Origin of the sequence: Rubricella aquisinus, assembly GCF_014199445.1 — a bacterium.
Taxonomy (GTDB): Bacteria; Pseudomonadota; Alphaproteobacteria; order Rhodobacterales; family Rhodobacteraceae; genus Rubricella; species Rubricella aquisinus.
The window spans coordinates 1-57671 of record NZ_JACIJS010000001.1 but is presented as its reverse complement, the minus strand read 5'-3'; the positions used below and the strand labels follow the sequence as shown (position 1 = coordinate 57671).

General features: G+C 62.3%; 52 protein-coding genes and 1 tRNA gene (1 of these 53 running past the window's edge). 47 read left to right on the top strand and 6 right to left on the bottom strand.

The features are described 5' to 3' along the window. From bchL to FHS89_RS00150, 23 genes are all read left to right on the top strand, one after another. On the top strand, positions 1 to 156 hold the 3' end of the coding sequence (gene bchL, locus FHS89_RS00260) for a ferredoxin:protochlorophyllide reductase (ATP-dependent) iron-sulfur ATP-binding protein (RefSeq protein ID WP_184007284.1). The gene continues 741 nt to the left of window position 1, outside the view; only the last 156 of its 897 coding nucleotides appear in the window; the start codon falls outside the window, past its left edge; it ends in the stop codon at positions 154 to 156. Further along, the gene (gene bchM, locus FHS89_RS00255; protein ID WP_221229189.1) at positions 156 to 848 is read left to right on the top strand and encodes a magnesium protoporphyrin IX methyltransferase; all 693 of its coding nucleotides are present in this window, start codon (positions 156 to 158) and stop codon (positions 846 to 848) included. Before bchL ends, bchM begins: the two co-directional genes overlap by 1 nt. Continuing rightward, a complete protein-coding gene (locus tag FHS89_RS00250) occupies positions 845 to 2263 on the top strand; it encodes an MFS transporter (RefSeq protein WP_184007280.1) in 1419 nt (472 codons plus the stop codon). The genes bchM and FHS89_RS00250 overlap by 4 nt, the downstream gene beginning before the upstream one ends. A 21-nt stretch (positions 2264 to 2284) precedes the next feature. After that, positions 2285 to 3043: a photosynthetic reaction center subunit H gene (puhA, locus tag FHS89_RS00245; RefSeq protein WP_184007278.1), complete on the top strand. Its 759-nt coding sequence runs from the start codon at positions 2285 to 2287 to the stop codon at positions 3041 to 3043. A 27-nt stretch (positions 3044 to 3070) separates the two neighbouring features. After that, positions 3071 to 3748: a photosynthetic complex putative assembly protein PuhB gene (gene puhB, locus FHS89_RS00240; protein WP_184007276.1), complete on the top strand. Its 678-nt coding sequence runs from the start codon at positions 3071 to 3073 to the stop codon at positions 3746 to 3748. A 5-nt stretch (positions 3749 to 3753) separates the two neighbouring features. Next, the gene (gene puhC / locus FHS89_RS00235; RefSeq protein ID WP_184007274.1) at positions 3754 to 4230 is read left to right on the top strand and encodes a photosynthetic complex assembly protein PuhC; all 477 of its coding nucleotides are present in this window, start codon (positions 3754 to 3756) and stop codon (positions 4228 to 4230) included. A gap of 25 nt (positions 4231 to 4255) precedes the next feature. Then, positions 4256 to 4552, top strand: coding sequence for a hypothetical protein (locus FHS89_RS00230; protein WP_184007272.1), 297 nt, complete (start codon positions 4256 to 4258; stop codon positions 4550 to 4552). After that, positions 4549 to 5631 carry a magnesium-protoporphyrin IX monomethyl ester (oxidative) cyclase gene (gene acsF, locus FHS89_RS00225; protein WP_184007270.1) on the top strand — a complete coding sequence of 361 codons (1083 nt, stop codon included), beginning with the start codon at positions 4549 to 4551 and terminating at the stop codon, positions 5629 to 5631. The genes FHS89_RS00230 and acsF overlap by 4 nt, the downstream gene beginning before the upstream one ends. A 1-nt stretch (position 5632) precedes the next feature. Continuing rightward, the gene (puhE, locus tag FHS89_RS00220; protein WP_184007268.1) at positions 5633 to 6436 is read left to right on the top strand and encodes a putative photosynthetic complex assembly protein PuhE; all 804 of its coding nucleotides are present in this window, start codon (positions 5633 to 5635) and stop codon (positions 6434 to 6436) included. Between the two features lie 23 nt (positions 6437 to 6459). Further along, complete coding sequence (gene hemA, locus FHS89_RS00215) at positions 6460 to 7674, top strand: 5-aminolevulinate synthase (protein WP_184007266.1); 1215 nt, start codon at positions 6460 to 6462, stop codon at positions 7672 to 7674. 200 nt (positions 7675 to 7874) lie between these two features. After that, positions 7875 to 8300, top strand: coding sequence for a c-type cytochrome (locus FHS89_RS00210; protein ID WP_246413489.1), 426 nt, complete (start codon positions 7875 to 7877; stop codon positions 8298 to 8300). Positions 8301 to 8405: 105 nt separating this feature from the next. Further along, positions 8406 to 8801: a methylglyoxal synthase gene (locus FHS89_RS00205; RefSeq protein ID WP_184007264.1), complete on the top strand. Its 396-nt coding sequence runs from the start codon at positions 8406 to 8408 to the stop codon at positions 8799 to 8801. Beyond that, complete coding sequence (gene regB, locus FHS89_RS00200; RefSeq protein WP_184007262.1) at positions 8798 to 10243, top strand: sensor histidine kinase RegB; 1446 nt, start codon at positions 8798 to 8800, stop codon at positions 10241 to 10243. Before FHS89_RS00205 ends, regB begins: the two co-directional genes overlap by 4 nt. Before the next feature lie 95 nt (positions 10244 to 10338). After that, entirely contained in the window at positions 10339 to 12324 is a 1986-nt protein-coding gene (locus FHS89_RS00195) for a PAS-domain containing protein (RefSeq protein ID WP_184007260.1), read from the top strand. A gap of 51 nt (positions 12325 to 12375) precedes the next feature. Then, complete coding sequence (tsaE, locus tag FHS89_RS00190; protein ID WP_184007257.1) at positions 12376 to 12897, top strand: tRNA (adenosine(37)-N6)-threonylcarbamoyltransferase complex ATPase subunit type 1 TsaE; 522 nt, start codon at positions 12376 to 12378, stop codon at positions 12895 to 12897. Continuing rightward, entirely contained in the window at positions 12894 to 13895 is a 1002-nt protein-coding gene (locus tag FHS89_RS00185) for an aminoglycoside phosphotransferase family protein (protein ID WP_184007255.1), read from the top strand. Before tsaE ends, FHS89_RS00185 begins: the two co-directional genes overlap by 4 nt. Continuing rightward, positions 13892 to 14587 carry a nucleotidyltransferase family protein gene (locus FHS89_RS00180; RefSeq protein ID WP_184007253.1) on the top strand — a complete coding sequence of 232 codons (696 nt, stop codon included), beginning with the start codon at positions 13892 to 13894 and terminating at the stop codon, positions 14585 to 14587. The genes FHS89_RS00185 and FHS89_RS00180 overlap by 4 nt, the downstream gene beginning before the upstream one ends. Further along, complete coding sequence (gene addB, locus FHS89_RS00175; protein WP_184007251.1) at positions 14580 to 17549, top strand: double-strand break repair protein AddB; 2970 nt, start codon at positions 14580 to 14582, stop codon at positions 17547 to 17549. The genes FHS89_RS00180 and addB overlap by 8 nt, the downstream gene beginning before the upstream one ends. Continuing rightward, positions 17546 to 20893, top strand: a complete 3348-nt coding sequence (addA, locus tag FHS89_RS00170) for a double-strand break repair helicase AddA (RefSeq protein ID WP_184007249.1) — start codon at positions 17546 to 17548, stop codon at positions 20891 to 20893. Before addB ends, addA begins: the two co-directional genes overlap by 4 nt. Positions 20894 to 20955: 62 nt before the next feature. Further along, positions 20956 to 21276, top strand: a complete 321-nt coding sequence (gene trxA / locus FHS89_RS00165) for a thioredoxin (protein ID WP_184007247.1) — start codon at positions 20956 to 20958, stop codon at positions 21274 to 21276. Positions 21277 to 21410: 134 nt separating this feature from the next. Next, positions 21411 to 21665, top strand: a complete 255-nt coding sequence (grxC, locus tag FHS89_RS00160; protein ID WP_184007245.1) for a glutaredoxin 3 — start codon at positions 21411 to 21413, stop codon at positions 21663 to 21665. After that, positions 21665 to 22495 carry a nitrilase-related carbon-nitrogen hydrolase gene (locus tag FHS89_RS00155; protein WP_184008397.1) on the top strand — a complete coding sequence of 277 codons (831 nt, stop codon included), beginning with the start codon at positions 21665 to 21667 and terminating at the stop codon, positions 22493 to 22495. The genes grxC and FHS89_RS00155 overlap by 1 nt, the downstream gene beginning before the upstream one ends. After that, positions 22492 to 22938: a MarR family transcriptional regulator gene (locus tag FHS89_RS00150; RefSeq protein ID WP_184007243.1), complete on the top strand. Its 447-nt coding sequence runs from the start codon at positions 22492 to 22494 to the stop codon at positions 22936 to 22938. Before FHS89_RS00155 ends, FHS89_RS00150 begins: the two co-directional genes overlap by 4 nt. Here the strand turns inward: FHS89_RS00150 and FHS89_RS00145 are convergent. Then, entirely contained in the window at positions 22935 to 23663 is a 729-nt protein-coding gene (locus tag FHS89_RS00145) for a ComF family protein (RefSeq protein WP_184007241.1), read from the bottom strand. The genes FHS89_RS00150 and FHS89_RS00145 overlap by 4 nt on opposite strands. Positions 23664 to 23723: 60 nt before the next feature. On the opposite strand from FHS89_RS00145, the gene FHS89_RS00140 reads away from it, so the two are divergent. Together FHS89_RS00140 and hemH are read left to right on the top strand one after the other, a co-directional pair. Then, a complete protein-coding gene (locus FHS89_RS00140; RefSeq protein WP_184007239.1) occupies positions 23724 to 24581 on the top strand; it encodes a methyltransferase domain-containing protein in 858 nt (285 codons plus the stop codon). A gap of 61 nt (positions 24582 to 24642) precedes the next feature. Next, positions 24643 to 25731: a ferrochelatase gene (gene hemH, locus FHS89_RS00135; RefSeq protein ID WP_425502767.1), complete on the top strand. Its 1089-nt coding sequence runs from the start codon at positions 24643 to 24645 to the stop codon at positions 25729 to 25731. Positions 25732 to 25735: 4 nt separating this feature from the next. Here the strand turns inward: hemH and FHS89_RS00130 are convergent, their stop codons facing one another. Next, positions 25736 to 26770 carry a glutathione S-transferase C-terminal domain-containing protein gene (locus FHS89_RS00130; RefSeq protein ID WP_184007237.1) on the bottom strand — a complete coding sequence of 345 codons (1035 nt, stop codon included), beginning with the start codon at positions 26768 to 26770 and terminating at the stop codon, positions 25736 to 25738. A gap of 244 nt (positions 26771 to 27014) precedes the next feature. Here FHS89_RS00130 and FHS89_RS00125 point away from each other — a divergent pair, with 244 nt between their 5' ends. Next, positions 27015 to 27542 carry a DUF2087 domain-containing protein gene (locus tag FHS89_RS00125; protein WP_184007235.1) on the top strand — a complete coding sequence of 176 codons (528 nt, stop codon included), beginning with the start codon at positions 27015 to 27017 and terminating at the stop codon, positions 27540 to 27542. Between the two features lie 23 nt (positions 27543 to 27565). Here the strand turns inward: FHS89_RS00125 and FHS89_RS16335 are convergent, their stop codons facing one another. The 4 genes from FHS89_RS16335 to FHS89_RS00110 form a co-directional block, all read right to left on the bottom strand. After that, positions 27566 to 27688, bottom strand: coding sequence for a hypothetical protein (locus tag FHS89_RS16335; RefSeq protein WP_281376633.1), 123 nt, complete (start codon positions 27686 to 27688; stop codon positions 27566 to 27568). A gap of 87 nt (positions 27689 to 27775) precedes the next feature. After that, positions 27776 to 28174: a (deoxy)nucleoside triphosphate pyrophosphohydrolase gene (locus FHS89_RS00120; protein ID WP_184007234.1), complete on the bottom strand. Its 399-nt coding sequence runs from the start codon at positions 28172 to 28174 to the stop codon at positions 27776 to 27778. Beyond that, entirely contained in the window at positions 28171 to 29454 is a 1284-nt protein-coding gene (gene argJ, locus FHS89_RS00115) for a bifunctional glutamate N-acetyltransferase/amino-acid acetyltransferase ArgJ (RefSeq protein WP_184007231.1), read from the bottom strand. The genes FHS89_RS00120 and argJ overlap by 4 nt, the downstream gene beginning before the upstream one ends. A 130-nt stretch (positions 29455 to 29584) precedes the next feature. After that, complete coding sequence (locus FHS89_RS00110; protein ID WP_246413487.1) at positions 29585 to 30475, bottom strand: peptidylprolyl isomerase; 891 nt, start codon at positions 30473 to 30475, stop codon at positions 29585 to 29587. Positions 30476 to 30750: 275 nt separating this feature from the next. On the opposite strand from FHS89_RS00110, the gene secA reads away from it, so the two are divergent. From secA to FHS89_RS00005, 21 genes are all read left to right on the top strand, one after another. Beyond that, positions 30751 to 33474, top strand: coding sequence for a preprotein translocase subunit SecA (gene secA, locus FHS89_RS00105; RefSeq protein WP_184007229.1), 2724 nt, complete (start codon positions 30751 to 30753; stop codon positions 33472 to 33474). A gap of 163 nt (positions 33475 to 33637) precedes the next feature. Next, positions 33638 to 34228: a ribosome maturation factor RimP gene (gene rimP, locus FHS89_RS00100; RefSeq protein WP_184007227.1), complete on the top strand. Its 591-nt coding sequence runs from the start codon at positions 33638 to 33640 to the stop codon at positions 34226 to 34228. After that, entirely contained in the window at positions 34228 to 35865 is a 1638-nt protein-coding gene (nusA, locus tag FHS89_RS00095) for a transcription termination factor NusA (RefSeq protein ID WP_184008391.1), read from the top strand. The genes rimP and nusA overlap by 1 nt, the downstream gene beginning before the upstream one ends. Positions 35866 to 35896: 31 nt before the next feature. Beyond that, a complete protein-coding gene (locus FHS89_RS00090; RefSeq protein WP_184007225.1) occupies positions 35897 to 36562 on the top strand; it encodes an RNA-binding protein in 666 nt (221 codons plus the stop codon). A gap of 8 nt (positions 36563 to 36570) precedes the next feature. Further along, entirely contained in the window at positions 36571 to 39141 is a 2571-nt protein-coding gene (gene infB, locus FHS89_RS00085) for a translation initiation factor IF-2 (protein WP_184007223.1), read from the top strand. 19 nt (positions 39142 to 39160) lie between these two features. Continuing rightward, complete coding sequence (locus FHS89_RS00080; protein WP_184007221.1) at positions 39161 to 39661, top strand: hypothetical protein; 501 nt, start codon at positions 39161 to 39163, stop codon at positions 39659 to 39661. Positions 39662 to 39733: 72 nt separating this feature from the next. Beyond that, complete coding sequence (gene yaaA, locus FHS89_RS00075) at positions 39734 to 40501, top strand: peroxide stress protein YaaA (protein WP_184007219.1); 768 nt, start codon at positions 39734 to 39736, stop codon at positions 40499 to 40501. Positions 40502 to 40540: 39 nt separating this feature from the next. Further along, positions 40541 to 41503, top strand: a complete 963-nt coding sequence (locus FHS89_RS00070; RefSeq protein ID WP_184007217.1) for a zinc transporter ZntB — start codon at positions 40541 to 40543, stop codon at positions 41501 to 41503. 73 nt (positions 41504 to 41576) lie between these two features. Further along, a tRNA-Trp gene (locus FHS89_RS00065) sits at positions 41577 to 41652 on the top strand. 28 nt (positions 41653 to 41680) lie between these two features. Further along, positions 41681 to 41878 carry a preprotein translocase subunit SecE gene (secE, locus tag FHS89_RS00060; RefSeq protein WP_184007215.1) on the top strand — a complete coding sequence of 66 codons (198 nt, stop codon included), beginning with the start codon at positions 41681 to 41683 and terminating at the stop codon, positions 41876 to 41878. Between the two features lie 154 nt (positions 41879 to 42032). Continuing rightward, positions 42033 to 42566, top strand: coding sequence for a transcription termination/antitermination protein NusG (gene nusG / locus FHS89_RS00055; RefSeq protein WP_184007213.1), 534 nt, complete (start codon positions 42033 to 42035; stop codon positions 42564 to 42566). Between the two features lie 110 nt (positions 42567 to 42676). Then, entirely contained in the window at positions 42677 to 43105 is a 429-nt protein-coding gene (rplK, locus tag FHS89_RS00050; RefSeq protein WP_184007211.1) for a 50S ribosomal protein L11, read from the top strand. 3 nt (positions 43106 to 43108) lie between these two features. After that, positions 43109 to 43807: a 50S ribosomal protein L1 gene (gene rplA, locus FHS89_RS00045; RefSeq protein ID WP_184007209.1), complete on the top strand. Its 699-nt coding sequence runs from the start codon at positions 43109 to 43111 to the stop codon at positions 43805 to 43807. Between the two features lie 253 nt (positions 43808 to 44060). Continuing rightward, positions 44061 to 44576 carry a 50S ribosomal protein L10 gene (gene rplJ / locus FHS89_RS00040; RefSeq protein ID WP_184007207.1) on the top strand — a complete coding sequence of 172 codons (516 nt, stop codon included), beginning with the start codon at positions 44061 to 44063 and terminating at the stop codon, positions 44574 to 44576. Between the two features lie 81 nt (positions 44577 to 44657). Then, a complete protein-coding gene (gene rplL / locus FHS89_RS00035) occupies positions 44658 to 45032 on the top strand; it encodes a 50S ribosomal protein L7/L12 (RefSeq protein ID WP_184007205.1) in 375 nt (124 codons plus the stop codon). Positions 45033 to 45280: 248 nt separating this feature from the next. After that, positions 45281 to 49381 (top strand): DNA-directed RNA polymerase subunit beta, encoded by a 4101-nt coding sequence (gene rpoB, locus FHS89_RS00030; protein WP_184007203.1) that lies wholly within the window; start codon positions 45281 to 45283, stop codon positions 49379 to 49381. Positions 49382 to 49433: 52 nt separating this feature from the next. Beyond that, a complete protein-coding gene (gene rpoC, locus FHS89_RS00025) occupies positions 49434 to 53657 on the top strand; it encodes a DNA-directed RNA polymerase subunit beta' (protein ID WP_184007201.1) in 4224 nt (1407 codons plus the stop codon). A 497-nt stretch (positions 53658 to 54154) separates the two neighbouring features. Further along, positions 54155 to 54526: a 30S ribosomal protein S12 gene (gene rpsL, locus FHS89_RS00020; protein ID WP_184008389.1), complete on the top strand. Its 372-nt coding sequence runs from the start codon at positions 54155 to 54157 to the stop codon at positions 54524 to 54526. Positions 54527 to 54610: 84 nt separating this feature from the next. Next, the gene (rpsG, locus tag FHS89_RS00015; RefSeq protein ID WP_184007199.1) at positions 54611 to 55081 is read left to right on the top strand and encodes a 30S ribosomal protein S7; all 471 of its coding nucleotides are present in this window, start codon (positions 54611 to 54613) and stop codon (positions 55079 to 55081) included. 23 nt (positions 55082 to 55104) lie between these two features. Then, positions 55105 to 57222 carry an elongation factor G gene (fusA, locus tag FHS89_RS00010; protein WP_184007197.1) on the top strand — a complete coding sequence of 706 codons (2118 nt, stop codon included), beginning with the start codon at positions 55105 to 55107 and terminating at the stop codon, positions 57220 to 57222. Between the two features lie 87 nt (positions 57223 to 57309). After that, positions 57310 to 57671, top strand: a 362-nt coding sequence (locus FHS89_RS00005) for a GTP-binding protein (protein WP_184007195.1), incomplete at its 3' end; no start/stop codon positions are given.

The window sequence follows — 57671 nt, the reverse complement described above, 5'->3', positions numbered from 1 at the left end:
AAGCGGACCCTGTTCGAGATGGACCTCGATGATGAAGTGGCCGCCGTGCAGGCCGAATATATCCGGCTGGCGGAGACGCTGTGGAACGGTGTTGTCGCCTCCACGCCTGCGCCGATGGAAGACCGCGATATCTTTGAATTGCTGGGGTTTGATTGATGTCTGAGACGTTCCAAACCAAACGCGGGCAGCTTGAGACCTATTTCGACCGGACAGCGGCGAAAGCGTGGGAGCAGCTGACCTCCACCGAAAAGGTCAGCAAGATCCGCGAAACCGTGCGCGCAGGGCGGGACCGGATGCGCGCGACGTTGCTCGCACAATTGCCGGATGATTTGACGGGCGCGCGTATCTTGGATGCGGGTTGCGGCGTGGGCCAGCTGAGCGTTGAGGCCGCGCGCCGGGGCGCGGAAGTGATCGCCGTCGATATTGCGCCGAATTTGCTGGAGGTCGCGCGGGCACGCACGCCCGACGCGGTCGCGCATCTGATTGAGTATCGCGCGGGCGATATGCTTGGCGCGGATTTGGGCGCGTTTGACCATGTGGTCGCGATGGACAGTCTGATCCATTACCGGGCGGATGACATCGCCCATGCCTTGGCCACGCTTGGCACGCGGACGCGGCATTCCATCGTCTTTACCGTCGCACCGCGTACCGTGGCGCTGACGGCGATGCTGGCGGCGGGCGCGTTGTTCCCCCGCTCTGACCGCTCCCCCGATATTCGGCCGGTGTCCGAGGCACGGCTGGGTCGCGCGCTGGGCGCACGGGGCGATATGACCGACTGGGCGCTGCGCTCCCACGGGCGGATTAAGTCCGGTTTCTACTTTTCCGAGGCGATGGAGGTGTCACGGTGAGCAAAGCTGCCTCCATCGGGATCAAGTACCTGCCGTTTGCGGATGCCGCATCGGATGGCTTGCCCTTTGGCAAGCTGTTCCGCCTGTCGCTGTTTCAGGTGTCGGTCGGGATGGCGATGGTGCTGTTGATGGGCACGCTCAACCGGGTGATGATTGTCGAGCTTGGCACGGTGGCGTCGCTCGTTGCTGTGATGGCCGCGCTGCCGGTGCTGATCGCGCCGTTCCGGGCGCTTCTTGGCTTCCGGTCGGACACGCACCGCTCTGCGATTGGCTGGCGTCGGGTGCCGTATATGTGGTTCGGCTCGCTTTGGCAGTTTGGCGGGCTGGCGATCATGCCGTTTGCGATCATCGTACTGTCGGGCGATCAGACGCTCGGGCCATGGTGGGCAGGGCATGTTCTGGCAGCCCTCGCGTTCCTGATGACCGGCCTTGGCCTGCATATGAGCCAGACGGCGGGATTGGCGCTGGCCTCCGATCTGGCGGATGATGAGACGCGGCCACGTGTCGTGGCCTTCCTTTATGTGATGCTGTTGGTAGGGATGGGCGTGTCGGCGCTCGCTTTTGGGTTCCTGCTGTCGGACTTTTCGAAACTGACGCTCATCCGGGTGATCCAGGGTGCGGCGGTCGTGACCATAGCGATCAACCTCGTGGCGCTCTGGAAACAGGAAGTCGTGCGCCCCATGAGCAAGGAAGAACGCGACGCCCCGCGCCCGCGTTTTTCGGACGCGATGGCCGATCTGTTGCGCGGTGGGCGCGCGGGGCGGCTTTTGTTCGCGGTGGCGCTCGGCACACTTGGCTTTTCGATGCAGGATATCCTGCTGGAGCCTTATGGCGGTGAAATCCTTGGCCTCAGCGTGTCGGAGACGACGCGCCTGACGGCTTTCTGGGCTGCGGGTGCGCTCATCGGCTTTGCTTATGCCGGGCGGAAGCTGGGCCGGGGGACAGACCCGATCCGCATCGCGGCGCTGGGCTTGCTTGCGGGCATTTTCGCCTTCTCAGCGGTTGTGTTTGCGGCCCCCATGGGATCGGCTGCGGTGTTTGGCATTGGTGCGACCCTGATCGGATTTGGCGGCGGCCTGTTTGCCGTGGCGACCCTGACCTGCGCGATGGAGCTGTCGCGCGACGCGGATCGCGCGGGCCTCGCGCTGGGCGCATGGGGTGCCGCGTCGGCCACGGCGACGGGGCTTGGCGTCGGGCTTGGCGGGATCGTCAAGGATATCGTGTCATCGCTGGCCGTATCGGGCCGGCTGGGCGAGGCGCTCGCTGATCCGTCGTTGGGCTATCAGGTCGTTTACCATATCGAGATCGGCCTTCTTTTCATCACTCTCATCGCGCTTGGACCCCTCGTCCGGCGCGGTTCCTCTCATCTGTCGAAAGACAAGACGAAACTCGGGCTGGCCGAATTCCCGGCCTGAGCACAACCAAGGAGACATACCATGGACTACGGAACAATTGTTGGAACTGTCGATCTGGCGCAGGTGACACTGTACCTGTTCTGGGCGTTCTTTGCGGGCCTCGTGTTCTACCTCCAGCGGGAGAACATGCGCGAAGGCTATCCGCTTGAGACCGAGGATGGCCCGGCGGCCAATCAGGGGCCGTTCCCGCTGCCAAGCCCCAAGACGTTCCGCATGCCCGAGGGCCGCGCGGATGTGACGGTGCCCAACGACAAGCCCGAGCGCCCCGTGGCGATGGAGCGGGCCTTTGGCTTCACCGGCACCCCGTTTGATCCGACCGGGGATCCGATGGTGGACGGCGTTGGCCCGGCCTCTTGGGCGGATCGCGCCGATGAGCCGGAGATCGACGCGCATGGCCACGCGAAAATCCAGCCGATGGGCAAGCTCGACGGCTTCTTCGTGCCATCAGGGCAGAAAGACCCGCGCGGCATCGACGTGATCGCCTGCGACGGCAAAACCGTCGGCACCGTTAAGGAAATGTGGGTCGACGTGCCCGAGCAGATGATCCGCTACTATGAGATTGATCTGGGCGAGGCAGGCACCCGCCTGATCCCCAAGGATCTGAGCCGGATCACCCGCGCGGGCCTCAAGGTGCATTCGCTCACTGCTGACCTGTTTGCGGGCGTGCCCACGACCAAGGCACCGGATGTGGTGACCAAGTTGGAGGAGGAGAAAATCTCCGCCTACTACTGCGGTGGCAAACTCTACGCCGCGAACCGCGCCGATCCGACGATCGCCTAAACGCAGCCGAACCACGGAGGGAGCACCATGGATCACGACGATTTTGAGATTGAACCCGTCAGGGGCCTGCCGGAAACACCGCCAGAGGGGGAACGGATCCTCTGGCAGGGCAGCCCCGATCCATGGCGTATCGCCACCCGTGTTTATGCGTTGAAATGGGTGGTGGGGTATTTCCTCATCCTCGGGCTTTGGCGGTTTGTGGACCGGATGGACCTTGGCCATGGGTTCGCGGCCGCCGGAAGCTCTGCTTTGTGGTTCGTCGGATTGGCGGCGATCACGGGCGCGATCCTCTACGGGCTGGCATGGGCGACGGCGAAAGCCGCCGTCTACACCATCACCAACCGGCGCGTGGCGATGCGCATCGGTGTGGCGCTGACCCTGACGCTCAACCTGCCGTTTCAGTGGATCGAGAGTGCCGATCTGCGTCGCCGCAAGGACGGATCGGGCGATATCGCGCTGCGCATGAAGGGCAGCACAAAGGTGAGCTATCTGGTGCTGTGGCCCCATGCGCAGCCTTTGAAGCTGAACCCGGCTGTGCCGATGCTGCGCGGGCTGAAGGATGCCGACGGCGTGAGTGCCATTCTGCGGGATGCGGCGAAAGCGCGCCTTGCCGAGCTTGGCCCTTTGCCGGAACCGCGCCGGGGACATGTCGATCCGCAATCGCAGGATGACGCCACCGGCGCGCATCCCGTTCCGGCGGAGTGAGCGATATGGCTGACCTCACACAGACCCAACCCCAGAGCGAAAAAATCCCGCGCGCGCTGGTGCGCGCGATGCTTGCACTTGTGCTGGGTGTTCTGGCGCTTGTCACCTTTGCGCGCGTGACCGGGATGGAGCCCGCAGCCCAACCCCCCGTCGCCAATGTCGCGGTGGAGCGGCTCATTGTGATCGGGCCGAACCCCGCAGGCGGTGTTCTGGTCACGGATGCGGAGACCGGCGCGCTGATTGCCGATCTGGCCGAGAATTCGGGCGGCTTTGTCGGCGGTGTGCGCCGCGCGCTGCAATATGACCGCAGCCTGCATCAGGGCATCGCCCCCGATGCGCCCGTGCGCCTTGTCCGCTGGGATGATGGCCGCCTAAGCCTGATTGATCCTGAAAGCGACTGGGCGATGGAGCTTTGGGGCTTTGGCGAGACGAATTACCGGGCGTTTGCCGCCCTGATCGACGACGCATCCGCGTCAAACTGAAACCATGACAGGGAGGGAGCACCCAATGTCACTATTCCAAAAACGGACGGAGAAGGTGCCATGCACCGTTGAAGTCTCACATACGTTTGAAAGCCTGCACGCCCATGTGCGCTTTGATGACGGCTCGGTCGTGCATCCGGGCGACGAAGTGCTGGTGCATGGAAAGCCGGTCCTTGCGGGCTATGGCGAGGTCGTCATCGAAAAGCGTGAGGCGACCATCACCCGCGCCGGTGCGATTGAGCGCGCATGGACCCGCCTTACTGGCGATCTGGAATTCATGGAGCTTTGCGAATTCAGCTTTTCTGAGGAGGTACGGCTATGAACGTGCAGGCAGACATCACCCCCGAAGAGCTTGAGCGTGATCTGACACAGGAAGACACGCAGCGCATGGCGACGGAAACGACGCTCTTGAACCCGCGCTTCTACACCACGGATTTCGAGGCGCTGGATGCCATCGACGTCTCTCCGGTGCAGGAGGAATGGGACGCGCTGATCGCGGAGCTGAAATCCGACCCGAACAAGGGCCATTTCAAAAAGAACGAAACCTGGGACACGCCGGATTTCGACGCGATGGAACCGGAACTGAAGAAAGAGCTGATGGATTTCCTCGTGTCCTCCCTGACGGCGGAATTCTCCGGCTGTGTGCTTTACAAGGAAATGAAACGGCGCGGCACGAATGAGGACGTGAAAACCCTCTTTGCCCTCATGGCGCGGGATGAGGCGCGGCACGCGGGCTTCATCAATGATGCCCTGCGGGAGGCCGATGTGGCCGTGAACCTCGGCTTCCTGACGAAGGCGAAGAAATACACCTATTTCAAGCCGAAGTTCATCTTCTATGCGACGTATCTGTCCGAAAAGATCGGCTATGCCCGCTATATCACGATCTTCCGCCATCTGGAGCAGCACCCGGAAAACCGCATCCACCCGATTTTCAAATGGTTTGAGGAATGGTGCAATGACGAGTTTCGCCATGGGGAGGCGTTCAGCCTTTTGATGCGGGCCGACCCAAAACTGCTCTCAGGGCATAACAAGCTGTGGATCAAGTTCTTCCTCGTGGCGGTGTTCTCCACCATGTATGTGCGCGATCACGCACGGCCCGCGTTCCACAAGGCGCTGGGGATCGACATTGATTGGTATGACCATGAGGTCCTGAAAAAGACCTCCGAGATTTCCAAGCAGTGTTTCCCCATCGAATTGGATCTGGAGCATCCGCGCTGGAAAAAGGGTCTTGTGAGCCTGCGCGATCATATGTTCGCGGCAGAAGCGGCTGAAAAGCGCGGCTCCGGCATGGCCAAGCGGTATCATATGGCGCGTGCGGCGATGGTGTTTGTCAGCCTCTACACGATCCCGTCGAAGAAAAACCAGATCCCCGCGCTGTCGCGACTTGAGCCGAGCTACTGATATGCTGTCAGCCATCCTGATAACCCTGTTCCTGTGGTGGTTTTCCACCGGGATCATCCTGTTTGCGGTCAACCGCGCGGGACGGATCAAGGACGGGTATCAGGGGCTGGTGGTGTTCTCAGTGCCACTGCTTGCTCTCGCAGTGTTTGGCGTTGTGTGGTCCGGCCGGGTGTCGGACCTCACCCATGTCTATATCGGATTTGTCTCCGCGCTTGGGGTGTGGGGATGGATTGAAATGGCGTTTCTGACGGGGGTGATCACTGGCCCAGATCGCCGCCCCTGCCCAGAAGGGGCAGGGTGGTTTGAGCGGTTCGGCCGCGCCCTGCGCGCCATCTCCCATCATGAGACGGCCCTTGTGCTGGCCATGGCGACGCTCATCATCCTGAGCGGGCCTGCGGAAAATTCGGTCGGGCTTTACACATTCGCGGTGCTGTTTTTCGCCCGCATCTCGGCCAAGCTGAACCTGTTTTTGGGTGTGCCCAACATCAATGTCGAGTTTCTGCCTGCCCCGATCAAACACCTAGAGAGCTACTTTAATGTCGCAACCATGAACCGGTTTTTTCCGGTGAGTGTCAGCCTACTTACCTTCGCTGTGGGGTGTTTTGTCGAACGTGCGCTTGCGCATGACGCAGATCAAATTGCGAGTACGGGATTCGTGTTACTTGCGACACTGACGGCACTGGCGCTCATAGAGCACTGGTTTATGGTCATCCGCCTGCCCGATGCGGCACTGTGGCGGTGGCTGATTACGGAAAGAAAACCCAGAGGCCCCAAGGCCCGACAAGACCTGACGCCACAAGGCTAGGTACGATAAGAAGGACGATCGCGATGGACTTTGAAAAGTTGTTTGCCGAGCAGTTGGATACGCTGCGCAATGAGGGCAACTACCGGGTGTTTGCCCATCTTGAACGGCATTGCGGCGGCTTTCCAAAGGCAAAGAACCACGGCGATGGCGCAAAGCGTGACGTGACCGTGTGGTGCTCCAACGATTACCTTGGCATGGGCCAGCATCAGGACGTCCTCAATGCGATGCACGAGACGCTCGACAAATGCGGCGCGGGTGCGGGTGGCACGCGGAACATTTCCGGCACCAACCACTATCATGTGAAACTGGAAGAAGAGCTTGCCGATCTGCATGGCAAGGACGCGGCCCTTATCTTTACTTCTGGATATGTGTCGAACTGGGCAAGCCTTTCGACGCTTGGCGCGCGCCTGCCCAACGCGGTGATCGTGTCGGATGCACTCAACCATGCCTCCATGATCGAAGGGATGCGTCACGCGAAATGCCCCAAGGCGATCTGGAAGCATAACGACCCTGAGGATCTGGACCGCGTGCTCAGCGACCTGCCCGCCAACGCGACCAAGATCGTGGCCTTTGAGAGCGTCTATTCCATGGACGGTGACATCGCCCCGATCCGCGAAATCGTCGAGGTCGCGGAAAAGCATGGCGCGATGACCTACCTTGATGAAGTCCACGCCGTGGGCCTGTACGGTCCGCGCGGCGCTGGCATCGCGGAGCAAGAGGGGCTGATGGACCGTATCACCCTGATCGAAGGTACGCTTGGCAAAGCCTATGGCGTGATGGGGGGCTATATCACCGGATCGCGCAACTTGATTGATTTCGTCCGGTCGTTCGCGTCCGGCTTTATCTTTACCACCGCGATCCCGCCTGCGGTCGCGGCAGGGGCCACCGCGTCGATCAAGCATCTTAAGCAGTCGGATAGCGAGCGGATGCTTCAGCGGGAGCGGGTCGCGCAATTGCGCGCGAAGCTCGATGCGGCGGGCATTCCGCATCTGCCGAACCCATCCCATATCGTGCCGGTGATGGTGAAAGACCCGGTCAAATGCAAACAGATCAGCGATATCCTGATGCAGGATTTCGGCATCTATGTGCAGCCCATCAACTATCCCACCGTGCCCAAAGGGACGGAGCGGTTGCGCTTCACCCCGACGCCGCTGCACACCGAAGCCGATATCGACTACCTCGTCGCCGCCCTTGGCACGCTGTGGTCGCAATGTGCGCTGGCGCGCGCCGTGGCCTGAAGCGTCGCTGCGCGCCGCTGCCTCCGGCGGGAGGTATTTGGGGAAAAAAGAAACGGGGGGGGCGTGCCAGGATGAGCGGCGCGCCCCTTTCGTTTTACTTTCTTGCATTGTGGATTAGACATCGCGCATCCTTGCCCTACCTATGAGGCGGCAACAAAATTGCGGGGGCATGTCCCGCTGGACGACCAAGGGAGTACAAGATGACCTTTACGAAAATGGGGATGATCGCGGGCGCAATGGCGCTGATGAGCACGGGCCAGGCGTTTGCGATGGGCGACGCGGCGGAAGGCGAGGCGCAGTTTCGCCAGTGCCAGTCCTGCCATGTGGTGCAAAACGAGGCGGGTGAAACCCTCGCAGGTCGCGCCGGGCGTCAAGGCCCGAACCTTTACGGTGTGATCGGTCGTCAGGCCGGCACGGTCGAAGATTTCCGCTATGGCCCGGACCTTGTTGCGGCAGGGGAGCAGGGGCTCGTCTGGGATGAGACCAACATTGTGGCCTATCTGGAAGATCCGACCGGGTTCCTGCGGGAATTCACCGGGGACAACAACGCACGGTCGCGCATGTCCTATCGGATGCGCAATGGCGCGGAGGACATGGCCGCGTTCCTCGCGACCTTCTCCCAGTAACAGCCATTCATGGTTTTTCAGGCCCGCCCCGGTTTCCATCGGGGCGGGTCTTTTCGTGCGGGGTGCGGCTGGTATAGTGCGCGTCAAATTCGGAGATGATCCCTCATGACAGACCAGACCCTGCGGCTCGCCCTAGTTGCCCATGACCAACGGAAAGATGACCTTGTGGCCTGGGCGCGCCATCATGAGCCGCTGTTGCGTGATGCGCAGATCGTGGCCACCGGCACGACCGGTGGGCGCTTGCAGGACGCGCTGCCGGACCTGTCCATCCGTCGTCTGAAAAGCGGGCCGCTGGGCGGGGATCAGCAGATCGGCGCGATGATCGCGGAGGGGGCGCTGGATGCGTTGATCTTTTTCACCGATCCGCTCTCGCCCATGCCGCATGACGTTGATGTCAAGGCGCTGACCCGGCTCGCCACCGTCTATGACCTGCCGATGGCGTGCAGCCAATCGACGGCGACGCTGGTGCTTGAAGGGTTGTCGCGGGCCGAGGGCGCATGACCGACATCGTCCCGCCCAACACCGACCGGCAGACCCTGTTTGCCAAGGATGCGCGCAGCGATTGGGTGCGGCTCGGCACCTTGCTGACGCTGCGCTGGCTGGCGGCGGTGGGGCAGATCACGGCGGTGTTGTTGGCATACTACCTGTTCGACATTGCCCTGCGGCTCGACCATGTGCTGTTCGTCATTCTGCTGTCGGTCAGTTTCAACATCGTGGCACAGTTGATCCTGCCCGATACCCGACGGCTGAGTGAAAACGCGACCACGCTGATGCTGCTGTTCGATCTGATGCAACTCGGTGCGCTGTTGTTCCTGACGGGGGGGATCACCAATCCCTTCGTGATGCTGATCATTGCGCCCGTGGTGATTTCCGCGACCGCTCTGACGCTGCGCGCGACGGTCGGGCTGGGGCTGGTGGCGGTGATGCTGACGACGCTGCTGACGATCTGGTTCCAGCCTCTGGTGTTCAAGGACGGGACGGTCTTGATGTTGCCGAGCATCTATATGCTGGGGATGTGGTGTGCGGTGCTGATCTCCGCCATTTTTCTGGGGATGTATGCGCGGCGTGTGACGGTCGAGACTTTCTCGATGAACCAGGCGCTGTTGGCAACGCAGATGGCGCTGGCGCGGGAGCAGCGGCTCTCCGCGCTGGGTGGTGTGGTGGCGGCGGCGGCCCATGAGCTTGGCACCCCTCTTGCCACGATCAAGCTGACGGCGGCGGAACTGGAGGATGATATCTCAACCCTCGATGTGCCCGACCATGTGCGCGAGGACATCGCCCTTATCCGGGAGCAGACCGACCGGTGCCGCGAAATCCTCAAGGATATGGGCCGTGCCGGGAAAGAGGACACGCATCTGCGCTATGCGCCAGTGTCCGCGATGGTGGAAGAAGCCGCCGAACCCCATGCCGACCGGGGCAAGCGCCTGATCCTGCGCGTGGATGGCAGCACTGATTTGAGCGACGTGCCAGATCAGCCTGTTGTCGTTCGCAAGCCTGAATTGCTTCATGGGTTGCGCAACCTCATTCAAAACGCGGTGGATTTCGCCGAAACGACCGTCTGGATCGACGTGGATTGGGACGAAACCGCCATTCGGATCGCGGTGGGGGATGATGGTCCGGGCTATCCGGCGGATATGATCGGGCGGATCGGGGATCCGTTCGTGCGGCGGCGCGGTGCGCGGGGCGCCGATCCGCGACGGCCCGGATATGAGGGCATGGGCTTGGGCCTTTTTATTGCCAAGACATTGCTGGAGCGGAGCGGCGCGTCCCTTACCTTCACGAATGCCAGCAGCGGCGCGCGCAAACGCCCCAGCACGGTCGCCGCCGAATATGCCCGGCCCTCCGGCGCGCTGGTCGAAGGGGTCTGGCGGCGCGCCACGATTGAGGCCAGCTCCGGTCAGGCGCGGGGGCCATTGGGGCTGAATCCACGGGTATCATCGTAAAGAGTTTTACTTTGAAATCTGAGTGTTAACTGTCAGTTAATGTTTGAGGCGTAATTATATTTCATGGCCATGACTGGTCATGGAAGGATAATAAAATGCTCTTCGACCATTTATCGTCCGCCCCCGTCTTTGTCGCGGATCATATCGGTGCTGTTTCTGTTGCGGCGGGAGTGACGCTGCTGGCTGTTACGATGTTGGCCTTTGCCCGTCCGCGCGCAGCACTCCACCCCATGCCTGACCTGCCTGTCCTCTCCCCCTTTGCAACAGTTGTGTTTGATGGCACCCGGATTGGCAGCGCGAATGATGCGGCGATGGCGCTGTCTCTGATGCCGCAGATGGACGTGGTTGAATGTGTTGCCGTGTTCGACCTTGAGGAGCCGGAGCCGCTGTTTTCCGCCCTGCAAAGGCTGGTGACGGATGGTGTTGCTTTCAGCGTGGAGTCCGCCTCGCGCGCTGGGCATGTGATGCGGTTCGATGGCAACCTGTCTGGCCTACGCGCGGTGTTGAGCGTGCGCGATGTGACCGCCCGCGTCCGGCGGGAGGAGGCGCTGGCGCGTCGGATCGCCGATGACAGCCGCGCCAGCCGCGCGCTGTCTGAGGCGGTTGAAGCGGTGCCGGTGCTCGCATGGCGGATGGATGAGAAAGGCACGCAAACATGGACAAACACGGCGGAGCGTGCGGACCGTCTGTCGCTCATTGCCGATCTGCAAACGGCCCTCAAGGAAAAGGCGATCACGCCGGGCGATCCGCCAACGCGCATCACCCTGACCCAGCATCCCTCCCATGAGCCGACATGGTATGAGGTGACGGCCCATCCTGATCGGGGCGACGGTGCGCTGTTTGTCGCGCGCTCTATGAATGACGTGATGCGGGCTGAACAGGCGCTATCGCGGTTTTTGGAAACCCTGACGGAGACCTTCGCCCATCTGCCCATCGGGCTCGCGATTTTCGATGCGGACCGGACGCTTGGCCTGTTTAACCCGGCCCTGTCCGATCATATCGGGCTAGAGCCCGCGTGGCTGGCCGGCAGGCCAACGCTGCGCGCATTTCTCGATCAGTTGCGAGAGCGCCGGATCATTCCCGAACAGACCGATTTCAAAGGCTGGCGGGAGCAGTTCACCTCCATGGAGCGGGCCGCGGAGGAGGAGCGTTATTGCGAGATATGGCACCTTCCCAACGGGCAAGCATTGCGGGTCACGGGCCGACCCCATCCGCAGGGCGCGCTGGCGTTCCTGTTCGAGGACATCACCACAGCGATCGGGCTTGAGCAGAAATATAGCGGCGCGCTCGCGATGCGCGAAACCGCGCTGGAACGGATGCCCGCACAGATCGCGATTTTCGACGCAAGCGGCATGCAGGTGATGAGCACCTTTGCCGAGGACGCCGATGCCCCGCCCATGGGCGTGCATACCAGCGCGAAGGTTTGGGCGACCCGGTTCGGCTCTGCCCCGGCATGGGACCGCATGGTCCGCTTTGCCACGGATGGTGTCGCGGACCGCGCCCCACGGCACGACAATATCGTCACCCATTCCGGCGCGATTGCGCGGCTCGACCTTGCCCCACTGCCCGAGGGCGGCACGATGGTCTGCCTGACGGAGCGCAACGCCGCTCCCCTGTCCTTGCGCAAATCACCGCCAGCCCAGCGCGCGGTGGCCCCCGTGCTGAAACGGATCGCGGATGACGCGCTGGCGCTCAGCGCCGGGGCGGATGTCACGCTGATGATCAAGGACATTCCAACCGGCGACATCCAAGTCGCGCAGCCCGTGCAACTGCGCGCGATTGCAGCGAACCTGACGCTGACCGCGCTCGCCCGCAGCACCGCCGGGGCGACCCTGACGCTGGATATCATGGTCGCGGATGGCGTTTTGGGCCTGAGCTTCACCGGCCTGATCGGCCCTGTCGGATCAGACGAGGCGCCCGGCGTGTCGGAAACTATCCTCAACCGGTTCGTGCGCGACGTGAACGGCATGATCGAGATGACCCCCGCCATCGCCGGGACCAATGGGCGCATCCGCGTGCGCCTGCCACTGACCCGCGCCGAGGTCATGGCGCGACCCGAACCCCGCGCATTGAACGACTAGGCGCAGGAGCGGTTGCATGGCCCCGTCGCCGCGCAGTACGCTGCCGCCACCATGCAGGACCAAACACCCCTTTCCCCGGATCAGGCCGCGCTGATCACCCTGTCGCTGCCGGATGAGGCCGCGACAACCGCACTTGCCCAAGCCGCGGCGGGGGTCGCATCCACGGGCGATGTGATCCTGCTCGATGGCCCGGTCGGGGCGGGAAAATCCCATTTCGCGCGCGCCTTCATCCGGGCCGTGACCAGCCCGACGGAAGAGGTGCCTTCGCCCACCTTCACGCTCGTCCAAGTCTATGAAAGCACATGCGAAATCTGGCATCTTGACCTCTACCGCGTCGCGGATCTTTCGGAATTGGAAGAGCTGGGCCTGATGGATGCGATGTCAGAGGCGATCTGTCTGATCGAATGGCCCGGGCGGCTCGGGCCCCTTACCCCGTCGCGCGCCATGCATGTGGCCCTCACGCCAGTGCAGGACGCCACGGGCGAAAGCCGCATCGCCCGCATCCACCTGACCGGCGGCGGATGGGAGCGTATGGCGGCCACTCTGACCTCACATGAAAGCCAACCAGAATGACCCGCGACGCCCTCATCACCCGCTTTCTGGATCAGGCTGGTTGGGGCATGGCCGCGCGCCGCCCGCTGGCCGGGGACGCGTCCAACCGCCGGTATGAACGCCTGAGCCGGGAGAGCCAGCGCGCGGTCCTGATGGATGCGCCCTATGACCCGCCGCCGCCGCCCGCGCCGCCCTATATCGCCACCGCACCGGGGCCATTCCTGAAACTCTCCGCAGCCCTTGCGCAAGCGGGCTACGGCGCGCCGAAGGTTCTGGCAGCGGATGAGGCGGCGGGGCTGATCCTGCTCGAAGATTTGGGGGACGCGATCTATGCCCGCGTGTTGGAGGGCGCGCCGGAATTGGAGCATACGCTCTACGCAGCGGCGGTGGACCTGCTCGCTGATCTGCACGCGACGCCTGATCTGGTCGCGGCTCCGCCCTATGACCTAGAGACGATGATGATTGAGCTGCGCCTGCTGCTCGACTGGTATTTGCCGCTTCAGGGAGCCCCGGCGAGCGCTGCCGCCCGCGCGGACTTCGAGGCGCTGTGCGCGGAGCTTTTTGCACCCGTGGACCGGCGCGATGTGCTCGTCTTGCGGGATTTTCACGCGGAAAACCTCCTGTGGTTGCCAGACCGGGAGGGCCATGCCCGCGTTGGCCTGCTGGACTATCAGGATGCGCTGATCGGGCATCGGGCCTATGACCTTGTCTCCCTTCTGGAGGATGCCCGGCGTGACACCACCCCTGCCTTGCAGGAGGACATGCTGGCCCGCTACATCGCTGCGACGGGTCAGGATGACGCGCAGTTCCGCGCCGATTACGCGCGGCTTGGTGCGCAGCGGAATATCAAGATCCTTGGCATTTTCGCGCGCCTGTCAGAGCGGGATGGCAAGCCTCATTACCTCGCCCTTTTGCCGCGCGTCTGGGCGCATGTGCAGCATGATCTGTCCCATCCGGTGCTTGCGCCGTTGAAGGACTGGTTTGGGCGATATGTGCCCGCGCCAAAGGACCGCGCATGAACGCGCCTGCCGCGATGATCTTTGCCGCGGGGTTTGGCACACGGATGGGAGCCTTGACCCGCGCGACGCCGAAACCCTTGCTCAAGGTGCGCGGGCGGACGCTGCTTGATCTGACGCTGGATCGGGCGCGACAGGCCGGGGCCGCGCCGATTGTGGTCAACACCCATTACCATGCGGATCAGATTGCGGAGCATCTGGCCACGGCGCAGGACGTCACGCTGAGCCATGAGCCGGAGATACTGGAGACCGGCGGCGGCCTCAGGGCCGCATTGCCGCTGCTGGGGGTGGGGCCAGTGATGACGCTCAACGCCGATGCGGTGTTTCCAGTACGGGCCGATCCGCTGGCCACGCTCCTCACCACATGGCGCGCGGGCGATATGGGGGCGCTTTTGTTGCTGACACGGCGGGAGGACGCGCGGGGCCATGCCGGGCCGGGGGATTTCTTCATGGACACCGCCGGGCGACTGAGCCGCAGGGGCGACGCGGCAGAGGCACCCTATGTCTATACCGGGTGCCAGATCATGCACACGGACCGCCTGCAAAATATCCCCGAGCGGGCCTTTTCGCTCAATCTGGTGTGGAATGACATGCTGACCGACGGAAACCTGTTCGGGGTGGCGCACGCAGGGCCATGGGTCGATGCGGGCAGTGCCGAAGGGCTGACGCTGGCGGAGGGGATCGTGGATGTTTGAGCCGCAGGACGAACCGCGCGTTTTCTTCATCCCGTTGGGCGCCGATTTCGGAGCGCATTTCGCGGACGGACTGGCCGCACGCCTCATCCATCTGGCCCCAGAGGACCGGGCGCGGGTGTCGGTCATGCTCAACACGGCACGCGCCCTGCGCCGCGTGCAGGATCGGCTGGCGGCGGCGCGCCCGGCGCTGGGCCTCATGCCGCAGATGCGGACCGTGACCGACCTTGACGCGTTTCATCTGCCCCCGGCGGTGGATGGGCTGCGGCGGCGGCTCCATATTGCCCGGCTGGTGGCGGAATTGCAGGCGCGCACGCCGACGCTCGCGCCACGCGCGGCGGTGTTTGATCTTGCGGCCAGCCTTGCCGACCTGCTGGACGAATTGCAGGAAGCCGATATCCCCGCACAGGCCCTGCGTGACATTGACCTTGGTGCCTTTGCGGCGCATTGGGCGGTCGGTGCGCAATTCGTGGAGATTTTGGCGCAGCATTGGCCCGCTGCACTCGCCGCGCTGGAGGACGGCGCGCTTGATCCCGGTGCGCGGCAGCGTCTTTCGGTGGAGGGGCAGGTGGCCGCGTGGCGGGCGGCCCCGCCGCACCATCCGATCATCGCTGCCGGCTCCACCGGGTCGCGCGGGCCGACACGCGCGCTGCTGACAGAAATTGCGACCCTGCCGCAGGGGGCCATCGTGCTGCCTGGTCTGGACCACGACCTGCCCGCCGCGATGTGGGCCGATCTGGCGGAGGATGATTTTGCCGATCACCCGCAGCACGGTCTGGCGAAACTCCTGCGTGGGCTTGGCATGACGCCATCCGATGTCGCGCCTTGGTCTGATCGGGGCGCGGGGCCGGGCGCGCGGGGGCGGCTTCTCTCCCTCGCGCTCCGGCCTGCGCCGGTCACGGATCAATGGCGGCTGGAGGGGCCAGCCCAACGCGCCGAATTGCCAGCGGCGACCGAGGGCGTCACGCTCCTGACCGCCGCCACCCCACGAGAGGAAGCACAGGCCATCGCATTGGCCATGCGCGGCGCGATCGCGGCCGGGCAAACGGTGGCGCTGGTCACACCAGACAGGGATTTGTCTCGCCGCGTGTCAACGGCGCTTGGCCGCTGGGGCGTGTTGCCCGATGACAGCGCGGGCCGCCCGCTCAACCTCACGCCGCCCGGTATCTTCCTGCGTTTGGTGATGGATGCGATGGGGCAAGGGCCAAGCCCGGTCGGGCTGCTCGCCTTGTTGCAGCATCCGCTGGCAGGTGGCGACGGGGAGGCGCGCAAGGCGCATCTCGCGCATCTGGAGGTCGCAGCACGGCGCTATCTGCCGGGTCTCGCCGCACCTGTGGATTGGGAGCGGCTCTGTGCGCTGCCCCTTGCCCGGTTGGAGCCGGATGAGGACAGCCACGCGTGGTTGCGGCAGATCGAGGACACGCTCAGGCCCTTGCGCCTCAACGGGGACGCCCCGCTGGCCGATTACATCGCCGCACATCGCGCGGTGGCGGAGGCCGTGTCGAAAGGGCAGGGAAGCACGCTGCCCCTCTGGGAGAAAGAGGCCGGGGCCGAGGCGCGCAAACTGTTCGACAGGCTGACCGCTGCCGCGGATGCCGCAGCGCCGCTCACGCTGTCAGAATATCGCGCGCTCGTGGCGCAGGAATTGGCTGGCACGCCGGTTCGCGCTGAAGGATATCGCCCCTATCGCGGGGTGAGTATCCTTGGCACCTTGGAGGCGCGTACGCAATCGGCGGATCTGGTGATCCTTGGTGGGTTGAACGATGGCACATGGCCCAGCCTGCCGGGGCCGGACCCGTGGGTGAACCGGGCGATGCGCAAACAGATCGGCCTGACCCCGCCAGAGCGGCGCGTGGGCCTGTCCGCGCATGATTTCCAGAACGCGGCCTCTGCGGGGCAAGTGATCCTGTCGCGCGCGGCCAAGGTCGATGGCACCCCGACGGTGCCAAGCCGCTGGCTCAACCGGCTCACCAACCTTATCAAAGGGCTAGGGCCAGAGGGCACTGCGGCGTTTGACGCGATGGCGGCGCGCGGGGCCATGCTGATCGCGCAGGCCAAGCAGCTTGAAACACCCGATGAGCGCACCCCCCGCGCGCGCCGCCCCGCGCCCCGGCCCCCGGTGGGGGTGCGCCCGCCCACGCTGTCTGTCACGCAGATCGAGACGCTGATCCGCGATCCCTATGCGATTTATGCGCGCCATGTGCTGCGCTTGCGCAAACGCGATCCGGTGGGGGAATTGCCCGACGCGCGGGACCGGGGCATGGCGCTTCATGACATCATGGAGCAGTTCAGCACCCATCTGAAAGCGGGCTGGCCCGAGGACGCAGGAGCGCGATTTGACGCCATCGTGCAGGATGTGCTGACCGCCCGCGCGCCCACCCCGGCGCTGCGCCTCTTGTGGGAAAGCCGCATCGCGGCGGCGCGCGAGGAAATCCTCAAGCAGGAGCAGATATTGATCGAAACCGGCAGGCCGATCGCGCTGGAATGCCGGGGTGAGCGCAGAATGACCACGCCCGCGTTCACCCTCACGGCCAAGGCAGACCGGATCGACCTGATGGAGGACGGCACGCTGCGCATTCTGGATTACAAGGCGAGCGATCCGCCAAGCAAGAAACAGATCGAGGTGTTCAACAAACAACTCCCGCTGGAAGCCGCGATTGCCGCCGGGACCGGTTTCCGGGGGGTGGGGGGCAGCGACGTGCGCGCGCTTCATATCAAGGGGCTGAAATATGATGTGGAGAAGGGTCAGCTTCCCGAGCGCAGTCTGGCGGTGGACCCTGAAACCGTGCAGGCCGTCTGGGCGGGCCTAGCGAAGCTGATCGCCGCTTATGATGGCGATAGCAGCACATGGCCCGCGCGCATCCGACCCCAATTCATCCAGTATGAGAGCGACTATGATCACCTGTCGCGCTTTGGCGAATGGAGCGATGGCGATACCGTGTCTCCGGAGGCTGTTGGCCGATGACCCAGCTGAACGACGCCACACGCACCCAAAACCGCGCCGCTGATCCTGCGGCCTCGACTTGGGTGACGGCCAATGCCGGGTCGGGCAAGACGCGGGTGCTGACTGACCGGGTGGCGCGATTGTTGTTGCGCGGTGTCCGACCAGAACAGATCCTGTGCCTCACCTATACCAAGGCCGCCGCGGCGGAGATGCAGAACCGCCTGTTCGCAGGGCTGGGCGCATGGGCGATGATGGAGGACGCAGCCCTGCGCAAGGCGCTTGCCCAATTGGGCGAAGGCGCCGATCTGCCTACCGAGCAATTAAACGCCGCCCGCCGCCTGTTTGCGGCGGCACTTGAGGCGCCGGGTGGCCTGAAAATCCAGACGATCCACGCGTTTTGCGCCGCGATCCTGCGGCAATTCCCGTTGGAGGCTGGCGTCAGCCCCGGCTTTCGGGAGCTGGATGACCGCCGGTCCACCGAATTGCGGCTGGACCTGTTGAACCAGATGACAGTGGACGCCGCTCAGGTGACCCGCGCCCTTGCCGTGGAAACCGGCGGGTCCGACCCGGAGGATTTGCTCAAGGCGATTGAGGGGATGCGCACAGCCTTGTCCGCGCCGTTTGATGAGACACGGTTGCGGGCGCATTTGGGCCTTGGCTCGAACGAAACGCTGGAGGGTGTGTTGAACACGACCATCCTGCCCGACGATATGGAGATGCTGACCGGGCTGATCCCCGTGCTGGAGGCCAGCACCAAGAAAACCGACTGGGCCACGGCGGAGACGTTCGCGCATATCGCCGGTCTTGAGGACCGGCAAACACAGATTGCCGCGCTTGAAAAATTGCTCCTGACAGGGGCGACGGCCGCATCGCCCTATAGTGCGAAAATTCGGGCACTGCCCACAAAGGCGATTTGGGAGGCACACGACCCCGCCGTCATGGACCATCTCGAAAAACTGATGCTGCGGGTCGAGGCGGCGCGGCCGAAACGGCTGGCCCTTGCCACGGTGGAGCGGGCGCGCATCCTGCATGATTTCGCGTCCCGGTTCCTAGCTGCATTCGAGGCCCGAAAATCTGCCGAAGGGGTGCTCGATTTCACTGATCTGATCGAGAAAACCCGCACGTTGATGGCTGATCCTGCGGTCGCGCAATGGGTGCTTTACCGGCTTGATGGGCGCATCCGGCATATCCTTGTCGATGAGGCGCAGGACACCGCCCCGCCGCAATGGGACGTGATCCGCGCGATTGCGGATGCGTTCTTTGATGGCACCCATATGCAGGACAGCCCGCGCACCCTGTTCGTTGTTGGCGATGAGAAACAGTCGATCTATTCGTTTCAGGGGGCTGCCCCCCAGGCGTTCAACGATATGCGGGATCATTTCGATACGGCGCTGGATCAAGCGGGCTCCGCGCTCAATCGGGTTGGGCTGGCCTATTCGTTCCGCTCCGCAGCACCGATCCTGCGTGTCGTTGATGAAATGCTCGGGGCAGCACCGGGCCGCGCGGGACTGGATCCGGCCCGCAGCGAGGATTGGCGGCACCGCGCGTTTCACGAAACTCTGCCCGGGCGGGTGGAGCTGTGGCCCTATGTGACCAAACCGGAAAAGCCCGAGCAGCCGAAATGGTATGAGCCGGTTGATGCGGACTCGCCCGAAGATCCGAACCTCATCATCGCGCAGCAGACCGCCGCACAGATCAAGGAGTTGATCGGCACACCGCTTGTGACGACCGAGGGCACCCGCCCCGTCACCCCCGGCGATATCCTGATCCTCGTGCGCAAACGAACCAAGCTGTTTCATCCCCTGTTGCGCAACCTCAAGGCGCTGGACCTGCCTGTTGCGGGTGCGGATGTGCTGATGCTGACCGATGAGTTGGCGGTGAAGGACATCCTGTCGCTAATGCGGTTCGCGGTGACGGAGCAGGATGACCTGTCGCTGGCGGAGGCGCTGCGCTCTCCGCTCTTTGGGTTGAGCGAGGATGATCTGTTTCGTCTGGCCTATCCCCGGGGCGACCGGCTTTTATGGGCGCAGTTGCGGGATCATTCGCAGCATCACGAAGTGATTGCGGCCCTCCACCGCGTGCGCGCCGCCGCGTTTGACCGCCCCTATGAGATGATCGACCTCATTCTGACCGGGCTGGAGGGGCGCAAGAAGCTGATCGCCCGTCTGGGGCCAGAAGCAGAGGACGCGATTGACGAATTGACCGCGCAGGCCATCGCCTACGAACGGAGCGAAGCGCCCACCATCACCGGTTTTCTGCATTGGCTTACCGCTGGTGAGATCAGCGTGAAACGCGAACAGGATCGTGCGCGGGACGAAATTCGCGTGATGACGGTGCATGGGGCCAAGGGGCTGGAGGCACCGATCGTGATCCTGCCAGAATGCGGAAAGAACAGCCGCGATGGCGAGGACAAGCGCAAAATCCTGTTGCTCGACAAGGATATCCCGATCTGGACCCCACGGGCCTCCGACAGCCCGGAGGCCGTGTTGGCCGACAAGTCCGCGCAGAAACAACGCAATATCGAGGAAAGCGAGCGGCTTTTATATGTCGCCATGACGCGCGCGGAAAACTGGCTGATCGTGCGCGGTGGCGGGGAGGAAGAAAAACCACCCCAATCGCCGGAGGACGTCGCGAAAACCTCATGGCACAGCAAAATCGCGCAGGCGATGCGCGCGGCGGGCGCTGTGGAGGAGGGCGGCCGCCTTGTCCTGCAATCGCCCGATTGGGGCGTCGCGACCCTGCCGGAGCCTGCGGTGGAGGACAGGACAGAGGCGGCGGTCACCCTCCCCGACTGGGCGCATGACCCCGCCCCACCTAGCCCGGCTGCCGCCGCCACGGTCACCCCGACGGAGCTAAGCGAGGGCCTATCTCACGCCCTGCCGGGAGAGCCGGACCAGGACGCATTGGCGCGCGGCACCGCGATTCACCGGCTTCTGGAGGTATTGCCGGGGCTGCCCGACCGGGCGCAAGCCGCCAGATCGCTGGGATTGACCGAGTATCTTGAGGAAGTCGCGCGCGTTCTGGATGCGCCCGCGCTGGGCTGGGTCTGGGGGGAGGCGCTGACCGAATTGCCCTTCGTGCTGCCCCTTGAAGGGCGGGATGTGGTGGGGATGATGGACCGCGTGCTGATCGCGCCCGACAGCATCCATATCGTTGATTTCAAATCCAATCGTGTCGTTCCGCGCCAGCCCGAAGAGGTGCCGGATGGGCTGATCCTGCAACTGGCGCTCTATCATCTGGCCGCACAGCGTATCTGGCCGGACCGGGCCTGCCGCGCGACGCTGCTTTGGACCCATGATGCCAGTGCGACGGAGATACCTCACAGTATCTTGTGCGCGGCCCTTAGCCGGGCCGGTATATCTTGACGCGCCCCGGTGCCGTTCCTAGTTTCCATGACAACCGACCAATCCCAATGAGGAGAGCCATCATGGCCACCGTAAAAGTATCCGATTCGACCTTTGAGGCCGATGTGCTGCAATCCGACCTTCCTGTCGTCGTCGATTTCTGGGCAGAATGGTGCGGCCCGTGCAAACAGATCGGCCCGGCGTTGGAAGAATTGTCCGAAGCCTATGACGGCAAGGTCAAGATCGTGAAAATCAACGTGGACGAAAACCCCAACACCCCGTCCCAGATGGGCGTGCGCGGCATCCCTGCGCTGTTCATGTTCAAGGGTGGTGAGGTTGTGTCCAGCAAGGTAGGTGCAGCCCCCAAGGCAGCGCTTCAGGGCTGGATCGAAGAAAGCATCTGATCCTCGTGATCCACCGCCACCACGCAGCCCCGCGCCCCGGATCGGCGCGGGGTTTTGCTTTGTCCCGCCCCGTGATTGCGTGGGGGCGCAGAGCGGCTATAAACTGACCTTATTGCGCCTGAGAGGAGCATGATATGAAGCCTGTCGAACTTTATACCTCGCCGCTATGCGGCTATTGCCACGCGGCCAAGAAACTGCTGTCGCAGAAGGGCGTTTCCTTTTCCGAAGTGGATGTGCTGGCCAATCCCGCCCGCAAGCAGGAAATGATCCAGCGCGCCAATGGCGGGCGGACCGTGCCGCAGATTTTCATCGGGGACACCCATGTCGGCGGGTGCGATGACCTCTATGCGCTGGAGCGGGCGGGTAAGCTCGACGCGCTGCTGGCGTGATCCGCGCCGCCCTCATACAGCTTTGCGCCTCGGATGATCCGGTGGCCAACCTTGCGGTGACCGAAGGCTATGTTCGGGAGGCCGCCGCGGAAGGGGCAACGCTGATCGCGACGCCGGAGGTCACGAATTGCGTGTCCTCCTCCCGCGCCCATCAGGAGGCGGTGTTCCACCATGAGGAGGACGATCCCACGCTGGCGCGCCTGCGCGATGTGGCGGCGGAATTGGGCGTGACGCTGCTGATCGGCTCGCTGGGGCTGCGCACGCGGGACGCCGATGGCCGCTTTGCCAACCGGTCTTTCCTGATCGCGCCCGATGGCAGCATCACCGCGCGTTATGACAAGCTGCATATGTTCGACGTGGATGTGGACGGCGATAACGTGTTTCGCGAAAGTGCCGGCTATCGCCCGGGGGATCGCGCGGTGATGGCCAAAGGAGCCGGGGCACAGATCGGAATGACGATCTGCTATGACCTGCGTTTTCCCACGCTCCATGCGCAACTCGCGCGCGCCGGGGCAGAGATCATCACTGTCCCCGCTGCGTTCACAGTGCCCACAGGCCGCGCCCATTGGGAGGTGCTGCTGCGCGCCCGCGCGATTGAAACGGGATGTTTTGTGCTCGCCCCCGCGCAATGCGGCACCCATCACACGACGCGCGGTGCCGCGCGGGCCAGTTGGGGGCATTCGCTGGCGATTTCGCCATGGGGCGAGGTGCTCGCCGATGGGGGGGAGGCACCGGGCGTGACCCACGCGATACTCGATCTGGAACAAGTCGCCGCCGCCCGCGCGCGCATTCCCAACTTGCAAAACGGACGCGAGGTGCCCGGCCCGTGACGGAGAAGCAGACAGACCCGCTCGCCGTGGCCCTGCTCAGCGAGGTGCACGCGCTCGACACCATCGCCAAAGCGCGGCTGCAAAAGGCGCTGCCCAAGGGGATGGACCTGTCGCATTTCATGGTGATGAACCATTTTGCCCGGCTTGGTGGGGAGCGGACGCCCGCGCAACTCGCCCGGATTTTCCACGTCACACGCGGCACGATGACCAACACGCTCAACCGGCTTGAGACAGCAGGATATGTCCATATCCGGCCCGATTGGGACGATGCGCGGCGCAAATGGGTGGCGCTCAGCCCGGCGGGCCGGTCGGCGCGGGATTATGCGCTGGCCGCGATTGCGCCAGTGTTTGCGGATGTGATGGAAACCGTGGGCCGGGACGAAATCAAAGCGGCCCTGCCGATCCTGCGCGCATTGCGCGAATATCTGGCGGAGGAGGGTTAAACCTCCCGCTCTGGCACCCGGTCCTGCAACACACGGGTCACGGTCAGCACATCGACACGCGCTGCCCCTGCAGCCCGGAGCGCGTCCGAACAGGCGCCAAGCGTGGCCCCCGTGGTCAGCACGTCATCGACGATCAGAATGGCCTGTCCCGACACCTCTTCGGTCGTCGCGATGCTGCCCTGCACGTGCTGGCGGCGGATGTCGCGCGTCATCCCCTTCAGCGGCGGTGTGCGGCGGGTGCGGCGCAGCAGATTTGGCGCGACCTCCCGCCCGGAAACAGCGCCAAGCGCGCGGGCAAGCTCCGCCGATTGGTTATAGCCGCGCTTGATCGTGCGGCTCCAATGTGCAGGGACGGGCGCAATCACATCCGCCTCATCCACCATCGCCCCGCCCGCGCGATACATCCAGCGCGCCAGCGCCTTGCCCATGTCGAGCCTATCGCCATGTTTGAACGACAGCACCACCCGCCGCCCGATCCCGTCATAGATCATCGCCGCCGCCCCCCGATCCCAGCCGGGCGGATAGCGGGTGCAATGCTCGCATTGCAGGCCATCGTCAAACACCGGGGTGCCGCAGGTCGGGCAGGTCGCGCCCGAAATAAACTCCGCCTGTGACCAGCACGCGGGGCATAAGCCATCAGGCTGATCCGTCTCTGCGGGACAAGCGATGCAGCGCGGCGGGTAAAGCGCCTCGATCATACGGTCATAGGCCCTTTGGATCAGCATTGCCCTTTCCCTTCGGCGTTCAGGCCCATACATCCTCCCCACGCAGGACAGGAGGGCGATATGCAGCGACCGGACCTTTTCGACACTGACGCGATCACGCGCGCCCGATTGCGCGCGGACCGCACCGGCTTTGCCAGCTTTTTGCAGGACGAGGCGATCGCGGAGGTTCAGGAGAGACTGAAAGAGGTTAACAGAACCTTTACATCCCCCGCGATTGTTGGCCCGCGTGCGGCTGATTGGGCAAAGGCGCTGGGCCTGCCCGATGCCAAATGCGTGGCAGATGAGGAGGTCTTGGCGCTGAATGAGGCGTCCCATGACCTCGTTATCTCCGCCCTTTGCCTGCATGTCGCGAATGACCCGGTGGGGCAGTTGGTGCAAATGCGCCGCGCGCTTAAGCCTGATGGGCTGCTCCTTGCCCCCCTGTTCGGGGGGGAGACGCTGGCGGAACTGCGCGATTGTCTGAGCGCGGCTGAGGTCGAAGTGACCGGCGGCCTTGCCCCCCGGATGGTCCCGATGGGGGAGATCCGCGACCTTGGCGCACTGTTGCAACGCGCGGGGCTCGCGCTGCCTGTGGCAGATTCGACGCCGCTGACAGTGACCTATGAAACGGCCCTCCATCTGATGCGCGATCTGCGCGCGATGGGGGAGGTGAATGTGCTTGCCGCGCGCCACCGGGGCGGATTGCGCCGGGATGTGCTGATGCGCACGCTGGCCCTTTATGCCGAAAGATACGGGCAGGAGGGGCGCATCCGGGCGACCTTTGACATTGTGATGCTCACCGGCTGGGCCCCTGCCGAAAACCAGCAAAAACCGCTCCGCCCCGGCTCTGCCGCGATGCGGTTGGCGGATGCGTTGGGGACAGATGAACACCCCGCCGGGGATGCTGCGACACCGCGCCTCCCCCCGCAAAAGGATTGACCCCGCCGCTCAAAGGGTTACTTCGCTCCTCAACCCCGGCTAGACTGAAGTGATGACCGATATGCGTGACATGACGATGACTGACAGCGACACCAAGCACGATGCGCCCGGTGAGGGGCGTCTGGCCCATGCGCAGCCGGATCATCCGAAGATCCCGCGTGCAAAGGTCGGGATCGTTCTGTCGAACCTTGGGACGCCGGACGCCACGGATTATTGGTCCATGCGCCGCTACCTCAACGAATTCCTGTCAGATCGCCGGGTGATTGATTACAGCCCGTGGCTCTGGCAGCCGCTGTTGCAGCTTATCATCCTGACGAAACGCCCGTTCAGCTCGGGTGAGGCGTATCGCGGGATCTGGAACAACGAGCTCAACGAAAGCCCGCTTTTGACCACCACCCGCGCGCAGGCCGAAAAGGTCGCCGCCGCAATGGAAGCCACCTATGGCGACAAGGTGATCGTCGATTTCGCGATGCGCTATGGCAACCCGTCCACGGAAAGCGTCATTCGCCGGTTGAAGGAGCAGGGCGCGGAAAAGATCGTGTTTTTCCCGCTCTACCCGCAATATTCTGCTCCGACGACGGCCACCGCGAATGATCAAGCGTTCCGCGCGCTGATGAAGATGAATTGGCAGCCGTCCATCCGCACCGTGCCCGCCTACTACGACGATCCGCTCTATATTGATGCGCTGGCCCTGTCGGTAGAGGAAACCTATGCCAAGATGGAAACGCCGCCGGATATTCTGGTCTGCTCCTATCACGGCGTGCCGGAGCGGTATCTGAAAGAGGGCGATCCCTATCACTGCCAATGCGTGAAAACCACGCGCCTGCTGAAAGAGCGGCTGGGCTGGGATGACAGTCAGATCATCACCACCTTCCAGTCGAAATTCGGCCCCGAGGAATGGCTGAAACCCTACACCGTGGAGCATGTCGCGAAGCTGGCCGAGGACGGCAAAAAGCGCATTGCGATCATGGCACCTGCGTTCAGTTCCGATTGCGTGGAAACGCTGGAGGAAATCAACGAAGAGATTTTCGAGAGCTTCGAGCACGCGGGCGGTGAGGAATTCACCTATATCGACTGCCTCAACGACAGCGACGCGCATATCAAGATGATGGTATCGGTGCTGGAGCGCGAAATGGCGGGCTGGGTCTGACGGGTCAGGCGCGATCCGCCAGATCAGGGTGCAGATACGCCTCCGGGTAGGACATCGGGCGCATTGGGCCTTGCGGCACGACGCCATTCCACGAGCGGCCAAAATAGCCCTGTTTGCAATGGACCAATGAATTGCTCATAGCCACGCCGGGCAGGGCATAAACGCGGCAGAGCCAGCGCCAGAGATGGGGATAATCCAGTATCCGCGCGCCATTCAGCTTCATCCGAACATAATAGACCGGGTCATGGCGATAGAGCGTCGGGAACAGGCGCAGGTCAGCCTCAGTAAAGCTGGAGCCTGTGAGATACGGCCGCCCGTCGCGGGCCAATAGCTGCTCCAACCCGTCCAGCGCGTCGAAATACGCTGTGAAGGCCGCGTTATAGACCGCCTGATCTGCCGAAAACCCAGCCTTGTAAGCGCCGTTGTTGATGGCGGTGTAGATGCGGGTGTTGAGCGCATCAATCTCTGCCTGCAGGTCCGCATTCTCAGAACCACCGGGATAAAGCACGGGGCGGTCACCCTCCGCCATGTCGCTGCCAAGTGCGGCTGCATGGGCGTCCAACATCCGGATGATCTCCGCACTTTCGTTCGACACGATCCGGCCTGCCACCTTGTCATAGAGGATGGGCAGGGATTTCTCATCTGAGCCTTCGGCGCGGTAAATCTCCACGGCGAGGCGATGGCCCTGTCCGGTGCCGGTTTCCGTGGTGCATTCGGGCAAAGCTGCGCCGGTCAGGCGCGCGATGCGGTCGGGGGCGAATTCCCACAGGTTCGGCCCCGCCGGATCGTCCTCTCCGGTGCGGTTGGGAAACGCCACGTCCATTGTGATGCTGCTCTCCAGCCCCAGCACGGAGCGGGCCAGCGTCACGCGATGACACCACGGGCAGTTGAACGCGACAAAAAGGTGATAGCGCCCCGGTTCTGGCGGAAAGGCGTCCTCCCCGATGGCATGACGGTGGGCGCTGACACCGCGCACAAACTCGCCCTTGGCCCGGCGGGTGGCCGCGTCTTTCTGGTCCTCTTCGACGGCGGTGTTCATGTGGCGATCCTTCCTCCGGTGTTGCGCAAAGGATGCGTCCTGCGCAGAGATTGCGCCACCCCGCTTGATCGAAACAGTTTGGGCGGGTTAAGTGGCCAAACGGTTCGCAGGACACCGAGGCGTCGCTGCCCCAGATGGGGTGCTAAACCTGCCAGACATACCGACCGGATCTGACCTTTTGCGCAAGCCCGCGTCGTCAAGCCAGCGACCAACGACCAAACCGGGCGCGTTGAAAGGACATATCATGTCAAAATCGCCGATCCCGCTCCATATTGCGGACCTGTCCCCCTTTACCCGCACCCTGTCACGCCAATTGAGCGGACAGGACGGGGTGCCATCGCATCTGAGCCTGATGAACATGCTCGCCCGTGCAGGTGGATTTCGGAATGTGCAGCATCTGCGGGCGGTGCAGGGCGCGCGTGGGGGGATGGACGCTGCCGCCGATCCCAAACAGGTGGCACGCCTGCTCAACCAGTTTGATGCGGCGGGATGCCTGATCCGCTGGCCCGCGCGGCGCAATGTGCAGGAGGATTGCCTTTGGGTGCTCTGGTCACGATTGCCCGCCGGTCGAGTGATGCAGGAGAGGGACGTGAATGCTGCGCTGAACGCCGCGCATCATTTCGGTGATGCCGCCCTGATCCGGCGCAGCCTGATCGGTATGGGTCTTTTGCGCCGAAACGCGGATGGATCGGATTATCAGCGGATCGAAAAACGCCCGTCGCCGCAGGTGCGCGACGTCATTGCCCAGTTGAAAGCACGCATGGCGCGGTGACGGATAGGGGGCCGTGCGGTTGCTTAGACCGGGCGGCCCGAGATCAGCTTTTGCCCAACACGGACAAGCACGCGGCCATTCTCCATCATCCGCACAAACTCCCCTTGCACGGCAATGCATGTCCCGATCATCACGGTGGTCAGCATAATCTTCCCTCCCCAGGGATATGTTGTTTTCTTCTCCAAAGAAGTAGAGCCAAACAGGGCTTCCGGCAACCCTAGGGAGAGCAGATGTTACAACCAGTCCCGCAAAATCGGGATCAGGGGGATATCAGCGGGCGGCATGGGGTAGTCGCGCAGCGCATTCGGGCGGACCCAAGCCAGCGTCTGGCCCTCTTTCGGTTGCGCGATGCCCTGCCATTTACGGCAGGCAAAAAGCGGCATGAGCAGATGAAAATCGTCATAGCTGTGGGAGGCAAAGGTCAGCGGGGCAAGGCAGGATGCTTCGGTATTGATCCCCAACTCCTCCTGCAATTCGCGGATCAGGGCCGCCTCTGGCGTCTCATCAGGCTCTACCTTGCCGCCGGGAAACTCCCAGAGACCAGCCATGGATTTCCCCTCCGGCCGTTGCGCGAGCAGAACGCGGCCATCCGCGTCGATCAGTGCCACGGCAGAGACGAGCACGACCTTCATGATCGGTAATCCGCGTTGATCGTGATGTATTGATGGGTCAGATCGCAGGTCCAGACGGTGTCCTCCCCGGTGCCAAGCCCAAGGTCCACATGGATGGAGATGTCATCGCGCGCGAAATGCGCGGCCCCGTCTTCTTCGCGGTAGGTTTCGCTGACCCAGCCGTGCTCCGCGACCAGAAGATCGCCAAACCGGATCGTAATGCGATCCCTGTCGGCGGGCTCTCCGGATTTGCCGATTGCCATGACGATGCGGCCCCAATTCGGGTCTGATCCGGCGAGTGCGGTTTTCACAAGGGGGGAATTGGCGATGCACATGCCGATCTTGCGGGCGGAGGCAGCACTGTCGGCCCCGGTCACGCGGATCTCGACGAATTTCGTCGCACCCTCGCCATCGCGCACCACCTGATGCGCAAGGTCAAGCATCAGGGCATGAAGCGCGTCGCGGAACGCGGGCGCGCGAGGATCGCTTGCCGCGGTGATCGGGGTCATGTCGGCCTTGCCCGTGGCGGCAAGCAGCAGCGTGTCGGAGGTGGACGTGTCCCCATCCACCGTGATCGCGTTGAAGGTGGCGGCGTTGATCTCCGACAGCATGTCCTGCAACAGCGGCTGGTCAATCGCGGCATCGGTGAACAGATAGACAAGCATGGTGGCCATATCGGGCGCGATCATGCCGGAGCCTTTGGCGATCCCCATCAGGCGCACCGGGCAGCCATCCAGCGTCATGTCGATGACCGCGCCCTTTGGATAGGTGTCGGTCGTCAGGATCGCAGCGCAGGCTTCTGTCGCGTGATCGGCGGACAGGGTGCTGGCCAGCGTGTCGAGCTTCGCCGTGATACGGTCCGCTGGCAGCGGCTCTCCGATCACACCGGTGGAGGACAGAAAGACATGGTTTTCAGGACAGTCGAGCGCGGTGGCGACCCGGCTTGCCAGCATCTTGGTGCTGTCAAACCCGTTCTTGCCCGTAAATGCGTTGGAATTGCCCGAATTGACCAGAATGGCGAATGGTTTGTCCGCGTCATGCGGCCCCTTGAGCGCATCCTCGCACCACAATACCGGGGCGGAGCGCGTGGCGGAGCGGGTGAACACCCCGGCCATGGACGCGCCGGGTGCGACCTCCGCCAGCATCACGTCAAGCCGCCCTTTGTAGCGCACCCCGGCCTCCACGGCGGAAAAGCGCACCCCCGCCACCTCCGGCAGGCGCAACATGCCGTCCGTCGGAGCAAGGGGAGAGGCATTGGCCTTGGGCGTTTGCGGGATCAGGCGCGTGATGGTGTGGGTCATGGAAACCTCCCGGCTGCGTTCACGTTTGGGAGGTTTTGTGCGCCGTTCCGCGAGGTTTCGCAAGGGGCGCTGACCTGCGGCCCCAAGGCATGTGAGCCGGGGCCGCAGGCGTCGTGTTGGTCAGAACGGATTATTCCTGATAGAGCGGCAGGGCGAGCAGGATCGACGGGTCCACGTCAAGTGCTGTCTCCGTGATCTCAGCCGCGTCGCGCAGGCTCTCGATCTCATTGCGTACAGTTTGTTGCCGCAATTGGTCGCCCAACTGGCCGGAAAGCTCCGCCAAGGTCGGCAACGGGGCAAGGCGCTGATCGTTCAGGATCACCACATGCCAGCCGAACTGGGTCTCAACCGGGGCGGAAATCTCACCCACGGTCAATGCCTGCACGGTCGCATCGAAGGTCGGCACCATCTGCCCCGGTCCAAACCAGCCCAGATTGCCGCCATTGGGGCCGGACGGCCCGATGGACGCTTCGCGCGCGAGGGCCGCGAAATCCGCGCCATTCTCAAGCCGGGTGACGAGCGCGTTGGCCTCTTCTTCCGTCTCCACAAGGATATGAGAGGCGTTGAATTCCTCGGTCTGTTCCATGCCGGAGATCGCTTCTTCATACGCGGCCTGAAGCGCCTCATCGGTCACGGCGGCATCGAGAAGCGCCTCCAGCCCGAGATTGGCCAACAGACCCCGGCGTTCATTCTCAAGCGTCTGGGTGACACCGGGCAGGGCCGCAAGCCCATCGGCCTCCGCCTTGTTGGCCAGCAGCGTCTGGTCGATCAACTGGTCGATTAGACCGGGATAGAGCACTTCGGCGGGAAACTGGCGGTACTGCTCGGGCAAGCTGCCGCGCAGCGACACCACATGGCCGAGCGTGATATCGGTGCCATTCACCGTGGCCAGAACCGTAGCGAGCGACGGTGCCTGAACGGGTGTTTCGGCAGGGGTCTCGGTCGTGGTTTGCGCATAGAGCGGCAGGGCGGTCAGCATAGGCAGGCAAACGGCTCCGAATGCCTTGGCAAGATGGGTCATGGATTGTCGATCCTTCCTTGATCGTAGGATTGGCGGTGCGGAGCCTGCGCATAACCGGGCGCATACCCCGCGGAATGGTTACTGCATGGGTCTCTTGCCCACGTTGACAGGGGCCAGTGCGCCCCTTATGTCCGATGCGCTGCAACATGGCATGTCGCACGGCGTTCGCGCACAATATGCCCTCTGCCGCTGGCGGGCAACCATCCCTCAGTCGCAATCGGGTGAACGCGCGAAACCGGCGTTATCTGCCAGTCAATGACGAGGACGGAGGGCGTATGCTCGGCTTAGGATCCCTTACGAAAAAGGTGTTTGGCACCCCGAACGACCGCAAGGTGAAATCGGTGCGCCCAATCGTGGAGCGGATCAATGCGCTGGAGCCAGAGTTCGAGGCGCTGAGCGACGATGCACTCGCCGCGAAAACGCCGGAGTTCCGCCGCCGCTACGAAGAAGGCGAAAGCCTTGATGATATGCTGCCCGAAGCTTTCGCCGCCGTGCGGGAAGCCGCGAAGCGGGCGCTGGGCCTGCGCCCATTCGATGTGCAGCTGATCGGTGGCTATTTCCTGCACAAAGGCGATATCGCCGAGATGAAAACCGGTGAGGGTAAGACCCTCGTGGCCACCCTGCCGACCTATCTCAATGCGATCCCCGGCAAAGGCGCGCATGTCGTGACTGTGAACGACTACCTCGTGCGCCGGGACGCCGCGTGGATGGGCCGCGTGTTTGCAGCGCTGGGCATGACCACTGGCGTCGTGGTGCCCGGCCAGCCCGATGAGGAAAAACGCGCGGCCTATAAGGCCGATGTGACCTATGCCACGAACAACGAGCTTGGCTTTGACTATCTGCGCGACAACATGCGCGCGAGCCTCGATCAGATGGCACAGCGCGGGCATCATTTCGCGATTGTGGATGAGGTCGACTCGATTCTGATTGATGAGGCGCGCACGCCGCTCATTATCTCTGGCCCGCTGGCGGATCGGTCCGAACTCTATATCACGCTCAACAAATTCGCGCCGGAACTGACTGATGAGCATGTAGAGCTTGATGAAAAGCAACGCTCCGCGACGCTGACCGAAGAGGGCAACGAATTCATCGAACAGCGCCTGACCGAAGAGGGCATCCTGCCCGAGGGGCAGAGCCTTTATGACCCGGAAAGCACCTCAATCGTTCATCACATCACGCAGGCCATGCGCGCGCATCGGCTGTTCCAGAAGGATCAGCATTACATCGTGCGCGACGGGGAGATCGTGCTGATCGACGAATTTACCGGCCGGATGATGGCCGGGCGGCGGCTTGGCGATGGCCTGCATCAGGCGATCGAGGCCAAGGAAGGCGTGCAGATCAAGCCGGAGAACGCGACGCTCGCCTCTGTCACGTTCCAGAACTATTTCCGCCTTTATGGCAAGCTCGCGGGCATGACCGGCACCGCGATGACCGAAGCGGACGAATTTCAGGAAATCTATGGTCTGGGCGTGGTGGAAATCCCCACAAACCGCCCGGTCGCCCGTGAAGATCACGAGGATCAGGTTTACCGCACCGCGCGGGAGAAATTCGACGGCGTGGTCAAGGCAATCGGCATCGCCCATGAAAAAGGGCAACCAACGCTGGTCGGCACCACCTCCATCGAAAAATCCGAAATGCTCAGCCAGATGCTGAACGCCGCGAAGATCCCGCATAAGGTGCTCAACGCGCGCTTTCACGAACAGGAAGCGCAGATCGTGGCACAGGCGGGCCGGATCGGGGCGGTGACCATCGCCACAAACATGGCGGGCCGCGGGACGGATATTCAGCTTGGCGGCAACCCCGATATCGCGCTTTCCGAGGCGGCGGAGGCACAGGGGATCGCGCCCGATACCCCCGAATACACCGCCCTGCGCGAGCAGATCGAAGCCCAAGTGGCCGAGGAAAAGGCCAAAGTGCTTGAGGCAGGTGGTCTGTTCGTTCTGGGCACCGAGCGGCACGAATCGCGGCGGATCGACAACCAGTTGCGCGGCCGCTCCGGCCGTCAGGGTGATCCGGGGCGGACGCTGTTCTTCCTCAGCCTTGAGGACGATCTGATGCGCATTTTCGGCTCTGACCGGCTGGACAAGATGCTTGGCAAGCTGGGCATGCAGGAAGGCGAGGCGATCATCCACCCTTGGGTGTCCAAGGCGATGGAGCGCGCGCAATCCAAGGTCGAAGCGCGCAATTTCGACATCCGCAAGAACCTGCTCAAATACGACGATGTGATGAATGATCAGCGCAAAGCGATCTTCTCCCAGCGGCTTGAGATCATGGAAGCGCAGGACGTGTCCGAAATTGTCGAGGACATGCGCCACCAATATGTCGAAGATATCGTGACCACCCATATCCCGCCGCGCGCCTATGCCGATCAATGGGATACGGACGGTCTGGCGGAGGTCGTGCGCACGTCGTTTGGGCTGCAACTCCCGGTCGCGGAATGGGCCGCGGAAGAGGGCGTTGATGACGAGGATATTCGCGAACGTCTGATCGCCGCTGTGGACGCGCAATCCGCTGAAAAGCATGAGGCGTATGGCGCGGACACGATGCGTGGTGTGGAAAAGCAGGTGCTGTTGCAAACCATCGACAAGGGCTGGCGCGATCACCTTGTGACGCTGGATCAATTGCGCTCCGTCATCGGGTTCCGTGGTTACGCGCAGCGCGATCCGCTCAACGAATATAAATCCGAGGCGTTCCAACTGTTCGAATCGCTCCTTGAAAGCCTGCGTGCCGATGTGACCAAGCAGATGGCGGCGGTGCGTATCCTGTCCCAAGAGGAGCAGGAGGCGATGATGGCGCAGATGCGCGCTCAGGCGGAGGCGCAACGCGCGCAAGCCGAAGCCGCCCAGCCGACCGCCCCTGCTCCCGAAACCGCTCCGGCACAAAGCGACGCGGAGCCATCCGGCCCCGCGCCCGTCGTGACCAGTGACAAGATTGGCCGGAACGAGCCGTGCCCGTGCGGATCAGGCAAAAAGTACAAGCATTGCCACGGCAAGCTGTGATCAAATCCTGCGGGAGAGGGGCAGATTTCTGCTCCTCTCTTGCGTTTCCGCCGGAATGGTCCTATCTACCCGGTTAACAGCGGATGTCGGCCTCCACCCCCGACGCTCCACCGAACACGACACACGGGCCGCGCGCCCGTTTTTTTATGCCCGAAAGGCACCCATGACAGACCTGATCGCCAAAGCCGCGATGGATCGCCGCCTGCTCCAGATCATCTCCCCCGTGGTGGAGGATATGGGCTTTGAAGTCGTGCGCGTGCGTTACATGGGGGGCAACACGCCCACCGTGCAAATCATGGCTGACAAGCCCGATGGCGGCATTGAGGTTGAGGATTGCGCGCAGATTTCCACCGCGATTTCTGCTATTCTCGACGTCGAAGACCCGATTGACGGCGAATACATGCTGGAGGTCTCCTCCCCCGGCATCGACCGCCCGCTGACCCGGCTCAAGGATTTCGACACTTGGGACGGTTATGAGGCCAAGCTGGAAACCCACGAGATGATTGATGGGCAAAAGCGGTTCAAAGGCCAACTGCGCGGCACCGAGGATGGCGAAGTGTTGATCGAAATACCGCAGGGCCTGATTGGCCTGCAATTCGATTGGATCGCTGACGCAAAACTGGTTCTGACCGATGAATTGGTCGCCGAATCACTGCGCGCCCGAAAGGCCGCAGGCCACGGCGCCCAAGGCGAATTCGACGAAAGCGCCTTTGACGAAATTGAAACCGATGACGACAGTTCCGAGGACCACTGATTATGGCACATGCAGCAAATAAGCTCGAACTCCTGCAAATCGCGGATGCGGTCGCACGGGAAAAGCTGATTGACCCCGGTCTTGTGATCGAGGCGATGGAAGAAAGCCTCGGGAAGGCCGCGCGCTCCCGCTATGGCGCGGAATACGACATCCGCGCGCATATCGACCGCCGCTCCGGCGAGTTGACCATGACCCGCGTGCGCACCGTGGTCGAAGAGGTGGAGAACACCTTTACCGAAGTCACCGTGGCCGAAGCACAGGCCGAAAAGCCGGGCGCGGAACTGGGTGATGAGCTGACCGACGCGCTGCCGCCGATGGATTTTGGCCGGATCGCCGCGCAATCCGCCAAGCAGGTCATCCTGCAAAAGGTGCGTGAAGCCGAGCGGGATCGCCAGTACGAAGAATTCAAGGACCGCAAGGGCACCATCATCAACGGTCTCGTGCGCCGGATGGAATATGGCAACGTGATCGTCGATGTGGGCGCGGGCGAAGCCGTGCTGCGCCGCGATCAGGTGATCCCGCGCGAAGCCTTCCGCAATGGCGACCGCATCCGCTGCTATGTGCGCGATGTGCGCCGGGAGCCGCGTGGCCCGCAAATCTTCCTCAGCCGGACCGCGCCTGAATTCATGGCCGAGTTGTTCAAGATGGAAGTGCCGGAGATTTATGATGGCGTGATCGAGATCCGTGCCGTGGCCCGCGATCCCGGCTCCCGCGCGAAAATCGCCGTGATTTCCTATGATGGCGGCGTGGATCCCGTGGGTGCCTGCGTTGGTATGCGCGGCTCCCGCGTGCAGGCGGTCGTGTCCGAACTCAACGGTGAAAAGATCGACATCATTCCGTGGAATGACGATGCCGCGACCTTCCTTGTGAACGCGCTCCAGCCCGCTGAGGTCGCCAAGGTGGTGATGGATGAGGACGCCGCCCGGATGGAAGTGGTCGTGCCGGACGAGCAATTGTCGCTCGCCATCGGTCGCCGGGGCCAGAACGTACGCCTTGCCAGCCAGTTGACCGGCTGGGACATTGACATCATGACCGAAGCGCAGGAATCTGAGCGTCGTCAGGCGGAATTCGCCCAGCGGTCTAAGCTGTTCATGGCCGCGCTTGATGCCGATGAGATGGTCGCGCAGCTTCTCGTGTCCGAGGGTTTCACCTCCCTTGAGGAAGTGGCCTATGTCGAGATTGACGAATTGCTGACCATCGACGGGTTCGACGAGGACACCGCAAACGAGCTTCAGACCCGCGCCCGCGAGGCACTGGAACTGATCAACCGCGCTGCGGTGAAAAAGGCCCGCGAGCAGGGCGTTGAGGACAGCCTTCTGGAATTTGAGGGGCTGACACCCCAAATGATCCTGAAACTGTCCGCAGATGGGATCAAGAACCTTGAGGATTTCGCGCAATGCGCGGATTGGGAGCTTGCCGGTGGCTTCTCCGTGGAGAACGGGAAGCGTGTGAAGGATGTGGGCCTTCTTGAAGAGTTCGATATGGATATCGAAGAGGCCCGCGATCTGGTGATGACAGCGCGTGTGCTGTTGGGCTGGATCACGCCGGAAGAACTGGTCGCACAGCAGGCCGCTGCTGCCGCCGAAGCCGACGCCCGCGCGGCAGAGGCAGACGCGGAAGAGGAGGCCGGAGCCTGATCCGTCAGGCTCCGTGTCTGGGGTGCCGACAGTGGCGCGCGGTGGACGAACAAAAGAGCGGGACGCGCCGGAACGCCGGTGCATCGCTTCCGGTACATCGGGCGGCACATTCGGTCTGATCCGGTTTGTCGTCGGGCCTGATGGTATGGCGGTGCCCGATCTGGCGGAGAAACTGCCCGGACGGGGCATGTGGGTCACGTCCGAGCGGGCGGCACTCGATCTGGTGGAGAAGAAAAAGCTCTTCTCCCGCGCGGCGAAACAGCAGGTTGCGGTGCCCGCGGGCCTTGCCGATCTGCTGGAGCGGTTGCTGACCCGCCGCGTGCAGGACCAGATTGCACTGGCGCGCAAGGCCGGGCTCGCGGTAAACGGCTTCATGAAGGTCGATGCGGCCCTGCGGACAGAGCAGATGGGCGTTCTGATCGAAGCCAGCGACGGATCGGAACGACAACGCGCGAAACTGCGTTCATTGGCGGGGGACACCCCGAACATGGCGCTTTTGAGCGGTGAAGAATTGGGTGTCGCATTCGGGCGCGATCATGTGATACATGCCGCGCTGAGTGCAGGTGGTGTGACGGATCGCGTCCTTCGGGATGCGGCGCGATTGAGCGGTGTGAGGGTGGTGGCACCATCCGAGCGACCGGACCAAGACGACACGATGCAAGAGACAGGCCGGGATACGCCCGGCGATGAAAGGTAAGTGACTAAATGAGCGATTCAAAAAGCGGCGACGGCAATAACGGCAAAACACTCGGGGTGCGCGGTGGCGGCTCCGGGCCGAGCCATGTGCGTCAAAGCTTCTCCCATGGGCGGACCAAATCCGTTCTGGTTGAGAAGAAGCGCAAGCGCGTCGTAGTGCCCAAGACCAGCGCGGCCTCCGCAGGCGCCAGCAGCACCCCGGCCACGGGCCAGGGGTCGGACGCCGCGTCGAAGCCCGACCCGAAACTGCGCGAGCAGAAGGCAAAGGTCGCCGGCGGCCGGTCGCTCTCTGATCAGGAATTCGAGCGTCGCCGTCAGGCCCTGCGCGCGGCACAGGCACAAGAAGCCGACCGCCGCGCGAAAGAGCGTGAGGAAGAGGAACGCCGCAAGGCCGAACTCGACGAATTGCGCGCCGAAAAGGACCGGGCAGAGCGCGAAGCGCGCGAAAAGATCGAGCAGGAAAAGATCGCCGCCGAGCGCGCCGCGATCGAAGCCGCCGAGAAAGCCAAGGAAGAAGCCCCCGCCCCGGCCCGCGAAAAATCGCGTCCAGCGCCCAAGGCAGAAGAGATGCCCGATCCGGCAACGCTTCAGGCCAAGGCCGAAGAAGCGCCACGCCGTGGCAAAAAGACCGAGCCGCGCCCCGAAGTGGACAAGACCGCCCGCCCCAAAGGCGGCGATGATCGCCGTCGTTCGGGCAAGCTGACCATCAATCAGGCCCTCGGGGGCGAAGGCAACCGTGGCCGTTCCATGGCCGCGATGAAGCGGCGTGCCGAGCGGGACAAGCGCCGGAGCCAAGGCTCGAACGAGCCGCGCGAAAAGGTTGTGCGCGAGGTGCAATTGCCCGAGGCGATCACCGTGCAAGAGCTTGCCAACCGGATGGCCGAACGCTCTGCCGCCGTGGTGAAATCGCTCATGCAGATGGGCATCATGGCCACCGCGACCCAAACCATCGACGCGGATACCGCAGAACTCATCATCGAAGAGTTCGGCCACAAAATGGTGCGCGTGTCCGACGCCGATGTCGAGGACGTGATCAAAGAGACCGAGGACAAGCCAGAGGACCTCAAGGATCGGGCGCCCGTCATCACCATCATGGGCCATGTTGACCATGGTAAGACGTCGCTGCTCGATTCGATCCGCAAGGCGAATGTCGTCTCCGGTGAGGCAGGCGGGATCACCCAGCATATCGGGGCCTACCGCGTGAACACCGAAGGCGGGCACACGATTGCCTTCCTCGACACGCCGGGCCACGCGGCCTTTACCTCCATGCGGGCGCGTGGGGCGCAGGTCACGGATATCGTGGTGCTCGTGGTTGCCGCCGACGATTCGGTGATGCCGCAAACGATCGAGGCCATCAGCCATGCCAAGGCGGCCAACGTGCCGATGATCGTCGCGATCAACAAGATTGACCGCCCCGGCGCCGATCCGAACAAGGTGCGCACGCAGCTTCTTCAGCATGAAGTCGTGGTGGAGGGCATGTCCGGTGACGTGCTGGATGTCGAAGTGTCCGCCCATACCGGCGAAGGCATCGACAAGCTGCTTGAGGCCATCGTCCTGCAATCCGAACTGATGGAACTCAAGGCCAACCCGGATCGCGCCGCCATTGGTGCCGTGATCGAGGCGAAACTCGACACGGGCCGTGGCCCGGTTGCGACGGTTCTGGTGCAGAACGGCACGCTCAAGCGCGGCGATATCTTTGTCGTGGGTGAGCAGTGGGGCCGTGTGCGTGCGCTCATCAATGACGCGGGTGAGCGCGTTGATGAGGCAGGCCCGTCCGTCCCGGTCGAGGTGCTTGGCCTTAACGGAACACCCGAGGCAGGCGACGTGCTGAACGTCGTCCCGTCCGAGGCAGAAGCCCGCGAAATCGCGGAATACCGTGCCAATGCGGCGAAAGAGAAGAAAGCCGCGATTGGCTCTGCCACCACGCTTGATCAGCTTCTGGCGAAGGCGAAGGATGACGAAAACGTCTCCGAACTGCCCATCGTGGTGAAAGCCGACGTGCAGGGCTCGACCGAGGCGATTGTTCAGGCGATGGAAAAACTCGGCAATGATGAGGTGCGCATCCGCGTGCTGCATTCCGGTGTGGGTGCGATCACCGAAAGCGACGTGACCCTCGCGGAAGCCTCCGGCGTGCCGATCATCGGCTTTAACGTCCGTGCCAATGCAGCCGCCCGTCAGGCCGCAAACCAGAAGGGGATCGAGCTGCGCTATTACTCGATCATCTATGATCTGGTGGACGACGTGAAGAAGGCAGCGGAGGGTCTGCTGTCGCCAGAGGTGAAGGAAACCTTCATCGGTTACGCCACGATCAAGGAAGTCTTCAAAGTGTCCAATGTGGGCAAAGTTGCGGGTTGTCTGGTGACCGAAGGGGTGGCGCGCCGCTCCGCCGGGGTGCGCCTGCTGCGCGACAACGTCGTGATCCACGAAGGCACGCTCAAGACGCTCAAGCGGTTCAAGGACGAGGTTAAAGAGGTCCAGTCCGGTCAGGAATGCGGTATGGCGTTCGAGAATTACGACGATATCCGCGCCGCTGACGTGATCGAAATCTACGAGACCGAAGAGATCAAGCGGTCTCTCTAACACGGCGAAGGGGCACGAAATGCTGCGGCTGATCCTGCCCCTTCTGCTATTGGCACTGCCCGTTTGGGCCGAAGAGCGCACCTATTACGGTGCGCTTTTTGTTGGATCGCTCCACCTTGGAACCGATCAGGATCTCAACGGCGAAAACCCCGGCTTTGGCATCGGATTTCGCGAACCGTCCCCCTGGGACGGGTGGGAGCAATCGTTCGAGGCGGGCATCTTCTACAATTCCTATGAGGAGGACGCGCCCTACGGCATCTATGCGCTGACCCGCGACCTGATGGCGTGGGAGGCATGGTCCCTGCGCGGGGGTGCGATGGTGGGGGCAGCGCGGTACAGCGCGCTTGCCCCCGGTTTGGAGCGCGATTACGGCATCCCGAACCTCAACGGCGTGATCCCGATTGCCGGGCTGGTGGGTGTGTTCCGCCATGAGGGCGGCACCGATATCCGGCTCAAGGCCGTGCCGCCCGGGGGTGATGTGAAGATGATCCTCGCCCTGTCATTGTCCCACCCGTTCTAAGAGGTGAAATCGGGGGTGTACGCGCCGCGATTTGCGCCTATCTGTGGCGGGACCGAATGAACAGGAATTGCCATGCTCGCCGTACTCTCCCCCGCCAAGAACCTTGATTTCGACCGGCCAGCGGACGTGCCGATGACGGCACCCGCGTTCAAGGCGGACGCGGACGCGCTGGCCCGCATAGTCGCCAAATTGCCGGTGTCGCGGATCAAGGCGATGATGGAATTGTCCGACAAGCTTGCGGATCTGAACTGGCAGCGGTTTCAGGCCTATTCCGACGCCCCGGCGCAGGAGACGCTCAAACAGGCGGCATTTGCGTTCAACGGGGATACTTACACTGGCCTGCAATTCCCGCAAATGGACCGGGCCGCGCAGGATTACGCGCAGGATCATCTGCGCATTCTGTCGGGCCTTTATGGCGTTTTGCGCCCCTATGACGCGATCCAACCCTACCGGCTGGAAATGGGGCGCAAGGTGAAAACCGAACGCGGCGGCACCCTTTATGACTATTGGGGGGAGCAGATTGCGGACGCTTTGGATGCAACCGCGCGGGAGCAGGGCGCGCAGGCCATCGTCAACCTCGCCTCCATCGAATATTTCGGCGCGGCGAAGGAAAAGGCGCTCAAGACGCCCGTGATCCATCCGGTGTTTCAGGAGGAGAAATCGGGCCAGCGCAAGGTCATCAGCTTTTTCGCAAAAAAGGCGCGGGGCAGCATGGCCCGCTGGATGATGGAGGAGCGGGTGACCGATCCGGGCGATCTGAGCGCATTTGATCGCGACGGCTATGCTTATGACCCGGACAGCCCTGCCGGACAGCCGCATTTCGTGCGCGTTGCATCCTGACGCTGGCCTGCCCGGTGCCGGGCGGCTACGGTGGTGGTCATGAACAGTGCCATTCTCAAATCAGTCCTGCTGCCCGCACAGGCAGCGCTTGACCCTGAGGACGCCGCGCGTGCCCTTGCCGCACCAGAGGCAGCTTGGGTCCACCTTGATGCAACGAACCCGGCAGCGCGCGGATGGCTGGAGGCGGCCTTGCCACGCCTTGACACAGTGATCGTGGACGGGCTTTTCGCGGCAAGCACCCGGCCCGGCCTGATTGAGTATGGCGACGGGGCGCTGATGGTGCTGCGCGGGATCAACCTTAACGAGGGCAAGCGGCCCGAGGATATGGTGTCCGTTCGGATCTGGATCACGGGGGAGGCGATTGTCAGCGTGGGCCTGCAACGGCTGCGGGCGCTTGATGACGTGGAGGCGCGGATCCTCGCGGGGCAGGGGCCAAAGACGCCGGGCGCCTTTGCCGCGCTTCTTATCCGCCGTCTGACGGAGCGGATGGAACCGACGCTGAGCGCGCTTGACGAGCAGGTGACGGAATTGGAGGAGCGGGTGCTAGACGCCCCCGCCGCCAGCGAACGACGGGAGATCATCGCGACCCGCCGCCGCGCGATTGTGCTGCGCCGCTATATCGCGCCCCAGCGCGAGGCGCTCAGCACGTTGGGCACCGCGCCGTTCGGCTGGCTCACCGCTGCCGACCGGCGCGATCTGCGCGACTCAATCGAGCGGACCCTGCGATTGGTGGAGGATGTGGACGCGATCCGCGACCGTGCGCAGGTCGTGGGGGAGGAATTGTCAAACGCGCTCTCCGCCCGGTTGGACCGTAACCTTTATATCTTGTCGATCATATCCGCGCTGTTCCTGCCCTTGGGCTTTATCACCGGGTTGTTGGGAATCAATGTGGGAGGGATGCCGGGAGTGGACAGCCCGTCCGCGTTCTGGATCGTGACCGTGGCGATTGCGGCCCTTGGTGCGGGTGGTTTGATCCTATTCCGCAGATTGAAGTGGTTTTGACAAAGGATTGTGCGCGCAGGGCTTGCACAACCGCGCGCGGGGCAGTATCTGCAAACGGCCCGGGCGGCCTTATAGGGGTATAGCTCAGTTGGTAGAGCATCGGTCTCCAAAACCGAGGGTCGGGGGTTCGAGTCCCTCTGCCCCTGCCAGCCCGGACCTAGGATAGGAGATCGCAAGATGGCCAAGACAAACCCGTTCCAGTTCGTGCAGCAGGTGCGCGGGGAAACCGCGAAAGTCGTGTGGCCAACGCGCAAGGAAACCATGCTCACCACGGGTATGGTTTTCGTGATGGCGACGCTGGCGGCGCTGTTCTTCTTTCTGGTGGATCAGATCATCCGCCTTGGGCTGGAGATGCTGCTTTCGGTCGCCTCTTGATCTTGACCGGGCAGTGATCTAAGGCACTCCAAACTTTCCGATGAAGGGCGCGCATGCGATTCGCACGGCGCGCCGATTTTGTCGGGGGCAATGAATAGATGATGAAACCGGAATATCTGGTGAAATCAGCGGAATACGAGGGCGAGAGCAAATAATGGCGATGCGGTGGTACACGGTTCATGTCCTCTCGAATTTCGAGAAGAAGATCGCCGAGTCGATCATGGAGCAGGTTGAGAAGCTTGGCCTTGAGGACGAAATCGGCGAAGTGCTCGTGCCCACCGAAGAAGTGATCGAAATGCGCAAGGGCAAAAAGGTGCAGACCGAGCGCCGCTTTATGCCCGGCTATATCCTGATCAAGATGGACATGACCGACCGCGCCTATCACCTCGTTGTCAGCACCAACCGCGTGACCGGATTCCTTGGTCCGCAGGGTAAGCCCATTCCGCTGCGCCAGTCCGAAGTCGATCAACTGCTCAACCAGGTCGAAGAAGGGGTCGAGCGGCCACGCTCCCTCATTTCCTTCGATGTGGGGGAGACCGTGACCGTGACCGATGGCCCGTTTGAGAGCTTCTCCGGCATGGTTGAGGAAGTGGATGAAGAGAACCAGCGCCTGAAGGTGACGGTCTCTATCTTTGGCCGGGCCACCCCGGTCGAATTGGAATACACGCAGGTCCGCAAGGGCGAATAACTGCGCGTTCGCGTGGGAGGCAGGCTGCACGCGTGTGGCCGAGCCGGACCACATCACGAAGACACGACGCCGGGCGCGCCCGGGACAGTCGGTGAGTAAAGGAGGCCACCATGGCCAAGAAGATTGCAGGGACGCTGAAGCTTCAGATCCCCGCCGGTAAGGCAAACCCGTCCCCGCCCGTCGGCCCCGCATTGGGTCAGCGCGGCATCAACATCATGGAATTCTGTAAGGCGTTCAACGCGCGTACGCAGGAGATGGAAACCGGTGCCCCGTGCCCGACGATCATCACCTACTACGTCGATAAGTCCTTCACCATGAACATCAAGACGCCCCCGGCGTCCTACATGCTCAAGCAGGCCGCGAAGCTGAAATCCGGCGCCAAGACCCCGTCGCGTGAGACGGTCGGCACCGTGACGCTCAAGCAGGTTCGTGAGATCGCAGAAGCGAAGATGAAAGACCTCAACGCCAACGACATCGAAGGCGCCATGAAAATCATCCTCGGCTCCGCACGGTCGATGGGCATCGAGGTGAAGGGGTAAATCATGGCAAAGCTCAGCAAGCGTCAGACCAAGATCGACGCAGCCTTTGAAGGCAAGAAAGACCTCTCCGTCGCGGATGCAGTTGCACTGGTGAAAGGTGCAGCAGCGGCGAAATTCGACGAGACCGTTGAGATCGCGATGAACCTCGGCGTTGATACCCGCCACGCGGACCAGATGGTGCGCGGCGTGGTCTCCCTGCCGAACGGCACCGGTAAAACCGTGCGCGTGGGCGTGTTCGCCCGTGGCCCGAAGGCAGAAGAAGCCGAAAAAGCCGGCGCGGATGTCGTGGGTGCAGAAGACCTGATGGAAGCCGTGCAGGCGGGCAAGATCGACTTTGACCGCTGCATCGCGACCCCGGACATGATGCCGATCGTTGGCCGCCTTGGTAAGGTGCTTGGCCCCCGTGGCCTGATGCCGAACCCCAAGCTCGGCACCGTGACGATGGACGTGGCGACCGCCGTGGCGAATGCCAAGGGTGGTGAAGTGCAGTTCCGCGCGGAAAAGGGCGGCGTTGTCCATGCAGGCATCGGCAAAGTGTCCTTCGATGAGGCCAAGCTCGTGGAGAACGCAAAAGCGTTCATCTCCGCCGTGGCAAAAGCCCGCCCGACCGGCGCGAAAGGCACCTATGTGAAAAAGGTCGTGCTGACCTCGACCATGGGTCGTGGCGTCACGATTGACCTCGGCGACGCAACCGCCGAGTAACAAAGTTTCCTCCGGTGTGAGCCGGAGGATGCCGGGGCCGCGTCAAACCGGCCCCACCGTCCGAGATGAAGGGTTTTGAGGCGTGCCTCATGGAATTCCTTTCTGAGACGGGGGCAGCACAAGATCAACCGAACGGCCGCAGGCCAGACGGGCGAGATTGGGGGCACCCCGGACGGGACCCGAGAGAGGGGCGAGATGAATTCGCCCCTTGACCTGAGCCGGCGGGGAAACCCGCCAAAATTGGAGTAGACCTGTGGATAGAGCCCAAAAAGAAAGTGTGGTCGAGGAACTCGGCCAGATCTTCGCGGACTCTGGTGTCGTCGTGGTATCTCACTACGAAGGCCTCACGGTTGCTGAAATGACTGCATTCCGCACCATGGTCCGCGAAGCGGGCGGTGCGGTTCGTGTCGCCAAGAACAGGCTCGCCAAGATCGCCCTGAAAGGCCACCCCGCGGAAGCGATGGGTGAAACCCTGACAGGGATGACCGTCTTCGCCTATTCCGAAGACCCCGTTGCCGCTGCGAAAGCAGTGGAAGAGTTCGCCAAGGGCAATCAAAAGCTCAAGGTACTCGGCGGGGCGATGGGCGAAACTGTCCTTGACCCGGCAGGTGTTAAGGCTGTGGCAGCGATGCCGTCGCGCGAGGAGCTTATTGCTTCCGTCGTGGCGTGTCTCGGCGCACCGGCTTCCAACATCGCGGGCGCGATTGGCGCACCTGCTTCGAACATCGCGGGTATCCTCGCGACCCTCGAAGAGCGCGAAGCGGCATAAGTCAAAACAGCAACTCGTTAGGCCTCAAGGAGAGTGCGCAGCACACCGGATGGTAAAACGAACTGAAATGGAACTGAACAAATGGCTGATCTGAAGAAACTTGCAGAAGAAATCGTTGGCCTCACGCTGCTCGAAGCGGCTGAGCTCAAGAACATCCTCAAGGATGAGTACGGCATCGAGCCCGCAGCAGGCGGCGCAGTGATGATGGCTGGCCCCGCAGCAGCGGCCGAAGCCGAAGAAGAAAAGACCGAGTTTGACGTGATCCTCAAGTCCGCTGGCGACAAGAAGATCAACGTGATCAAAGAAGTCCGTGCCATCACGGGCCTTGGTCTGAAAGAAGCAAAAGACCTCGTGGAAGCCGGTGGCAAGGCAGTGAAAGAAGCTGTCTCCAAGGAAGAAGCAGAAGACATCAAGGGCAAGCTGGAAGCAGCTGGCGCAGAAGTCGAGGTCAAGTAATCTGCTGCGGGGTTTCCCCGCGCCGGTTGAAAAACGGGGCTGGGCGTATAGTTAATACGCCCAGCCGCTTTCCGTCTCTCCCCAGGGGCCGTTTATATTTGAAACGACTTCTTGGCAGAGACGTGCGTTCCGGGATTGTCCGTCGGGGGATGGACACAGGTATTGGAACGCACCCTCTAACGCGGGATGCAATCAGACCGGCCGCCCACCGGTGCCTGAGCGCATGAAGCACAAGGACGTATTACCACATGGTTCAGACCTTTTCCGGCCACAAACGTATCCGCAAGCATTACGGCAAAATCCGCGAAGTCGCGGACATGCCGAACCTCATTCAGGTGCAAAAGCGGTCCTACGATCTGTTCCTGAAATCCGGCGAAGCCGACACCCCCACTGATGGCGACGGCCTGATGGGCGTGTTCCAGTCGGTTTTCCCGATCAAGGATTTCAACGACACCTCGATCCTCGAATTCGTCAAGTATGACTTGGAAGCGCCGAAATACGACGTGGAAGAGTGCATGCAGCGCGACATGACCTATGCCGCACCGCTGAAGGTGACGCTGCGCCTAATCGTGTTTGAAGTGGACGAGGATACCGGCGCGCGCTCCGTCAAGGACATCAAGGAGCAGGACGTCTATATGGGCGATCTGCCGCTGATGACGCCGAATGGCACCTTTGTCGTGAACGGCACCGAGCGTGTGATCGTGTCCCAGATGCACCGCTCACCCGGCGTGTTCTTTGACCATGACCGGGGCAAGACGCATTCGTCCGGCAAGCTCTTGTTCGCAAGCCGCATCATCCCCTATCGCGGCTCTTGGCTCGATTTCGAATTCGACGCAAAAGACCTCGTGTTCGCGCGCATCGACCGCCGCCGGAAGCTGCCGGTGACGACGCTGCTCTATGCGCTCGGCCTCGATCAGGACGGCATCATGGATGCCTATTACAACAAGCTCACCTATCGTCAGGTGAAGGGTGGCTGGGCAACGCCATTCTTCCCCGAGCGTATCCGTGGGACCAAGCCGGCCTATGACATCGTGAACGCCGCCAATGGCGAAGTGATCGCGGAAGCGGGCAAGAAAGTCACGCCGCGCGCTGTGAAAAAGCTGGTCGACAGCGGCGATGTGTCCGAAATCATCGTGCCGCAGATGGGCATTCTGGGCAAGTTCATCGCGCAGGATCTCGTGAACGGCAAGACCGGTTACATCTATGCCGAAGCGGGTGATGAAATCACCGAGGACATGCTCGCCGAACTGGCCGAAGCGGGCTACAAGGAAATCCCGGTTCTCGACATCGATAACGTCAACGTGGGCGCGTATATGCGCAACACGATGGCCGCCGATAAGAACATGAACCGCGACATGGCGCTCTTGGATATCTACCGCGTGATGCGCCCGGGTGAGCCGCCGACCGTTGAGGCAGCGTCGACCATGTTCGACAGCCTGTTCTTCGACAGCGAGCGGTATGACCTGTCTGCCGTGGGCCGGGTGAAGATGAACATGCGTCTCGATCTGGACGCGCCGGATACCCTGCGCACCCTGCGGACCGAGGACATCATCGCCGTGATCCGTGCGCTGGTGGATCTGCGCGATGGCCGGGGCGAGGTTGATGATATCGACCACCTCGGGAACCGTCGTGTCCGCTCCGTCGGCGAGTTGATGGAGAACCAGTACCGCGTCGGCCTTCTGCGGATGGAGCGCACGATTAAAGAGCGCATGTCCTCCGTTGAGATCGACACGGTGATGCCGCAGGATCTGATCAACGCGAAGCCCGCCGCGGCGGCTGTGCGTGAATTCTTCGGCTCCTCGCAGCTGTCGCAGTTCATGGACCAGACCAACCCGCTGTCTGAAGTGACGCATAAGCGCCGCCTGTCCGCGCTTGGCCCGGGTGGTCTGACCCGTGAGCGTGCGGGCTTTGAAGTGCGCGACGTGCACCCGACCCATTATGGCCGGATGTGCCCGATCGAGACGCCGGAAGGCCCGAATATCGGCCTGATCAACAGCCTCGCGACCTTCGCGCAGGTGAACAAGTACGGCTTTATCGAAACGCCCTATCGCAAGGTCGTGGATGGTCAGGTGACGGATGAGGTACATTACCTGTCCGCAACCGAGGAAGGCCGCTACACCACCGCGCAGGCAAACGCGACGCTGGATGAGACCGGCAAGTTCATCAATGATCTCGTCTCCACCCGTCGTGCCGGTGAATTCGAGCTGAACCCGCCGGAGAAGATCGACTACATCGACGTGAGCCCCAAGCAGCTTGTGTCCGTGGCCGCGGCCCTCATCCCGTTCCTTGAGAATGACGATGCGAACCGCGCGCTGATGGGCTCGAACATGCAGCGTCAGGCCGTGCCGCTTTTGCGGGCGGAGGCGCCGTTTGTCGGGACCGGGATCGAGCAGGTCGTGGCCCGCGATTCCGGTGCGGCGATCACTGCCCACCGTGAAGGGATCGTGGATCAGGTTGACGCAATGCGGATCGTTGTGCGCGTGACCGCCGGGCTTGAGCCGGGCGATCCGGGCGTGGACATCTACCGCCTGCGCAAATTCCAGCGCTCCAACCAGAACACCGCGATCAACCAGCGCCCGCTGGTGAAAGTGGGGGATCGGGTCCGTGCGGGCGAAGTGATTGCAGATGGCCCGTCCACCGATCTGGGCGAACTGGCACTGGGTAAGAACGTGATCGTCGCGTTCATGCCGTGGAATGGCTACAACTACGAGGATTCCATCCTCATCTCCGAGCGGATCGTGAAAGACGACGTCTTTACCTCGATCCATATCGAAGAATACGAAGTGGCCGCCCGCGACACCAAGCTCGGGCCGGAAGAGATCACACGCGATATCCCGAATGTGGGTGAAGAGGCGCTCCGGAACCTCGATGAGGCCGGGATCGTCTATATCGGTGCTGAACTTGGACCGGGCGATATCCTCGTCGGTAAGATCACGCCAAAGGGCGAAAGCCCGATGACCCCGGAGGAAAAGCTCCTCCGCGCGATCTTTGGTGAGAAAGCGTCCGATGTGCGCGACACATCCATGCGGATGCCGCCGGGTGATTTCGGCACGGTCGTTGAGGTGCGCCTGTTCAACCGTCACGGTGTGGAGAAGGACGAACGCTCCCTCCAGATCGAGCGGGAAGAAGTGGAACGCCTCCAGCGGGATAAGGACGATGAACTCGCGATCCTTGAGCGCAACATCTACTCCCGTCTGCGCGACCTGATCATGGGCAAGACCGCTGTGAAGGGGCCGAAAGGCGTCAAAGCAGGGTCCACCATCGACGAGGCGCTGCTGGAGCAACTCAGCCGTGGGCAGTGGTGGCAACTCGCCCTTGAGGATGACGCCGACGCGTCCGCCGTTGAGGCGCTCAACGCACAGTTCGAGGCGCAAAAGCGCACGCTCGATCGTCGCTTTGAGGACAAGGTGGAGAAGGTCCGCCGTGGCGATGACCTGCCGCCGGGCGTGATGAAGATGGTTAAGGTGTTCGTCGCGGTGAAGCGCAAGCTTCAGCCGGGGGACAAGATGGCCGGTCGTCACGGCAACAAGGGTGTGATCTCCAAAGTGGTCCCGGAGGAGGATATGCCCTTCCTCGCGGATGGCACGCCGGTTGATTTCGTGCTGAACCCGCTGGGTGTTCCGTCGCGGATGAATGTCGGTCAGATCCTTGAGACGCACATGGGCTGGGCCGCGCGCGGCTTGGGTCAGATGGTCGGTGAGGCGATGGCCGAATATCGCCGTTCTGGCGATTTGACGCCGGTGAAGGACGCGATGAAAATCGCCTATGGCGACGATGTCTATGCCGAGGCAACCTCTGACATGACGGAAGAGGAATTCCTTGAGGCCGCTGGCAACGTCACCCGTGGTGTGCCGATCGCAACGCCGGTTTTCGACGGTGCCAAGGAACTGGACGTGAACGACGCGCTCAAGCGTGCGGGTCTTGACGAATCCGGCCAGTCGGTCGTGTTCGATGGCCGCACGGGCGAGCAATTCGCACGGAAAGTCACCGTTGGTGTGAAGTACCTTCTGAAGCTGCATCACCTTGTCGATGACAAGATCCACGCACGCTCCACCGGGCCATACTCGCTTGTCACGCAGCAGCCGCTGGGTGGTAAGGCGCAGTTCGGCGGTCAGCGTTTCGGGGAGATGGAGGTCTGGGCGCTGGAAGCATACGGCGCGGCCTACACGCTTCAGGAAATGCTCACTGTGAAGTCGGATGACGTCGCAGGGCGGACCAAAGTGTACGAAGCCATCGTGAAGGGCGAGAACGACTTTGAAGCCGGTATCCCGGAATCCTTCAACGTGCTTGTGAAGGAAATCCGGTCGCTTGGCCTCAATATCGAGTTGCTCGACTCGGAAGCGGAGTGAGGGGGCGGGAAATCGCCCCTTTCCACCAACGCTAGAGAGATAGGAATACCCTATGAACCGTGAAGTCACGAACCCGTTTAACCCGACGACGCCCGCGGCGAGCTTCGATGAGATCAAAATCTCCTTGGCCAGCCCGGAGCGGATCCTTTCTTGGTCCTATGGTGAGATCAAGAAGCCGGAAACCATCAACTACCGTACGTTCAAGCCTGAGCGGGACGGCCTGTTTTGTGCGCGTATCTTTGGCCCGATCAAGGATTACGAATGCCTCTGCGGCAAATATAAGCGCATGAAGTACAAGGGCATCGTCTGCGAAAAATGCGGTGTCGAAGTTACCCTGTCCAAAGTCCGCCGGGAGCGGATGGGCCATATTGAGCTGGCAGCGCCCGTTGCGCATATCTGGTTCCTGAAATCCCTGCCGTCCCGCATCGGCCTGATGCTGGACATGACCCTGCGCGATCTGGAGCGTGTCCTCTATTTCGAACAGTATGTCGTGATTGAGCCGGGCCTGACGGACCTGACCAAAGGCCAGCTTCTCACGGAGGAAGAGTTCCTCGACGCAGAAGATCAATACGGGATGGACGCGTTCCGCGCGGGCATCGGGGCCGAGGCCATCCGTGAAATGCTGTCCGAGATTGACCTTGAGCTTGAGGCAGAGCAGCTGCGCGCTGATCTGGCCGAAGCCACGGGTGAATTGAAGCCCAAGAAAATCATCAAGCGGCTCAAGATCGTTGAGAATTTCCTCGAGTCCGGCAACCGGCCCGAGTGGATGATCATGACCGTCGTGCCGGTGATCCCGCCCGAGTTGCGCCCGCTGGTGCCGCTCGACGGGGGCCGTTTCGCGACGTCCGACCTCAACGACCTCTATCGTCGTGTGATCAACCGGAACAACCGCCTCAAGCGGCTTATCGAGCTGCGCGCGCCGGATATCATCATCCGCAACGAAAAGCGGATGTTGCAGGAATCCGTCGATGCGCTGTTCGACAATGGCCGTCGTGGCCGGGTCATCACGGGGGCAAACAAGCGCCCGCTGAAATCCCTGTCGGACATGCTCAAGGGCAAGCAGGGCCGTTTCCGTCAGAACCTTCTGGGTAAGCGGGTCGATTTCTCGGGCCGTTCGGTCATCGTGACCGGACCGGAGATGAAGCTGCACCAGTGCGGCCTGCCCAAGAAGATGGCGCTCGAACTGTTCAAGCCGTTCATCTACAGCCGTCTTGAGGCGAAGGGCTATTCCTCCACCGTCAAGCAGGCGAAAAAGCTGGTTGAGAAGGAGCGCCCGGAGGTTTGGGATATCCTCGACGAGGTGATCCGCGAGCACCCGGTTCTGCTGAACCGCGCGCCGACGCTGCACCGTCTTGGCATTCAAGCATTTGAGCCGGTGCTGATCGAAGGGAAAGCGATCCAGCTTCACCCGCTGGACTGCTCCGCGTTCAACGCTGACTTTGACGGCGACCAGATGGCTGTTCACGTTCCGCTCAGCATGGAAGCACAGCTTGAAGCGCGCGTCCTGATGATGTCCACGAACAACGTTCTGTCGCCCGCAAACGGCAAACCGATCATCGTGCCGTCGCAGGATATGATCCTTGGCCTTTACTACATCACGCTGGAGCGTGAGGGCCTGCCGGGTGAGGGGATGCTGTTTGCATCCGTGGATGAGGTGGAGCACGCGCTTGAAGCAGGCTCTGTGCATCTGCACTCCAAAATCACCGCGCGGATCGAACAGATCGACGAGAATGGTGAAACTGTGATGAAGCGGTTTGAAACCACGCCGGGCCGTCTGCGGCTGGGCGCGCTTCTGCCGAAGAACGCGAAAGCACCGTTCGACCTTGTGAACCGCCTGTTGCGGAAGAAAGAGGTCGGTGAGGTGATCGACGTCGTCTATCGCCATTGCGGTCAGAAAGAGTCCGTCATTTTCTGTGACCAGATCATGACCCTCGGTTTCCGGGAGGCGTTCAAGGCCGGTATCTCCTTCGGTAAGGATGACATGGTCATTCCCGACACGAAGTGGGACATCGTGAACGAGACCCGCGAGCAGGTGAAGGATTTCGAGCGTCAGTACATGGACGGCCTCATCACGCAGGGCGAGAAGTACAACAAGGTGGTCGATGCCTGGTCCAAGTGTTCCGACAAGGTTGCGGACGCGATGATGGGCGACATCTCTGCCATGCGGTACGACGATGCCGGCACCCAGATGGAGCCGAACTCGGTCTACATGATGGCGCATTCCGGGGCGCGTGGCTCCCCGGCGCAGATGAAACAGCTTGGCGGGATGCGCGGCCTGATGGCCAAGCCGTCGGGTGAGATCATCGAAACGCCGATCGTGTCGAACTTTAAAGAAGGTCTGACCGTGGCGGAGTATTTCAACTCCTCCCACGGTGCGCGTAAGGGTCTTGCCGATACGGCGCTCAAGACTGCGAACTCCGGCTATCTGACCCGTCGTCTGGTGGACGTGGCGCAGGATTGCATCGTGACGCAGGATGACTGCGGCACGGATCGCGCGATCACGGTTTCGGCTGTTGTCCGTGACGGTGACGTGGTGGCAAGCCTGTCCGAGCGGCTGTTGGGCCGGACCACCGCCGAAGATGTGGTGGCCCCCGCCACCGGCGAAGTCCTGCTCAAGCGGAACGAGCTGATCGACGAGCGCATGTCCGAAATCATCGAAAAAGCAGGCGTTCCGAGCGTGAAAATCCGCTCTGCGCTGACCTGCGAATCTGAGGATGGCATCTGTGGCGCCTGCTACGGGCGTGATCTGGCGCGCGGCACGAAAGTGAACGTGGGCGAGGCCGTCGGCATCATCGCGGCACAGTCCATCGGTGAACCGGGCACACAGCTGACGATGCGGACTTTCCACATCGGCGGTATTGCTCAGGGTGGCACGCAGTCCTTCGTCGAGGCATCTCAGCCCGGCAAGGTTGTTCTGAAAAACACCAACGTGATCGACAACTCCTCCGGGGAAACGATCGTGCTGGCGCGGAACATGTCCATCGGGATCGAGGACGAAAATGGCGTGGCACGGGCCGAGTATAAGCTCGCTTATGGCTCCACCCTTCTGGTCAAAGAGGGTCAGCAGGTTGCACGCGGCGACAAACTCGCCGAGTGGGATCCCTACACCCTGCCAATCATCGCGGAGCGTGGCGGCATCGCCCGCCATGTGGACCTCGTCAACGGCATCGCCGTGCGGGAGGACGTGGATGACGCGACCGGCATGACCCAGAAGATCGTGACCGATTGGCGCGCCGCGCCGAAAGGCAACGAATTGAAGCCAGAGATCATCCTGATCGACGCGGATGGGGAGCCAGTGCGCCTTGAGAACGGCAACCCGGCCACCTACCCGATGTCCGTTGACGCGGTTCTGTCCGTGGAAGACGGGCAGGAGGTCAAGGCCGGTGACGTGCTCGCGCGTATCCCGCGTGAGGGTGCAAAGACAAAGGACATCACCGGTGGTCTGCCGCGTGTGGCCGAACTCTTTGAAGCACGCCGTCCCAAGGATCACGCGATCATCAACGAACTCGACGGCTATGTCCGCTTCGGCAAGGATTACAAGAACAAGCGCCGCATCACCGTTGAACCGGTCGATGAATCGATGGAGCCTGTCGAGTATCTGGTGCCGAAGGGCAAGCACATCCCGGTGCAGGAAGGCGACTTCGTGCAGAAGGGCGATTACATCATGGATGGCAACCCAGCCCCCCATGACATCCTCGCCATTCTCGGGATCGAGGCGCTTGCTGACTACCTCATCGACGAAGTGCAGGACGTGTACCGACTGCAGGGTGTGAAGATCAACGACAAGCATATCGAGGTGATCATTCGCCAGATGCTTCAGAAGATCGAAATCACCCATGGTGGCGGCACGACCTTCCTCAAGGGTGAGAATGTCGACAAGGCAGAGCTGGAAGAAGCGAACGCAAAGGCGCTTGCCGATGGGCGTGAGCCGGCGAAAGGCGTTCCGATCCTGCTTGGGATCACCAAGGCGTCCCTGCAAACGCGCAGCTTCTTTGCTGCCGCGGCCTTCCAGGAGACGACCAAGGTGCTGACCGAAGCCTCCGTGCAGGGCAAGCGGGATCGCCTGATCGGTCTGAAGGAAAACATCATCGTCGGGCGGCTTATCCCGGCCGGGACCGGTGGTGCGACCAACCAGATCAAGCGGGTCGCGGCAGAGCGGGACGCGAAGGTCATCGCAGCGCGCGCGGCAGAAGCCGAAGCCGCGGCTGCCCTCGTGGCCGCCGAAGCTGGCCCCGAGCCAGAGGCACCCCAAGCACCAGAAGGCGATCAGGAGTAATCCATCGCCCATAAGGTGAACCGAATTGGCCCCGGCGTGACAGCGCCGGGGCCATTTTCTTTCCCGGAGATTCGACCAGACTGCCCCGCCACCGCGCATTTCATCGCGCGGCAATGGCAGGGTCGGCAGACCACCGCATCCTGATCGCAGGATGACGCAACGTCGGCCGTGCGACACTCCGTTTCGCAGCGAAACGGGCAGAGCATGAAATCACGGTTTTTCAGGGGGTTAAGGCGGAAATCGGCTTTGGCCTCGCCCATGGAAAATCTCTTGGAAATGGGTTGTTGACACCTCCCCGAGTCACCGCTAGTTTCCGCGCACTCCGGCAAGGGTCTTTAGGGATTCAATCCGGGAAAAAGCCAAATATAGCGGCTGCACGATCCGGGCCACGGCTCCGATCCTCTGAATTTCCGCCAGTACGGGCCCGAATTGGGGCTCGTGTTGGTAATGGCGTGCCATGAGGTGCGCTCAGTGTGTTTGAGAACGAGGCGAAACGAATGCCGACGATACAACAGCTGATCCGCAAACCGCGTCAGCCCAAAGTTAAGCGTCAAAAAGCCATGCACCTGCAGGCATGCCCGCAAAAGCGCGGCGTCTGCACGCGGGTTTATACGACGACCCCGAAGAAGCCGAACTCGGCTATGCGTAAGGTGGCAAAAGTCCGCCTGACGAACGGGTTTGAGGTGATTTCCTACATCCCCGGTGAGGGGCACAACCTTCAGGAGCACTCTGTTGTGCTTATCCGTGGCGGTCGTGTGAAGGATTTGCCCGGCGTTCGCTACCACATCCTGCGCGGCGTGCTCGACACGCAAGGCGTTAAGGATCGTCGCCAGCGCCGCTCCAAATATGGTGCCAAGCGGCCCAAGTAATGCGCAAGCAAGCCCCTGCAGTCGCGGGGGCTGCTTTGTCCACGGAACGACCCCGCGAGTGGGGAAGTGTAAAGAGAGACCGATATGTCCCGACGCCATAGCGCAGAGAAACGTGACGTTCTGCCCGACGCCAAATACGGCGATCGCGTGCTGACGAAGTTTATGAATAACCTGATGTATGACGGCAAGAAATCCGCCGCCGAGCGCATCGTTTATGGCGCCCTTGACCGCGTCGAGGATCGCCTGAAGCGCGCGCCGATCGAAGTCTTCCACGAGGCGCTCGATAACATCAAGCCGTCCGCCGAGGTCCGCTCCCGCCGTGTGGGTGGTGCGACCTATCAGGTTCCCGTCGATGTGCGCCCCGAGCGTCGCGAGGCCCTCGCGATCCGCTGGCTCATCATCGCCGCGCGCAAGCGCAACGAAAACACAATGGAAGAGCGTCTCGCTGGTGAAATCACCGACGCCGTGAACTCCCGCGGCACCGCGGTGAAGAAGCGCGAAGACACGCACAAGATGGCCGAGGCGAACAAAGCCTTCAGCCATTACCGTTGGTAACTCAGGTTTAAGGTAGTCTCCCCATGGCACGCGATTATCCACTTACGCGCTACCGCAACTTCGGTATCATGGCGCATATCGATGCAGGTAAGACCACCTGCACCGAGCGTATCCTGTTCTACACAGGCAAATCCCACAAAATCGGTGAGGTGCATGACGGCGCCGCGACCATGGACTGGATGGAGCAGGAGCAGGAGCGTGGCATCACGATTACCTCCGCTGCGACCACCACGTTCTGGGAGCGCACCGAAGACGGCCAAACGCCGGATTCCGAAAAGCACCGCTTCAACATCATCGACACCCCGGGCCACGTTGACTTCACCATCGAAGTTGAGCGGTCTCTCGCCGTTCTCGACGGTGCTGTTTGCGTGCTCGACGCGAACGCAGGTGTTGAGCCGCAGACCGAAACCGTGTGGCGTCAGGCCGACCGGTACAAGGTGCCGCGCATCGTGTTCGTCAATAAGATGGACAAGATCGGCGCTGACTTCTTCAACTGCGTCGAAATGATCAAGAACCGCACCGGTGCCCGCGCCATGCCGATCCAGATCCCCATCGGATCCGAGACCGAGCTGGAAGGCATCGTTGATCTTGTGACCATGCAGGAATGGGTCTGGCAGGGTGAAGATCTTGGCGCCTCCTGGGTGCACAAGGAGGTCCGCGCCGAGTTGAAAGACAAGTGTGAAGAGCTTCGTGCCGAGATGGTCGAAATGGCCGTCGAAATGGACGACGACGCGATGGAAGCGTATCTGGAAGGCAATGAGCCTGACATCGCGACCCTGCGCAAGCTGATCCGTAAGGGTACGCTGTCCATGTCCTTCGTGCCCGTGCTGGCCGGTTCCGCGTTCAAGAACAAGGGCGTGCAGCCCCTCCTGAACGCCGTGATCGACTATCTGCCGGGTCCGCTTGATGTGCCTGCTTATATGGGCTTCAAGCCGGGCGATGAGACCGAAACCCGTGATCAGGCGCGCCACGCAGATGATGACGAGCCGTTCTCCGGCCTTGCGTTCAAGATCATGAACGACCCCTTCATGGGCACCCTGACCTTCACCCGGATCTATTCCGGTCAGGTGAAGAAGGGCGACACGTTCCTCAACTCGACCAAGGGCAAGAAAGAGCGCATCGGCCGTATGGTGATGATGCACTCCAACAAGCAGGATGAAATCACCGAAGCATTCGCAGGTGACATCATCGCGCTGGCCGGTCTGAAGGACACCACCACCGGGGATACCCTGTGCGCCGTGAACGCGCCGGTTGTTCTGGAAACGATGAGCTTCCCCGATCCGGTGATCGAGATCGCTGTTGAGCCGAAAACGAAGGCCGACCAGGAGAAAATGTCCCAGGGCCTCGCGCGTCTGGCGGCAGAAGATCCGTCCTTCCGGGTGGAGACCGACCTTGAGTCCGGTCAGACCATCATGAAGGGCATGGGCGAACTTCACCTCGACATCCTCGTTGACCGCCTCAAGCGGGAATTCAAGGTCGAGGCGAATATCGGTGCGCCGCAGGTTGCTTACCGTGAGACCATCTCCCACGAGGCGGAGATCGACTACACGCACAAGAAGCAGTCCGGTGGCTCCGGTCAGTTCGGTCGCGTCAAGCTCGTCATCACTCCGACCGAGCCGGGCGAAGGTTACAGCTTTGAGTCCAAGATTGTCGGCGGGTCCGTTCCCAAGGAATACATCCCCGGCGTCGAAAAGGGCATCCTGTCCGTTATGGACAGCGGGCCGCTCGCGGGCTTCCCCGTGATCGACTTCAAGGTGGCACTGATCGACGGTGCGTATCACGATGTGGACTCCAGCATTCTGGCGTTCGAAATCGCGGCACGCATGGCAATGCGCGAAGGCATGAAGAAAGCCGGCGCAAAGCTGCTTGAGCCGATCATGAAGGTCGAAGTTGTGACCCCGGAAGAATATACCGGCGGCATCATCGGCGATCTGACCTCCCGTCGCGGGATGGTGCAGGGGCAGGACACACGCGGCAACGCGATCGTGATCGATGCCTTCGTGCCGCTGGCGAATATGTTTGGCTACATCAACACCCTGCGTTCTATGTCTTCGGGCCGCGCGCAGTTTACGATGCAGTTCGATCATTATGACGCTGTTCCGTCCAACATCTCTGAAGAAATTCAGGCGAAATTTGCATAACCGCGGTGCGTGGGAAACCACGCACCCTACCCACCCTGTAGGATGTGTGCCTGGCACGCACCGTGAGACAAGAGAAGGAGCCTAGATATGGCGAAGGCAAAGTTTGAGCGTACGAAGCCGCACGTAAACATTGGCACGATTGGTCACGTTGACCATGGCAAGACGACGCTGACGGCAGCGATCACCAAGCAGTTTGGTGATTTCAAGGCATATGACGAGATTGACGGCGCGCCCGAGGAAAAGGCACGTGGGATCACCATCTCCACCGCGCATGTGGAATATGAGACGGACGCGCGTCACTACGCCCATGTCGATTGCCCCGGCCACGCGGATTATGTGAAGAACATGATCACTGGTGCGGCGCAGATGGACGGCGCGATCCTCGTTGTGAACGCAGCGGATGGCCCGATGCCGCAGACCCGTGAGCACATCCTTCTGGGCCGCCAGGT

What these genes read in the sequence shown, in the direction of transcription:
- bchM (WP_221229189.1), top strand. Translation starts at nt 156, where the DNA reads ATGTCTGAGACGTTCCAAACCAAACGCGGGCAGCTTGAGACCTATTTC.
- puhA (WP_184007278.1), top strand. Translation starts at nt 2,285, where the DNA reads ATGGACTACGGAACAATTGTTGGAACTGTCGATCTGGCGCAGGTGACA.
- puhB (WP_184007276.1), top strand. Translation starts at nt 3,071, where the DNA reads ATGGATCACGACGATTTTGAGATTGAACCCGTCAGGGGCCTGCCGGAA.
- puhC (WP_184007274.1), top strand. Translation starts at nt 3,754, where the DNA reads ATGGCTGACCTCACACAGACCCAACCCCAGAGCGAAAAAATCCCGCGC.
- FHS89_RS00230 (WP_184007272.1), top strand. Translation starts at nt 4,256, where the DNA reads ATGTCACTATTCCAAAAACGGACGGAGAAGGTGCCATGCACCGTTGAA.
- acsF (WP_184007270.1), top strand. Translation starts at nt 4,549, where the DNA reads ATGAACGTGCAGGCAGACATCACCCCCGAAGAGCTTGAGCGTGATCTG.
- puhE (WP_184007268.1), top strand. Translation starts at nt 5,633, where the DNA reads ATGCTGTCAGCCATCCTGATAACCCTGTTCCTGTGGTGGTTTTCCACC.
- hemA (WP_184007266.1), top strand. Translation starts at nt 6,460, where the DNA reads ATGGACTTTGAAAAGTTGTTTGCCGAGCAGTTGGATACGCTGCGCAAT.
- FHS89_RS00210 (WP_246413489.1), top strand. Translation starts at nt 7,875, where the DNA reads ATGACCTTTACGAAAATGGGGATGATCGCGGGCGCAATGGCGCTGATG.
- FHS89_RS00205 (WP_184007264.1), top strand. Translation starts at nt 8,406, where the DNA reads ATGACAGACCAGACCCTGCGGCTCGCCCTAGTTGCCCATGACCAACGG.
- regB (WP_184007262.1), top strand. Translation starts at nt 8,798, where the DNA reads ATGACCGACATCGTCCCGCCCAACACCGACCGGCAGACCCTGTTTGCC.
- FHS89_RS00195 (WP_184007260.1), top strand. Translation starts at nt 10,339, where the DNA reads ATGCTCTTCGACCATTTATCGTCCGCCCCCGTCTTTGTCGCGGATCAT.
- tsaE (WP_184007257.1), top strand. Translation starts at nt 12,376, where the DNA reads ATGCAGGACCAAACACCCCTTTCCCCGGATCAGGCCGCGCTGATCACC.
- FHS89_RS00185 (WP_184007255.1), top strand. Translation starts at nt 12,894, where the DNA reads ATGACCCGCGACGCCCTCATCACCCGCTTTCTGGATCAGGCTGGTTGG.
- FHS89_RS00180 (WP_184007253.1), top strand. Translation starts at nt 13,892, where the DNA reads ATGAACGCGCCTGCCGCGATGATCTTTGCCGCGGGGTTTGGCACACGG.
- addB (WP_184007251.1), top strand. Translation starts at nt 14,580, where the DNA reads ATGTTTGAGCCGCAGGACGAACCGCGCGTTTTCTTCATCCCGTTGGGC.
- addA (WP_184007249.1), top strand. Translation starts at nt 17,546, where the DNA reads ATGACCCAGCTGAACGACGCCACACGCACCCAAAACCGCGCCGCTGAT.
- trxA (WP_184007247.1), top strand. Translation starts at nt 20,956, where the DNA reads ATGGCCACCGTAAAAGTATCCGATTCGACCTTTGAGGCCGATGTGCTG.
- grxC (WP_184007245.1), top strand. Translation starts at nt 21,411, where the DNA reads ATGAAGCCTGTCGAACTTTATACCTCGCCGCTATGCGGCTATTGCCAC.
- FHS89_RS00145 (WP_184007241.1), bottom strand. Translation starts at nt 23,663, where the DNA reads ATGCTGATCCAAAGGGCCTATGACCGTATGATCGAGGCGCTTTACCCG.
- FHS89_RS00140 (WP_184007239.1), top strand. Translation starts at nt 23,724, where the DNA reads ATGCAGCGACCGGACCTTTTCGACACTGACGCGATCACGCGCGCCCGA.
- hemH (WP_425502767.1), top strand. Translation starts at nt 24,643, where the DNA reads ATGCGTGACATGACGATGACTGACAGCGACACCAAGCACGATGCGCCC.
- FHS89_RS00130 (WP_184007237.1), bottom strand. Translation starts at nt 26,770, where the DNA reads ATGAACACCGCCGTCGAAGAGGACCAGAAAGACGCGGCCACCCGCCGG.
- FHS89_RS00125 (WP_184007235.1), top strand. Translation starts at nt 27,015, where the DNA reads ATGTCAAAATCGCCGATCCCGCTCCATATTGCGGACCTGTCCCCCTTT.
- FHS89_RS16335 (WP_281376633.1), bottom strand. Translation starts at nt 27,688, where the DNA reads ATGCTGACCACCGTGATGATCGGGACATGCATTGCCGTGCAAGGGGAG.
- FHS89_RS00120 (WP_184007234.1), bottom strand. Translation starts at nt 28,174, where the DNA reads ATGAAGGTCGTGCTCGTCTCTGCCGTGGCACTGATCGACGCGGATGGC.
- argJ (WP_184007231.1), bottom strand. Translation starts at nt 29,454, where the DNA reads ATGACCCACACCATCACGCGCCTGATCCCGCAAACGCCCAAGGCCAAT.
- FHS89_RS00110 (WP_246413487.1), bottom strand. Translation starts at nt 30,475, where the DNA reads ATGACCCATCTTGCCAAGGCATTCGGAGCCGTTTGCCTGCCTATGCTG.
- secA (WP_184007229.1), top strand. Translation starts at nt 30,751, where the DNA reads ATGCTCGGCTTAGGATCCCTTACGAAAAAGGTGTTTGGCACCCCGAAC.
- rimP (WP_184007227.1), top strand. Translation starts at nt 33,638, where the DNA reads ATGACAGACCTGATCGCCAAAGCCGCGATGGATCGCCGCCTGCTCCAG.
- infB (WP_184007223.1), top strand. Translation starts at nt 36,571, where the DNA reads ATGAGCGATTCAAAAAGCGGCGACGGCAATAACGGCAAAACACTCGGG.
- FHS89_RS00080 (WP_184007221.1), top strand. Translation starts at nt 39,161, where the DNA reads ATGCTGCGGCTGATCCTGCCCCTTCTGCTATTGGCACTGCCCGTTTGG.
- yaaA (WP_184007219.1), top strand. Translation starts at nt 39,734, where the DNA reads ATGCTCGCCGTACTCTCCCCCGCCAAGAACCTTGATTTCGACCGGCCA.
- FHS89_RS00070 (WP_184007217.1), top strand. Translation starts at nt 40,541, where the DNA reads ATGAACAGTGCCATTCTCAAATCAGTCCTGCTGCCCGCACAGGCAGCG.
- secE (WP_184007215.1), top strand. Translation starts at nt 41,681, where the DNA reads ATGGCCAAGACAAACCCGTTCCAGTTCGTGCAGCAGGTGCGCGGGGAA.
- nusG (WP_184007213.1), top strand. Translation starts at nt 42,033, where the DNA reads ATGGCGATGCGGTGGTACACGGTTCATGTCCTCTCGAATTTCGAGAAG.
- rplK (WP_184007211.1), top strand. Translation starts at nt 42,677, where the DNA reads ATGGCCAAGAAGATTGCAGGGACGCTGAAGCTTCAGATCCCCGCCGGT.
- rplA (WP_184007209.1), top strand. Translation starts at nt 43,109, where the DNA reads ATGGCAAAGCTCAGCAAGCGTCAGACCAAGATCGACGCAGCCTTTGAA.
- rplL (WP_184007205.1), top strand. Translation starts at nt 44,658, where the DNA reads ATGGCTGATCTGAAGAAACTTGCAGAAGAAATCGTTGGCCTCACGCTG.
- rpoB (WP_184007203.1), top strand. Translation starts at nt 45,281, where the DNA reads ATGGTTCAGACCTTTTCCGGCCACAAACGTATCCGCAAGCATTACGGC.
- rpoC (WP_184007201.1), top strand. Translation starts at nt 49,434, where the DNA reads ATGAACCGTGAAGTCACGAACCCGTTTAACCCGACGACGCCCGCGGCG.
- rpsL (WP_184008389.1), top strand. Translation starts at nt 54,155, where the DNA reads ATGCCGACGATACAACAGCTGATCCGCAAACCGCGTCAGCCCAAAGTT.
- rpsG (WP_184007199.1), top strand. Translation starts at nt 54,611, where the DNA reads ATGTCCCGACGCCATAGCGCAGAGAAACGTGACGTTCTGCCCGACGCC.
- fusA (WP_184007197.1), top strand. Translation starts at nt 55,105, where the DNA reads ATGGCACGCGATTATCCACTTACGCGCTACCGCAACTTCGGTATCATG.